Consider the following 57,671-nt stretch of genomic DNA (forward strand, 5'->3'; position numbering starts at 1 on the left):
CGGAAAGGTGCTCCAGCATGCGGTTGCCCGCGAGCTGAATGAGCAGGGAGTGGAACTCGGCGTCGGCGCGGGAGAAGGTGAGCGCGTCGCCCTGACCCATGGCATGGCCCATGATATCGACCATGTCGGCGAGCCGCTGCTGGACGCCCTCGCGCCCGTGCCCGGCGGCGAGGCGGGCGGCGAGCGGCTCGATCGTCCAGCGCAGTTCGCTCAGCTCGCGGCGCTGGTCGTCGCGCTGCGGGCCGAAGGCCCTCCACTCGATGATGTCCGGATCGAGGAGGTTCCAGTCGCTGACGGGGCGCACGCGCGTGCCCACGTTCGGGCGGGCACTGACCAGGCCCTTGGCCTCCAGTACACGGAGGGACTCACGGACGACGGTGCGGGAGACCTCGAATCGCTGGCCGATCTCCTCGGGCACCAGCGGGCGGTCGGCGCCCAGGTCGCCGGAGACGATCATCTGGCCAAGCTGCTGAACGAGTTGGCCGTGCAGCCCGCGCCCGCGGTTGCCTGCGGCGCGTCGGCCCACGCGGCCCAGCTCCTGGTCCGCGCCGTCCCAGGAGGGGGCGCCGACGCGGTCGGCGGCCGGCGGCTCGGCGTAGGGGTAGCGGTCGAGTTCGCCCGGGCCGGCGAGACCGGAGTCTGCGGAGCGGGCGGCGGTCATCATGGTGTGCGCAAGGGTACTCACGGATCCTTTGTCGGCGCCGTCTCCAACTCCCTTGAGGTCTTTGGTGAAAAGCACACGAAAGGGTGATCGCTCACCCCGTCGCAATTGACGCCTTATCGGAAAGAAATGGGCTTTCCCCGGGGAGTTGTGCGCAGGGCGGAACGGTAAGGGCCCGGACGGTCGTCATCGGACCCTGCTACGCAGGGTCGTGAGCAGATATGCGCAGAGCAGCGCGGTCAGCGACAACGTGAGCGCTCCGCCGACAGGTTGGACGAGGACACGTACGACCGCCAACAGATAGCGCTCTCCGCCGAAGGGCCATTGCAGCAGGAACACCTCACGCAGCCGCGCGGGGAATCCGGCCGCCGCCCGTACGGACGCCCCCTCCAAGGCCTTGTGTACGAGAGGTACGACGAGAACCGGGACGGCGACCACCGCAGCAAGTCCGGCCGTGGTGGACCGGAAGATTCCCGCGGCCAGCACACCGGCCCACGCACACCCGACCACGAGCCCGATCCAACTGGCGCCCATCGACAACCAGTCGGCCGGAACTTCCGTGAGCTCCCGTCCGTAGACGAGGTAGAGCACTTCGGCGTCGCAGCCCACCGTGAGGAAGGCCAGCAGCAAAGCGGTGGCCGCGGCGACCAGGAGTTTCGCGGCGAGCAGCCCCAGCCGACGGGGGACCGTGCCGCGGTCCGCCGCCAGGGCGGGGTGGCGGAACTCGTCACCGAAGGCGAGCGCCCCGAGCAGCCCTGCGCCGAGCGCCGCGGGCGGCAGCGGGAGTTCCCGCGGCCATGCGGCCAGCAGACGTGGCTGCGGGGTGTGTCCGACACGTGCCAGGACTACGGCGGTGAGTGCGGAGGTGACAAGGACCGTGGCGCCGGTGAGGAACCCGGTCCCGACCCCGGCGGCGCGACGCAGTTCGTAGCGCAGCGGCCGCAAAGGGCTGGGCGCGGGACGGACCGAGATGGGGGGCGGGAGGGGGGACAGTGGATCGATGGCTTTGAGAGCTTCGGCGGAGCGAGCAGTGGTTTGAGGGCGCTCTTCTCCGTCGCCCCCACTGGTGTGCGCTCCCGCTGGACCCGACACCTGCGGCAGGCCTGATTCCCGCTCCACACCGTCCGGCTCGGTCCCGCCGGACACGTGGGACTCGTCCGAGGGAGCCGACACTGCGCCCGGACCCATGTCCCCGATCTCGTCGGCGAGTTGATGGACGAGGACGCCGTGCCGGAAGGCTGTCTCGCCGACGTCGGCACATGTACTGCCGTACACGGACAGACGATTCCCGCCCTCCCGCACGACTTCGACGGAGCGTTGGGCGGTGCGGGCCTCCTTGGCGAGCAAGGCCGCGAGGCGGGCGGCGTGAGGGCTGCGCACGGCGACCCGGGGGCGCAGCCGGGTGCGAGCGAACTCGGCGGCCTCCTGGTCGGCGACGAGTCTGCCCGCGTCGAGCGTGACCACCCGGTCGGCGGCGCGCGCCGCCTCCTTGGGGTCGGCCGTGGTGAACAGGACCGTGCCCCCCTGAGCGGCGTGCGCCCGTAGCGTGCCGTACAGCCACTGGCTCTCGCGGGCGGAGAGGCCGTCGGCGGGGTCGTCGAGCAGGAGGGTGTGTGGGTCGGACAGCAGGGCGCAGGCCAGTCCGAGACGGCGGTCCATGCCACGCGAGAGGGTGCCGAGCCGTTCGTCCCGTAGGCTGACGAGGCCGACCACCTCGAGGACTTCGTCGGCACGCCGGACCGGGACGCCCGCCGCGGCGCACAGCATGCGCAGGTGACCGCGCACGGTGCGGGCGGGATGGCCCGGCACGTCCCCCAGGAGCACGCCGACTTCGCGCGAGGGGTGCGCGATGCGGTGCAGGGGGCGGCCTCTGAAGTAGGTGATGCCGCGGCCCTGTTGGAGTTCGAGCATCAGCCTGAGCGACGTCGTCTTGCCCGCGCCCGCCGCTCCGAGGAGCGCGGTGACACAGCCCGCGCGCGCTTCGAAGGAGACGTCGTCGACTACGGGCGGAAGATCCTTGTGGGAGTTGCTGGTCAGTCCGAGGGCCTGGATCACCCGTAGCAAGATAGCGCGCTATGTCCGGTTTTTCAGGCACCGCAAGGCCCGCTCCACAGTCGGCCGGTGGTCCGCCGACGGCCCCTTTTCGGATCCCTGTTCGCTGTTCGGAACAGAGGCCGGTTCGCGGTTCAGTCACGGCCCGCCGGCCGTCGCTCCGCTCCTCGGTGTCACACCTCGGGGCGCAGCATCGGAGGGTTGAGCAGGGTGGCGCCGCCTGCGCGGAAGAGCTGGGCGGGACGGCCGCCCTGGCGGGTCGTCGTCCCGCCGGTGGGGACGAGGAAGCCGGGGGTGCCCGTCACCTTGCGGTGGAAATTGCGGGGGTCGAGCGCGACGCCCCACACCGCCTCGTAGACGCGGCGCAGCTCGCCGACGGTGAACTCGGGCGGGCAGAAGGCGGTGGCCAGCGACGAGTACTCGATCTTGGAGCGGGCGCGCTCCACGCCGTCCGCCAAGATCTGGGCATGGTCGAAGGCAAGCGGCGCAACCGGTTCGCCGTCACGACCGTAACCACCCTGCTGCAGCAGTTCCTCCACAGGCGCCCAGCGTGCATTGCTGGCGTCGCCACCCGCACGGGGAGCCGGCAGATCGGGGGCGAGGGCGAGGTGGGCAACGCTGACCACGCGCATCCGGGGATCGCGCTTGGGGTCGCCGTAGGTCGCGAGCTGTTCCAGATGTGCGCCGTTGTCCTGCACGGGGACGGCCGGGTCGTGCGCGCGCAGCCCGGTCTCCTCGGCCAGCTCTCGAGCCGCGGCCTGGGCCAGATCCTCGTCGGCCCGTACGAAGCCGCCGGGAAGCGCCCAGCGCCCCTGAAACGGCGGCTCACCCCTGCGTACCGCCAACGCACACAGGGCATGGCGACGCACGGTCAGCACGACCAGGTCCACGGTGACGGCGAAGGGCGGAAAGGCTGACGGGTCGTAGGGCATGCGGCGATCATAGTCGTCTGCTTGACGATAAACACTCCCTTCGTCGGCCGCATCGGCGGCTGGTCCGCTTCGGTCCGGCCGGCATTCAGGAGGTGCTCCCACCTCTCGTCCGCCGGCATGTCGTACGAGGTCACACTCCCAGTTGGAGTCCGTCAGCCGCCTCTTCGACCATGGCGAGGCCGAGCCGACTGACGCGCACGGAGAACGGAGCACCAGCGACGCGCAGCCCGGTCAGACTGATCTCCCCGAGGGGTGCGCTGCGCATCGGGCGCAGCGTGACTGTCCCGGCTGGGGCATCTGGGCGGATCCCCGCGAGGGTGGTCAGCAGCAGGACCCCGGCGGCCGCAGCCGTCGCCGAGGGGCGGCAGGCCGCCGGATGGGGAAGCGGCGCGCTCCCGTCGGTACGCTGCTCCCCCGCGTACATCTCGGGGAGCCGGTGACCGAAGGTCTCGGCCGCCGCCAGTACGCCCCGCAGCAGCGAACCGGCCTCCTTCTCGTAGCCGGCCGTGGCCAGGCCCGCGACGGCGACCGCCGTCTCGTGGACCCGTACAGCACCGGCGCGATGGCCGAAGGGGTTGTATCCGGCCTCTTTCGCGCCCAGCCCCCGAAGGCCCCAGCCGGAGTCCATGGCCGGGCTCCCGAACAGTCTGGCGAGTTGTTCGGTCTGTACCCGATCGAGCAACCCAGGTGCCTGCTCGCCCCCGCTCAGCAGCCCGGTGTCGAGCAGGTGGACGGCTGTGGCAGCGAGCTGCGGAACGATGCGACCGTCCGGGCCACGGGCGGTCGCCGGCCGGCCACCACCGCGGTCCTCGATCCAGAAGTCCGCACGAAACGCCGCACGCTGCTCCCGGGACCACTGCCGCAGCTCGGTGGCGCCCGGCCTGCCGCACGCTTCGAGAAGCTCGGCACCGAGCAGGGCCGCGCGGTGGGCATGGGCCTGTGTCTCGCAGCGGACGGGCCCGTCTGGCTGCGGGTCGCACAGATATGTACCGTCCCCCACGGTTCTCCGCAGCCAGGCCAGACACCGCTCGGCCGTCGGCAGTAGCTCCTCCGTCTCATGTCGGGGAAGCCCCCACCTCCTGGCTTCCGCGAGGAGGACCGGGAAGAGCAGAGTCGCTTCCGTGCCCGTGCAACCGGGCGGCAGATGCACCCCCGCGTCCCGTCTCGGCCCTGGGATCATGCCGGACTGCGCCCCGGCACCCGAGAGTTGGGAACGCGCGAGGGTACGCAGGGTGCCCGCCGCGAGCCCGGTACCGAGTGGCAGTGTCATCCGGGCCGCGGCGAGCGCCTCGGCCGGTGCCATCCCGCAGCGCCAAGGCGCTCCTGCCGCCAGGTGCGTGTCCGTGGGGTGCGCCGGGTCGCGCAGCAGCAGGGCCTGGAGGTCCTCGATACCGGTGTGCAGCAGAGCCCTGACTCCGGAGTGGTCGCCTGTCGCCCGTGCGGAAGCCAGCGGGCTCGTCGCCGCGCGCCCCACGGACCTGACGGGTCCCGCACCGTCCGGCCGTACCCGCAGTTCCACGCTCGCCGTGCCGCCCGGGGGCAGTTGGAACTCCCAGCGCAGCAATCCTGCTGAGGCCAGGGCATCGGTGGGTGGTGGGTCGGCCGTGACCGATACGCTCCCGTCCTCGCAGGACCAGCGCAGGCCGGAGTCGTGGACGCTGGCGGGCAGTTCGGGCCCCGCCCGTCCGGACGCGATCGCGCCCAGGTCGGCCAGGTCGGTGCCGAGGGCCACCTCCATGGGCAGACGGAGCGGGCGGGGGGCCGCGCTGTGGAGCGTGATGCGCTCCGTGCCGTCCGCGTGACGCGTGCGTTCGACCACGACGTCCGGGTCCGGACCGGTGCCGGGGGAGGCTCGCAGGGTCCCCACGAAGCGTACGTGGTCCGCTGCCTTCGTCCGGGCCTGTACCGCGACCGGTTCGCGACCGGCGACACGAACCTGGCAGCGGGAGAGCACGCGCCGGCCTGCGCGATAGAAACCCTCCAGCCCGTGACCGGTCAGCTGTCCCTGATCCGAGGAGATGGCGAGACCCGGGAGCGCGACGCAGATGAGAGCGGTGTGGGCCGGCGGCAGGTCGGCAGAGCGGCGAGGGGGCGGCAGCGGGCTCGGGTGCGGCAGGTGGTGCCGTGGAGTGGGCGAAGTCGAGCGATGCGGGTGGGTGACGGTCGGGGGTGGGGACCAGTGCTGGGCTGGTGGCGGAGCGGGGCGTTGCGGCTGGGCCGTAGGCCGGGGCGGGTTCTGCTCCGCGGGTGCGGATGAGCGCCGCTCCGGAACCGCTCCTGGAGACGGCCCCCGGTTGGCCTGCCCCGCCGGCGGAGAGGGACGCCCCGAATCCAGACGCGGGTCGTCCCCCATCACCCATGCGACGCGCTCGGCGTCGCTCGGGACCGTCGGCTCGTACGTGTTCAAGGGCGCCACCTGCGCCGCTGGGCCGACGCCGCCCCGGGGCGGGGCGGAACTGCCGAGGACAGAGCTGTCGCCGGCGGCGGAGGGCGGAGTCGGCTGATGCAAGGCGGGGCTTCCTCTGCGCTCTGTGCGCCTGGGTCGTGTCGGCGCCGGGTACGGGGCTCCTGAGGGACAAGGGCGGTACGACGGCACCCGTCCTGGCGTTCCGCCACTCAGGTGAACGTGACGGACCTCTTCAGGGTCACGCCCACCGCCACGGAAGCCGACCAAATGGCGGCGGGGGCGAAGAGAGCAGACCCCGCGACGGCAGAACATCAGCCCAGTTACTCCCCCGTCTCCCATGCGGCCTCGCCCCGTTCCGCCGTGCCCGAGCCCTCCCCGAGCCGGCTCGCTCGCCACCCGGCGGCGGAGGGCGTGCCACACCCGCGTGCCGCCCTCGCACAGCCGAACGGCGAGGCCATGGAGTCGACCGCCGTCCCCTCTCCGGCGGTCACTCACGCCTCCCCCTCGGCTTCATCGCCTCCGGGGCGGGCGCCGCGCCGATGCGTGCCCTCCTGGCCCGTGGGGCGCGGGTGCGGATTCTGCCTCCCCGACGGCCGTGGACGTGTACTGCCTGTCCGCGGAGCACCAGGACGCGTAGCACTCTTCGTCCGCTTGCGGGCGTGGGATCCATCCGTCCCCGAGGGGCGCCCTCCGGCGCCCGCGGGGTGAGGGCCGCCGGGCCGCGTCCGCCGACGGCGATGGGAGGCCTCCGCACCCGCTCCGCCGGCCCCCGACCCGTTCTGCGACGCCGGAGGTTCCCCGGCACCGGTCACGTGCTGCAGCGTCGAAGTTCCACCAATACCGGTGATGTCCCCCGGCGTCGGCGCCACCATTTCCCGCCGCGTCGAGGATTCGGCTCCCCTCTCGCTGGCCCCTCCTCCGACTCCCCCGGCTCCCCCGGCTCCCGCCGCCGCACGCGCCATGCGCGCCTCGCGTTCCGCGCGCAGACAGCGGCGGATGGACTCAGGGTCCAGGCCCTCGTTGCAGGCCTGGTGCAGGAGGCGGGCGAAGAGGTAATCGGGATCAGCACCCAGGGCCATGGCCATGGCTTCCCGGGCCTCGATGTCGTCACCGGCCGACCAGGCGACCCACCCGACGAGGGTGAGCGGGGCAGCCGCATGCTCGCCGTACGGCCCGACACAACGGCGGGCCAAGGCTCGCCAGAGACGCAGCGCCGGGCCGGCCTCGTGGCCCTCCATCCATTCGGCCGCACGATCGCGGGTCGCGCGGTCCTGCAGGCCGAGGATCAGGAGGGCCGCTTCCTCGTGTCCGAGCAGTTCGTCGTCACGCAGGTCCGCCTGGAGCCTGCCGGAGACGGGCGGCGCTTCGGCGAACCGTGCCACGACCCGCTCGGCGAGCGCCATCGTCTCCTCGGCCACGTCTGCCCGGTTCGCCTCGTCGAGCATCCTGGGGATCTGCGCCATGCTCGTGGTGTCCAGGGCGACCTCCTGCTCCAGTGCGGCAGCGGTCTCCCAGGGCAGCAGCCTGCCCCGCAACTCGCCCAGCGTGCCGCGCACTTGAAGCCCCGCGTAGGTCGCTGCGGCGGCCAGCACGGAGGTGCCGGGCAGCCCCATCGGCAGCCCTCCGGGGGGACAGCATCCCTCGCTCGGGCAGCAGTACGACCAGAAACGGCCGTCTGAGATACACAGCGCCTCGATGACGGGCACGTCGAGTCGGCCGCACTCAGTGCGCAGCAACCCGGCGAGCCGGGCCAGCCGTCCCATGACCTGCTGCCCCGTCTCGCCCTTGCCCGGTTCCTGGCAGAGGTAGGCCACCATCTGCTCGGGCTTGGCACCCCTGCGCTCGCTGCCCGTGATCAGGCCGTGGGCCAACTGCCGGGCCGCGGACTCCCAGTCGTCACCGCTCGCCGGAATGCCGAGCCGGGCACGTCCACCGAACCGGCCGCGACCGCCTCGGTCGTGCAGGGCGACCAGGACGATGCTGTCCTCGGGGCGGTACCCGAGCAGGTACGGCAGCGCGTCGGCCAGTTCCGCCGGCGTACGCAGGGTGACCTGATGGTCGCCTCCGTGAGCGTCGTACGTCACGCACTCGACGTGCTCACCGGCTGCGTCAGCGAGCCGCCCGCCGTCCACGCCAGGGGCTTCATGCCGCTCATATCCGTCTGAGCCATCAATGTTGCCGTTCTCGGAGGATCCAGTCGTTTCGCTGTGATTCGTCATGCGCAGACGATCTCGCGGATCACCAGATTCCGCTTTGCCCTGTGGATAAGTCCGATCAGGGACACGCCAACCCGGACTCGCATGCCTGGTGACGCTACGGAACTCCAGCCGCCCGGTCCGGCGCGCGGCCCGGCTGTCAGTGGGGTCCTGTTGTATGGGACGCATGACGCACACGAGCAACGCGGAATTGCGCGCGGCGGCCGATGCGGTCCTCACCCGACTTGTCGGGGACGGCACCGGACCGGCCCGACTGCGCGAGGACCAGTGGCGGGCGATCGAGGCACTGGTGGCGGACAAGCGCCGGGCCCTCGTCGTGCAGCGCACGGGCTGGGGCAAGTCTGCGGTGTACTTCGTGGCGACCGCCCTGCTGCGCGAGCGCGGCGCGGGACCGACCGTCATCGTCTCTCCGCTGCTCGCGCTCATGCGCAACCAGGTAAGCGCGGCCGCACGCGCCGGCATCCACGCCCGGACCATCAACTCCTCCAACACCGAGGAGTGGGAGACCGTCCAGGCCGAGGTCGCCGCAGGCTCGGTCGACGTGCTGCTGGTGAGCCCGGAGCGGCTCAACAACCCGGACTTCCGCGACAACGTCCTGCCCGAGCTGGCCGCCGCCACCGGGCTCCTCGTCGTCGACGAAGCCCACTGCATCTCCGACTGGGGCCATGACTTCCGCCCCGATTACCGGCGGCTGCGCACCATGCTCGCCGACCTCCCGCCCGGCGTTCCGGTGCTCGCGACCACCGCCACCGCCAACGCACGGGTCACCGCCGACGTGGCCGAACAGCTGGGCACGGGTTCGGGCTCGGACGCGTTGGTGCTGCGCGGGCCGCTGGACCGCGAGAGCCTCAGCCTGGGGGTTCTCCAGCTGCCCGACGCGGCCCACAGGCTTGCTTGGCTCGCCGATCACCTGGGTGACCTGCCGGGTTCCGGGATCATCTACACCCTCACGGTCGCCGCGGCCGAGGAGGTCACCGCATTTCTACGGCAGTGCGGTCACACCGTCGCCTCCTATACGGGAAAGACGGAGAACGCCGAACGGCAGCAGGCCGAGGAAGCCCTCCTCGCGAACCAGGTCAAGGCGCTCGTGGCCACGTCCGCACTCGGCATGGGATTCGACAAGCCCGATCTCGGGTTCGTCGTCCACCTCGGTTCGCCCTCCTCCCCCATCGCGTACTACCAGCAGGTGGGCCGTGCCGGCCGCGGCGTCGAACACGCCGAAGTCCTCCTTCTGCCGGGCCGTGAGGATGAAGCGATCTGGGCCTATTTCGCTTCCGTCGCGTTCCCGCCCGAGGAAGCCGTCCGTCGCACGCTCGACGTCCTCGCACAAGCGGACCGGCCCTTGTCGCTGCCCGCGCTCGAACCCCTCGTGGAGCTGAACCGCACCCGGCTGGAAACCATGCTCAAGGTCCTCGACGTGGATGGCGCCGTCCATCGCGTCAAGGGCGGCTGGGTCGCCACCGGCACCCCTTGGTCGTACGACACCGAGCGGTACGCCTGGGTTGCCAAGCAGCGAGCCGCCGAGCAGCAGGCCATGCGCGACTACGCCACCACGAGCGGCTGCCGCATGGAGTTCCTGAGGCAACAGCTGGACGACGAGGAGGCGGCCTCCTGCGGCCGCTGCGACAACTGCGCCGGTCCTCGATTCACGGCCGCCGTGTCTCCGGCCGCCCTGGACACCGCAGGCGGCTCGCTCACGCGCGCGGGTGTCGTGGTGGACCCCCGCAAGATGTGGCCGACCGGACTCCCGGCCATCGGCGTCAACCTCAAGGGCCGTATCCCGCCCGGGGAACAAGCCACCCCGGGCCGGGCGCTGGGCCGACTCTCCGACATCGGCTGGGGCAACCGGCTCCGCCCCCTGCTCGCGCCCCACACTCCGGACGCCCCCGCCCCCGACGACGTGATGAACGCCGTCGTGACCGTACTGGCCGACTGGGCAAAGGCACCGGACGGCTGGGCGTCCGACACGAAGGACGCGCCGCCCCGTCCCATCGGCGTGGTCACCATGCCCTCGCGCACGAGGCCGCAGTTGATCCAGTCGCTCGGCAGTCGAATCTCCGCGGTCGGTCGCCTCCCCCTGCTGGGCTCCCTGGAGTACACCGACCACGCGGCCGATCTCTCCCTGCCCCGCTCCAACAGCGCCCAACGCCTGCGTGCCCTCGAGGGAGCACTCGTCATCCCCCCTCAGCTGCAGGAGGCACTCCATGCCGCGCAGGGGCCCGTGTTGCTCGTGGACGACGTGACCGAGACCGGCTGGACCCTCGCGGTCGCCGCCCGCCTGCTCCTGCGGTCCGGTGCACAGGGGGTGTTGCCACTGGTCCTGGCGGTACGCGGCTGAGTACGTGTGAGAGGCCCGACAGACCTGCGACGCCGCACGAGCGTGTCGTGCTCGAACGTCCCCTGCGTCGTCTCGCGGAACACCGGGTAGGGATATACGACGCTAACCGCCTGAAAAGGTTCGGTAGGCCCAATTGCTCGTTGCCGCAACCAAGTTCGACAGGAAGAATTGAAGTCCGCTCCCCGCACGGCTCGTCCGTGATCAGGTAGGGCTCTGCTGCGGTGCGCGCTCCCCCGAATCCGACCCCGCCCGCAGTGTGGGCGCGTAGCCGAAGGGAGGACCGTGACCTTCGGATTCACTCCGTCCTCCGCGGCGTCGACGTCGTCGCCTGCCGACCTGTCCGCCGCATCCGCCAACCCTCTGGCCCGCATGCTCGAACCCGCGGAGTGGGCCGCCGCCGGAATCCCCCTGCTGCGCAATCCCCGCGAGGTCGTCAGCGGGCTGCACACCCGGCACCGACCCAAGCCGGCGACCGCGATCGTGGCGGTCCTCGACCCGGACGAGCGACTGCGGGCGAGCGCCTCGTTCACCCGCCGCCCGGCATCGGCGGACGGCTGGATGTCCCGCAATGTGCTGCTTGCCCAACTGCGCCGGGTGATCCCGCACGACCTGCGGCGCCGCACACCGGTGCGCACCGCCGTGCTGCTCTACTGCCGCGAGGGCGACGCGCGTTGGACGGAGGAGGACGGCGCGTGGATGTGGGGACTGCGTGACGCCTGCACCCTGCACGGGCTGCGCTGCGGGGCGTACATCACGCTGACCCGGGACGGCTGGCAGGTCCTCGGCGAGGGTCGAGGCGGACGCCGCCCGAACGTGGACTCGACACCGGAGCCCTTCGCCACGTCCGAGGCGCCGCTCCCGCTGCCGCGCACGGGCGGCGCCGTCTCGGAGGTCCTGCGCCGCGCGGCGGCCCGCTGACACGGGCCGAGCCTTTGCACGCGGGCATCGTGCCGTATCCACAAGGCGTCATGGGCATTCGCCGCACGCAGCCGAGTCCGTACATCAACTCGGAGCACTGGTACGGCGAACAGCCCGACCGTACGACGGACAGCAACGGCGCGACCGAGCCTCGCACTGCGCGCCACCGAGTGGACGCAGGCACGACGAAAAAGTCACCGTGCAGGTGCCGCCTGGGCGGCACCTTTCGTCACCCCCGGCGTCCCCCGGACGTACCGGACGCAGCTCAGGCGCCAGTGCCTAGTACCGAGTTGATCTGCTGCGGGTCGCCGCAGACGATCAGCAGGGCACCGGCCCGGGCATGGGCGAGCGGCAGTGCATCGGCCACCGCATCGGGGCCGCCATTGACGGCGACCACGACCACGGGACGGGATGCGGCGCGGGAAGCCACGGCGGCGTCGGTGTAGAAGACGTCGTCGGCAGCGTCATGCTGCGCCCAGTACGACGCTTCACCGAAGGACAGCTCATGGACGGCCCACGGGTGCTGTTCGCCGGTGGTGATCACCAGCACGTCACCGGGAGCGCGCCCCGAGTCCAGCAGCAGGTCGACGGCTTCTTCGGCAGCATCGAGCGCACCCTCGGCGGAAGCCGGGATCAGCTGGATCTGCGGGGTCACCGCGGCCGGAGCGGCGGCGACGGGGGTGACAGGGCCCGACGATCCGGGCTTGGCCACGGCCACGGCCACGTCGCGCGGCGCATGTTGCACCGGCGCCGCGGGCCGCAGCGGGCCGGGGCGAGCGGGGCGCGGATGAGCCGCGGGGCGGGGGCCGGGTACAGGACGAGGGGTCGGCGCGGTACGGCCGCTGGCCGGAGTGGCGCGGGGACCCTGGGCACTCTCGTGAATCTGAGGCTCCTCGGGAATGAGAGGCATGAGCTGATATTTATCAAACGTTGGTACGGCTCGCGTCGGCGGGTGGCACATGAGTGCGAGCGGAACCGTCAGAAATCGAAGCCGAGCTGGCCCTCGATCTCCGGAACGCTTCCATCCGCCCAGCTGCGGACCTTCTTGAGGTGCCGCCACTGAGGCAGCGCATCAAGATACGCCCACGACAACCGGTGGTACGGGGTGGGGCCCCGCTCCTCCAGTGCGGCCTTGTGCACGGGCGACGGATACCCGGCGTTGGCCGCAAAAGCGAAGTCTGCATGGTCGACACCCAGTTCGGCCATCATTTTGTCGCGCTGAACCTTGGCGATCACAGAGGCCGCCGCGACGGCCACGCACGACCTGTCGCCCTTGATCACCGTGCGAACCTTCCAGGGTGTGCCGAGATAGTCGTGCTTCCCGTCGAGGATCACCGCGTCGGGACGGACGGGCAGGGCGTCCAAGGCGCGCACCGCCGCGAGCCGCAGAGCTGCCGTCATACCCATCTGGTCGATCTCCTCCGGAGAGGCGTGCCCCAGGGCGTACGACGTCACCCACTTCACCAACTCCTGGGCGAGCTCCGTGCGCCGCTTGACGCTGAGCAGCTTGGAGTCGGTGAGACCTTCGGGTGGCCGACGCAGTCCGGTGATCGCCGCGCAGACGGTGACGGGGCCGGCCCAAGCGCCGCGCCCCACCTCGTCGACACCGGCAATGACCTTCGCTCCGGTCGTGGCGCGGAGTGAGCGCTCGACGGTGTGAGTAGGCGGTTCGTACGGCATGGCGCCCTTAGCCTACGCCGCCCGGATCACCCTCCGACACCCCGGTTTCCCCGAAGGGCTTCACAGGCACCGCGAACGTCGCTCACTCACTGGTCGGCCGCAACAGCGGGAGCATCAACTGGTCGATCATCTCCTCAAGATCCCGATCACTCCATTCACTTGCGCACATCTTGGATCGGTACATCATCATCGCCGGGATGACATCGAAAACGTAGCCGTTCGCCGCATCGGCCCGCACTTCCTTCCGCTCTATTCCACGGGCGACGATCTCGCGCAGCAGCCTGAGAGTCGGCTCCACAACCGCCCCGAAGATCACACCATGGAAGCGCTCTGCCTGCACAGGGTCACATTCGTGAATCACCGCACGGAGTGCAAAGCCAGGACGCGAGAACATCGCATCACGCGCCCGCCGACACAACGTGAGCAGGTCCTCGCGCACGCTGCCCAGATCGGGCGCCCCCTCAAAACACGGCAGCGCGGCCTGGAGCGCGTCCGCGACCAGGTCCTCCTTGGACGGCCAGCGGCGATAGACCGCAGCCTTACCGGTCTGGGCGCCGGCGGCGACACCCTCCATCGTGAGGCCCTTCCAGCCGACCGTACTGAGCTGATCCAGGGCGGCATCAAGGATCGCGCGTTCGAGTACGGCTCCGCGCCGACGAAGGGATGCCGTCTGAGCGGGGGCGGCCGTCCAGCCCGAGGTAACCATTTGAGCGTCTCCAGCAGACAGGGGAAGCGGGGATTCCGGGAGCAGGGGGACTATCGCGCGGCAACAACGGGGGACGTGCCACGCGACGACAAGCCAAGTGAACGCTTGCGTTCACTACTTGGGACTCACTACCGTTGACGCAACAGTGAACGCGATCGTTCACTAGGGCACTTGTGGGGGACCCATAGTGACAACCTCTCAGTTGATTCAGGACCAGAAACCAGGTGCGGCCCGCCGGGAGGGGCATCCCGGCATCGCGCTCACCGTCATCGCGGCCTGCCAACTCATGGTGGTACTCGACGCGACGATTGTGAACATCGCGCTCCCGCACATTCAAGACGCGCTCAAGTTCAGTACGACCGACCTCACCTGGGTCGTCAGTTCCTACACCCTGACCTTCGGTGGCCTGCTGCTCCTCGGCGGCCGGGCCGGCGACATCCTCGGCCGCCGCCGGGTCTTCATGACCGGGATCCTGCTGTTCACCTTCGCCTCGCTGCTCGGCGGCCTTGCCCAGGAGCCTTGGCAGTTGCTGGCCGCACGCGTCCTGCAAGGGGTGGGAGGCGCGATCGCGTCTCCGACCTCGCTGGCGCTCATCACCACGACGTTCCCCGAAGGGCCGGAACGCAACCGGGCGTTCGGCGTCTTCGCCGCGGTCTCGGCGGGCGGCGGTGCCATCGGCCTGCTCGCGGGCGGCATGCTCACGGAGCGGCTCGACTGGCGGTGGGTGCTCTTCGTCAACGTCCCGATCGGCGTGCTGATCGCCATCCTCACGCCGCTGTACATCAGCGATTCCGAGCGGCACACCGGGCGCTTCGACATCGCGGGCGCACTGACCTCGACGGCAGGCATGGCCCTGCTCGTGTACGGCTTCATCCGTGCGGCGGACGAGGGGTGGCGCGACAGCCTGACTGTCGGTTCCTTCGGCGCCGCCGTGGTTCTGCTCCTGGCCTTCGCCTTCATCGAATCCCGCGCCAAGGAACCGATCACGCCGCTCAGGATGTTCGCCGACCGTAATCGCTCGGGCACATACGTGATCATGCTCAGCCTCGCCGCGGCAATGTTCGGCATGTTCTTCTACATCGTCCTCTTCGTGCAGAACGTGCTCGGGTACAGCCCGATCAAGGCCGGTCTCGCCTTCCTGCCTGTGACGGTCGTGATCGCACTGGGGGCAGGTTTGTCCCAGCGCTTCCTGCCAGTGCTCGGGCCCAAGCCGTTCATGATCGTGGGCTCGGCGCTCGCGGCGATCGGACTCGGCTGGCAGGCTCTCATCAGCTCCGACAGCTCCTACGTCGGCGGCGTGCTCGGGCCGATGCTGATCTTCGGTTTCGGCATGGGTCTTAACTTCGTGACATTGACGCTCACCGCGGTCTCGGGTGTCGCCCAGCACGAGGCGGGCGCGGCGTCCGGACTTCTCAACGTCATGCAGCAGGTGGGTGGTTCGCTCGGCCTGTCCATCCTGACCACGGTGTTCGGCTCGGCCAGCAAGGACGAGGCGGAGAAGCAGCTTCCGAAGTTCCTCGCCGAAGGTTCGGCGGAGCAGAAGGCGGAGTTCGGTCAGACCCACCAGTTGCCCGCCCCATGGGGACACGAGGTGCTCGCTCAGGGCATCTCGACGGGCTTCATCGCGGCCGCGGCAATGGCCGTACTCGCCCTGGTCACCGCCTGGTTGGTGATCAGGGTCCGCAAGAGCGACCTGGATGCCCTCGCCGGTACGGCGGGCCCGGGCATCGGCTGAGCCGGCCGGTCCCGTAAAGAGCCGCGAATGGCCGGCCCCGGTCCGGGAGACCGACGGTGAGGACCACGGTCCGGCCATTCGCACGCCGCATGCTTGGACCAGCACAGCCAGCAGTGTCAGCAAACTCGGCACGAAATGCATGACCCCCCTGCGACTGTCTCGTGTCACCTGCCTGTGTGATCCATTCATCACACAGCGGACATCACAAGAACGCCCCATCGGTCACACAGAGTTCCCGATGCATACAGAGAGTTTTCATGGAATCCCTGGCTCGCAACCCTTCGACGGACAATCGTGCGGAAGAACCGCCACAGAACGTCCCGTCAGATGGAGTTGGGTACCCAGTCGGGCAAGGCCTCCGTCTGCGCCACCCACACCGCCGGTGGCGTCCCCGCCTTGCCGGCGGCGATCACCCCACCCACGATGGCGCAGGTCGTATCCACGTCGCCGCCGACCTGCGCGGTCGTCCAGAAGGCCTGCTCATAGTCACCCAAGGCTCTGGCGGCCGACCAGAGTGCAAAGGGCACGGTGTCGTGGGCCGTCGTACGCCGCCCGCAACCCAGCACGGCCGCGACGGTGCCGGCATCGGCATAGTCGAGCATGTCCCGGGCTCGCCGCAGGCCCGCGCCGACAGCACTCTTCGGAACGAGTGCGACGACGCCGTCGAGAAGCGCTTCGGGGCTGGGCGGCCCACCGGGAGCGGCAGCCAGCGCGGCGGCCGCGGCGACGGCCATGGCGCCGACCACGGCCTCACGGTGCTGGTGGGTGGGGTACGAGGAGATCTCGGCCTGGTGGGTCGCCTGCTCCGGGTCGTCCGCGTACCAGGCACCCAGGGGTGCGATCCGCATCGCCGCACCGTTGCCCCAGGACCCCTGGCCGTTGAAGAGCTCGGCGGCGAGCTCTCGCCAGTCGCCGCCTTCCCGGACCAGTCGCAGCAGGCGGTTGACCGCGGGACCGTAGCCACGGTCGAAGTCGTGGTGGTCGGCGAAGGAGTGCGCGAGGGCATCTTGGTCGATGCGGTGGTGGGCGGCCAGGACCGCGACCACGGAGCAGGTCATCTCCGTGTCGTCCGTCCACTGCCAAGGGCCGGGGGGCAGCTCGCGGTGCTTCAGCAGCGGGTAGTTCACCGGCACGAAGAACTGCGAGCCCAGCGCGTCCCCCACGGCCAGTCCGCGCAGGCTGGCCAGGGCGCGGTCCAGGCGCCCGTCGGGAGAGGAGTCAGCCGTCATCGCCCTGCCACTCTATCCGGTGATCCCGTACGGCTCCGGATCCCGCCACCGTTCGAAGGGCCGGTCGAGCACATACTTGCCGTCGTCTCCGAGAACGAGCATCCGCATCTCCGCGTTCCCCGGATTCGCCAGCGACTCGAACTCCGCGACCGTCCAGTGGAACCAGCGCATGCAGAACAGCCGCATGGCAAGGCCGTGGGTGACCAGCAGCACGTTCGGCGGGTGATCGGGGGCCTCGAAGCTGCGGTACAGGCTCTCCAGGAAGTTGCCGACCCGGTCGTACACGTCGGCGCCGGACTCGCCCTGTGCGAAGCGGTAGAAGAAGTGTCCGTACGCGTCCCGGTATGCCTTCTGGAGCCGGACGTCGTCGCGGTCCTGCCAGTTTCCCCAGTCCTGCTCGCGCAGCCGGGGCTCCTCCCGGACCCGTATGAGATCCGGGTCCAGATGGAAGGCGCGCAGGGTCTCGTGCGTACGGCGGTACGGGGAGACGTACACGCTCACGCGCTCGCGGCCGAACACCTCGCGCAGCCGCTTTCCCGTCTCCTCGGCCTGCTGCCAGCCCTGGTCGGTCAGGGCCAGGGCGTGGTCGGGTTCACGCTCGTACACGGAGTCATCAACATTGCCCCTTGACTCGCCGTGCCGGACAAGGACGATGCGCCGTGGTCGTGCCATGCCAAAACCCTAGATCGGTTGGGGGCCGATCGAGCACTCGTACGGCCTGCATACAGCGTAGGTCACACACTTTCCGCACCAAGAGCCAGAGCAAGACGCACGAGTAACGGGCACGGACGTCAAACCGTCCAGGTCGGTTCGAGCTCCACGATGTCGCCCGTCAGGGAGGCGACGTCCGCCTCGGTCTGGGCCCGCAGGGCGAGGCGCTCCACGCGCTCGGTGCGGTATTTGCCGTGTTCGGCGGCCGAAAGCCACATCGACAGCACCAGGAACTCGTTTCCCGGCGCCTCCCCGAAGAGTCCGCGGATCATGCCGGGGGAACCGGCCATCGCGGGGTTCCAGACCTTCTCCTGCATCAGCGTGAAGTGCTCGGCGCGCTCCTCATGGACGCGGCAGTGGGCCACCCGCACCAGGTCGGCGTCCGAGAACCGCGGTTCGAAGCCGGTCTTCACATCGAAGCGGTAGTCGAACAGTTTCGCCTGGCTGTCCTTGAAGGTGCCCGACTGAGCCGCCGCCAGCCGGTCATGGGACCGGGCCATGAAGGAGTCGTAGAAGGCACGGCTCTCCCAGAAAGCGAAGATGTGCGCCACACCCGGCCGCCCCCGGCTCCAGCCACCACCCTGCCCCCGAAACCCCGGCTCCCCCAGAAGCCCCGCCCACTTTCGCTGCCCCCGCTCGAAACCGCGGCGGTCCACCACGGTGCAGCGAATCCACTTGACCAGCACCGCGCCATCGTAAGGCCACGGAGCGTGGCGGCGGTCACTCTCGGACGGAGTGCTCGCCCCCAAGCACACGCGCGCGCGTGGCAGGATGGACAATCTGCTTTGCCCGTCCGGCAGTTCGGGCGGCTCCACAGGGGGAAGGGGAAGTCTGGTGAACGGCCTCAAGAAGGGCATCCGCAAGGTCGAGATCGCCCTCAAGTGGGACCCGAGTCCGGCGGGACAGCCGCCCAGCGATCTGGACGTCGTCGCCGCCACCTACCTGGCAAGCGATCCGTACGGAGACCCCGCCTATGTAGTGCACTTCGACAGCCGCTCCCCCGATGGCACCATCTACCTCAACCGTGACAGCAAGGACGGCCAGGGCTTCGGCTGGGACGAAGTCATGACGGTCGAGCTCGACCGACTGGACGCCCGCTACGCGCGCGTGGTGGTCGGCGTCGTCATCCAGCAGCGCTCCGAGCAGCGGACCTTCGTCAGTGTGATCAATCCGGCGCTCCGTATCCGTGAGGGCTACGCCGCTCTGGCCGAGGACAACTTCGGCGACGTGCTCGGGTCGACGGCGGCGACGGTCGCGGAGTTCGTGCGCGAGGGGTCCGGTACCTGGGACTTCCAACCCGGCATCCACGGCTTCGAGGACGACCCGGCGACGTTCACTGCGATCATGGGCCGGGCACGCCGCCCCTGATCCGCGTACCGCGTACGGGCGACGGCTGTACGACAGGGAGGGGCGCCGACGCGTGGTCGGCGCCCCTCCTTGTCGTACCAACGCGCCTTGAGACCCGGTCGCCGGACGACGTGGGTGCCTTCCGTGTCAGCACCCGGCAACTGTCGCCCAACGAAGTTCAGCCGACTTCACCGACGCCGAGGGCGGTGGCGCCGAGAAACCGGCACCACCGCCCTGAACGTGGGTTCACACCCGGAGGGTGCAGAGAATCAGCTGCAGCCGCTGGTCGAACCGCAGCCCTCGCAGATGTAGCAGGAGCCGGCCCGCTGCATCTTCGTACCGCAGGAGAAGCACAGCGGCGCGTCGGCCTGGATGCCCAGCTGCATCTCCACCAGCTCGGCGCTGGTGTGGGCCTGCTGCAGGGCGGGCTTGGCCACCTCGACCTCGGCCTTCGGCGTGGCGACGGCCTTCAGTTCCTGGGCGCGCGGCGCCGACTGGGCCAGCCCCTCGACGTCGACCTCGTCCTCCGTCGGCTCGTACGAACCGGTCTCCAGGTGACGCTGGCGCTCCTCGGCGGAGTGGATGCCGAGCGCGGAGCGCGTCTCGAAAGGCAGGAAGTCGAGCGCCAGGCGACGGAAGATGTAGTCGACGATCGACTGGGCCATCCGCACGTCCGGGTCGTCCGTCATGCCGGCCGGCTCGAAGCGCATGTTCGTGAACTTCGAGACGTACGTCTCCAGCGGCACGCCGTACTGAAGGCCCACGGAGACCGCGATCGAGAAGGCGTCCATCATGCCCGCGAGGGTCGAGCCCTGCTTCGACATCTTCAGGAAGACCTCGCCCAGGCCGTCGTCCGGGTAGGAGTTGGCCGTCATGTAGCCCTCGGCGCCGCCGACCGTGAAGGACGTCGTGATGCCGGGACGCCCCTTGGGGAGGCGCTTGCGGACCGGGCGGTACTCGACGATCTTCTCGACCGTCTCGCGAATGGTCGCCTCGGCCTTCTCCGTGACCTCGACCTTCTCCTTCTCCTTGGTCTTGGCGGAGAGGGGCTGGCCGACCTTGCAGTTGTCGCGGTAGATGGCGAGCGCCTTCACGCCCATCTTCCAGGCCTCGAAGTAGACCTCTTCCACGTCCTCGACGGTCGCCGACTCCGGCAGGTTGACCGTCTTGGAGAGAGCACCGGAGATCCACGGCTGGATCGCGGCCATCATGCGGACGTGGCCCATCGCGGAGATGGAGCGCTCGCCCATGGCGCAGTCGAAGACCTCGTAGTGCTCGTGCTTGAGGCCCGGGGCGTCGATCACATTGCCGTGGTCGGCGATGTGGGCGACGATCGCCTCGATCTGCTCCTCCTGGTAGCCCAGCCGACGCAGGGCCTGCGGGACGGTGCCGTTGACGATCTGCATCGAACCGCCGCCGACCAGCTTCTTGAACTTGACCAGCGCGAGGTCGGGCTCAAGACCGGTGGTGTCACAGGACATCGCGAGACCGATGGTCCCGGTCGGGGCGATGACGGACGCCTGGGAGTTACGGAAACCGTTCTTCTCGCCGAAGCGCAGTACGTCCTGCCAGGCCTCCGTGGCAGCGGCCCAGATCGGAGTGTCCAGGTCGTCCACGCGGACGGCCTTGGTGTTCTCGTCGGAGTGCTGCTTCATGACCCGCAGGTGCGGCTGGGCGTTGCGGGCATAGCCGTCGTACGCGCCCACGACCGCGGCAAGTTCGGCGGAACGCTTGTACGACGTGCCGGTCATCAGGGAGGTGATGGCGCCGGCGAGGGCGCGGCCGCCGTCGGAGTCGTAGGCGTGGCCGGTCGCCATCAGGAGGGCGCCGAGGTTGGCGTAGCCGATGCCGAGCTGGCGGAACGCGCGCGTGTTCTCGCCGATCTTCTGGGTCGGGAAGTCCGCGAAGCAGATGGAGATGTCCATCGCGGTGATGACCAGCTCGACGACCTTCGAGAAGCGCTCGACCTCGAAGGACTGGTGGCCCAGGCCGTCGTCCTTGAGGAACTTCATCAGGTTCAGCGAGGCGAGGTTGCAGGACGTGTTGTCCAGGTGCATGTACTCACTGCACGGGTTCGAGCCATTGATGCGGCCGGACTCCGGGCACGTGTGCCAGGCGTTGATGGTGTCGTCGTACTGGATGCCGGGGTCGGCGCAGGCCCAGGCCGCCTCGGCCATCTTCCGGAAGAGCGACTTGGCGTCGACCTCTTCGATGACCTCGCCGGTCATGCGGGCGCGCAGGCCGAACTTGCCGCCCTCCTCGACCGCCTTCATGAACTCGTCGTTCACACGGACCGAGTTGTTGGCGTTCTGGTACTGGACGGACGTGATGTCGTCCCCGCCCAGGTCCATGTCGAAGCCCGCGTCACGGAGGGCGCGGATCTTCTCCTCCTCCTTCACCTTGGTCTCGATGAAGCCCTCGATGTCGGGGTGGTCGACGTCGAGGATGACCATCTTGGCGGCGCGGCGGGTGGCGCCACCGGACTTGATCGTTCCTGCGGAGGCGTCGGCGCCGCGCATGAAGGAGACCGGCCCGGAGGCGTTGCCACCGGAGGAGAGCAGCTCCTTGGAGGAGCGGATGCGGGAGAGGTTCAGGCCGGCGCCGGAGCCGCCCTTGAAGATCATGCCCTCTTCCTTGTACCAGTCGAGGATCGACTCCATGGAGTCGTCGACGGACAGGATGAAGCAGGCGGAGACCTGCTGGGGCTGGGGCGTGCCGACGTTGAACCAGACGGGGCTGTTGAAGCTGAAGATCTGGTGCAGGAGGGCGTACGCCAGCTCGTGCTCGAAGATCTCCGCGTCGGCGGGCGAGGAGAAGTACTTGTAGTCCTCGCCGGCCTTCCGGTACGTCTTCACGATGCGGTCGATGAGCTGCTTGAGGCTCACCTCGCGCTGCGGGGTGCCGACGGCACCGCGGAAGTACTTGCTGGTGACGATGTTGACCGCGTTCACCGACCAGAAGTCGGGGAACTCGACGCCACGCTGCTCGAAATTGACCGAGCCGTCGCGCCAGTTGGTCATGACGACGTCACGACGCTCCCAGGCCACCTCGTCGTACGGGTGCACGCCGGGGGTGGTGTGGATGCGCTCGATACGCAGTCCCTTGGTCGCCTTGGTGCCCTTGGCTCGGGAACCTCGTGCCGGACCGCTCGCCGTCTCTGTCATGCCGCCTCCCTGTACAGGCAAAAACGCCCTGAAATGCCACGATGTTCCCGTGGCACGGTGTTGTGTCTGGTGTTGCGGGCACCCATTCGCTTCTCGCCCGCAACAAGTCTTCGTCCGCCACTGCCCGGCCGGCCCCGAGATCTCCTCCCGGTTCCGGCCCGCCGGTCAGTCGGCGGCGTGGGCGGGTTCGGGGGCCTGAGCAGCCCCTCCGGACCCGCGGTCGTCTTCCTGGCTCCCCGCGACATCACCCTCGCGGTCGTCGTCGTCCGCGGCGGGGGGTCCCGTCTGTTCCCTGAGTTCCGCGATGGCGGCCTCGAAGTCCTCGAGCGAGTCGAACGCCCGGTAGACAGAGGCGAATCGCAGATAGGCGACGAGGTCGAGCTCCTGCAACGGGCCGAGTATGGCCAGCCCCACGTCGTGGGTGGTCAGCTCGGCACTTCCGGTGGCGCGCACCGCTTCCTCGACCCGTTGGCCGAGCTGGGCGAGCGCGTCCTCGGTGACAGGCCGTCCCTGGCATGCCTTGCGCACACCGTTGATGACCTTGGTACGGCTGAAAGGCTCGGTGACTCCGGACCGCTTGACCACCATGAGCGAGCACGTCTCCACGGTCGTGAAACGACGGGAGCAGTCAGGGCATTGGCGGCGTCGGCGGATCGACGTGCCGTCGTCGGTCGTACGACTGTCGACGACGCGGCTGTCGGGGTGCCTGCAGAAGGGGCAGTGCATGAACTCCAACCCTCCTCACAGCAGACTCAATAGCCTCAGGAGGCCTCTTGGGCCCCTTGAAGCAGCCCCAAGCATAGGCGATGACCGAGGGCTCGAAGACCCGGGGGACCACAACTTCTGGGCTGCTGCTGCAATCCAACCACTAGATGTGGGGATTGGCCCATACATCCACGCCGTGCACGCGTGTCGCGCGCGTACTGGCATGTGCCGCACGCCCGTACCGTCGCACCGACACACGGGCGACGCAGCCGTACCGCTTGGACACATGCGGAGATACCGTGGGCGCCGCAGGGAGGGCGCGTGGGGTTCCCGCGCAGATGGGGGCCGGTTCCCGGTCGACGGGAAGGCGGATGGCAGACTGGGTCGGCACCCACGAGGTCGCCACCCCGGCGGTGAAGAGTACAACAATGGGCGCTTTTGTCTGCCAAGCGCGGCGTCAGCCATACACCCAGGCACGTGATCGAGTCAGGCTATCCGCACTTTTTCACTCGAACGTGTGTTTGGCGCAACCTTTCGAAAGCAACTACCGTTGTCCAGCAGGGAGACCATCGAGAGGGGCCGACGTGACCACCACCGCAGACAGTGCCACCATCACTGCCCAGGACCGCTCCCAGGGCCGACTCGAGCCGGTGCATGCGATGAACGAAGCCATGAATCCCGAGGGGCACAAGCGCTCCCTGCCGGGCCGACCTCCGGGCATCCGGGCGGACAGCTCGGGGCTCACCGACCGGCAGCGACGGGTGATCGAGGTCATCCGGGACTCCGTGCAGCGGCGCGGCTACCCGCCGTCGATGCGGGAGATCGGCCAGGCGGTCGGCCTGTCCAGCACGTCGTCCGTCGCCCATCAGCTGATGGCACTGGAGCGAAAGGGCTTCCTGCGCCGCGACCCACACCGGCCGCGCGCGTACGAGGTGCGCGGCTCCGATCAGGCCTCCTCGGCGCAGCCCACGGACACCGCAGGGAAGCCCGCCGCGTCGTATGTCCCGCTGGTCGGCCGCATCGCCGCAGGTGGCCCCATCCTCGCGGAGGAGTCCGTCGAGGATGTCTTCCCCCTCCCCCGCCAGCTGGTGGGAGACGGTGAGCTGTTCGTCCTCAAGGTCGTCGGCGACTCCATGATCGAGGCCGCGATCTGCGACGGAGACTGGGTCACGGTCCGCCGTCAGCCGGTCGCCGAGAACGGCGACATCGTCGCCGCGATGCTCGACGGCGAGGCGACGGTCAAGCGCTTCAAGCGCGAGGACGGCCATGTCTGGCTCCTCCCGCACAATGCCGCGTACGAGCCGATTCCGGGCGACGACGCGACCATCCTCGGCAAGGTGGTGGCGGTGCTGCGGCGCGTGTGACGGCTGCGGCGGGCCGACCAGAACGCGGTCGGCCCTCTGACCGGGCCCCGGGACCCCTGCGCCGGTTCCGGGGCCCTGCGCTGTGCGATCCCTGGTGACGAGGGGATTGTGGATCGGGGGTTGGTCTCGCCCCGGGCCGGGGCGAGACCAACCCCCGATCACTCAGCCGTGGCTTCCGCTTCCGCCTTCTTCGCCGCCGCATCGATCGCGGCCAGCGACTTCCGGACCTGATTACGGTCCGTCGTGTACCAGAAGTCGGGCAACGAGGCTTTCAGATAACTCCCGTACCGCGCCGTCGCCAGGCGCTGGTCCAGTACGGCGACCACACCGCGGTCCCCCGAAGCCCGTACGAGGCGACCGGCGCCCTGGGCCATGAGCAGGGCTGCATGTGTGGCGGCGACCGCCATGAAGCCGTTGCCGCCCGCGTCCTCCACCGCCTTCTGGCGGGCGCTCATCAGCGGATCGTCCGGCCTCGGGAACGGGATCTTGTCCATGACGACCAACTGACAGCTGGGGCCAGGCACGTCGACACCCTGCCAGAGCGAGAGTGTGCCGAAGAGGCACGTCCTGGGATCGGCCGCGAAGTTCTTGATCAGTTCGCCGAGGGTCTCCTCGCCTTGGAGGAGGATGGGGAACTCGGGGATGCGGGAGCGCAGCTCCTCCGCGGCCAGCTGGGCCGCTCTCATCGAGGAGAACAGCCCCAGAGTGCGGCCGCCGGCCGACTGGATCAGTTCGGTGAGTTCGTCGAGCATGTCCGCGCGGTCGCCGTCCCGCGCGGGGCGTGCCAGGTGCTTCGCGACGTACAGGATGCCCTGCTTCGGGTAGTCGAAGGGTGAGCCGACATCGACGCCCTTCCACTGCGGGACGTCCTCGCCCTCCGTGCCCTCGGGGGCGAGGCCCAGGGACGCGCCGACGCCGTTGAAGTCGCCCCCCAACTTCAGAGTCGCGGACGTCAGGACCACCGAACGATCCGCGAAGAGCTTCTCCCTGAGCAGGCCCGAGACCGACATGGGAGCCACGCGCAGAGAAGCACCGAAGCGGTCGTGGCGTTCGTACCAGACGACGTCCCACTCGGAGCCGTTCGTGATCCGCTCCGCCACGTCGTGCACGCTCTCCACCGAGGCCAGCGCCTGCTTGCGGACCGCGTCCTCGTCCTGGACGGACTTGTCGCGGGTGGCGCCGATCCCGGAGATCACGGTGCGGCAGGCGTCGCGCAAGGCCATCAGCGCGTAGCCGAGATCCTCCGGAACCTCCTCCAGGCGGCCGGGGAGGGCGAGTTCCATCAACCGCTCGAAGCCCTCAGCGGCCGTCTGGAGCTGGTCGGCGGCCTTCTCGTTGACGAGCTTGGCCGCTCGGCGCACCGCACGGTTGACCTGGCCGGGCGTGAGTTCGCCGGTGGCGACTCCGGTGACCCGGGAGACCAGTTCGTGCGCCTCGTCGACGATCAGCACCTCGTGCTGCGGGAGGACCGGGGCGCCCTCGATGGCATCGATGGCGAGCAGCGCGTGGTTGGTGACGACGACCTCGGAGAGCTTGGCGCGCTCCCGGGCCATCTCGGCGAAGCACTCGGCACCGTAAGCGCACTTCGAGGCGCCCAGGCACTCCCGCGACGAGACCGATGCCTGGGACCAGGCGCGGTCGGAGACTCCGGGCGTGAGGTCGTCGCGGTCACCGGTCTCGGTCTCGTCCGCCCAGTCGCGCATGCGCAGCAGGTCCTGGCCCAGTTTGCTGGTGGGCGCGGCCGCCTCGAACTGGTCGAAGAGGCCCTCTTCCTCATCCTGCGGGGCGCCCTCACGAAGGCGGTGCAGACACAGGTAGTTCGACCTGCCCTTGAGCATCGCGAACTCCGGGCGGCGGCGCAGCAGCGGGTGCAGCGCATCGACCGTACGCGGCAGGTCCCGCTCCACGAGCTGGCGCTGCAGGGCGAGAGTGGCGGTCGCTACGACGACACGCTCCCCGTGCGCGAGTGCGGGCACCAGATAGCCCAGCGACTTTCCGGTGCCGGTGCCGGCCTGCACCAGCAGATGGGAGCTGTCGTCGATTGCGTCCGCGACGGCTTCGGCCATGGTCACCTGGCCTGGGCGCTCCGTGCCGCCGACAGCAGTGACGGCAGCATGCAGGAGTTCGGGGAGTGAGGGCTTCGTCATAGCGCGACCACCCTACGGCCCGGCACTGACAAACGGGCGATCAAGGCGGTGACGAGGGGCGGGATCAAGACCGGCTGCTCCTCGGGTGCGGATCGGATCGGTTCGGTCGGGGCCTGGACAAGCATGTTCGGGTTCGGGGTGGCTCGCTTGCGGGCCCGAATCGCTTCGGTTCCGTTCGATGGCGGGGCGGTGACGTTTGGGATTGCCCTCGGCGCCGGCGGAAATCGGGCTTGGCCATGGCGCACGTCGGACACGGATACGGCGGGTGTCGGCGCGGCTGGAAATCCGTGTGGCGCGAGTGGGAACCGGATCGGCGCGGGCGGTGTACCAAAAGTGATGACACTGCGACGTGGCGTTACAACCGATGACGCAGGTGTCGGTCTCGGACCATGAGGGCGGCCTGCTTGGTGGGCAGGTCGACCTCGGCGACGAAGCCGAAGCCTGCGCTCAGAAAGGCGGCGATGGAGGGGATGTTGCGAAGGTCGGGTTCCGCGACCACGCGGGTACAGGCGGACCGCTTGTCGAGCACCAGATCGGCGACGGCCCGCAAGAGAGTGCCGCCGAGCCCTCGACCACGGTCGGCGATACCACCAATGAAGAGGTGGATCCCGGTGTCGTGAGGTCTAGCCGGGTAGTGGCGAGCCAGCGGATCGAGGTCTGCCCGGTAGATCTCCCAGTAGCTCATCGGTGTGCCCTCCAGCACGCCGAGGCACGGAACGCTGCGTCCGTCGCCGACGAGTTGGGCGAGCAGGTGGTCCTCCGTGACGGACTGGGGTCCGGCCAACTCCCAGAAATCAGCGACGGCGGGGTCGTTCATCCAACGGCTGACAAGCGACAGGTCCCGGTCGATGCGTACGGGAACGAGGTGGAACGCGCCGGCTGAGGTGGTGGTCGGCCCCCAGTCCGCGACCTGGTCGAGCAGATCGTCGCCTGCTGGTGGGTCGGTGGCGGGCGGTGCCGTGCCCTCAGCCCGGTCTCGGCCCGGGCCTGCGACGGGCTTCTTCTCTTCCGTCTCGAGGAGTGCGATGGGTTCGTCGGGCAGTCGCAGCTCCAGCGTGTCCTCGCTGTCCAGGCTCACGGCGTCATGTTCCTCGGGGGTGAAGGGGGGTGGCAGCGGTCGCGTGTGTCGGCCAGGGATGAGAAGGGCTGGAGATGGTCACAGGCGGCGGTCAGCAATGAAGGGGGTTGGCGATGGTGACGTAGACGGACTGGGTGTCCACTGGGCCGACGAGTTCGTCGAGACCGTGGAGGCGAGTCAGCAGGTTGGCCTTGCAGCGCAGGACCGGTGAGTCGAGCAGGCGGGTGGGCAGCGTGGTGCACAGTCGGGCGGGCCCTGAGGCCACATCGGTGAGAAAGCCGCGGAATGCGGCGAGCAGGAGCCTTTCGTCGGCGAGGCGCTGGGAGCCGAACGCTCCGATGAGGCCGAGGACGTTGTTGATCGCGAGGTAGTACGCGAATCGTTCGTCGGTGACCTCGTCGGAGACAAAGGTGTCGCTGTGCTCACCGATGCCGGGCAGCCTGGCATCGAGTTCCGGACGCCGGGACTCGCGGAAGTAGTAGCCCTGGTTGTCGCGGTAGCGGCCGCCGGCGGGCCAGCCTTCGCCATCCAGCAGGAGCAACGTGTTCTGCTGGTGCGCTTCCAGGGCGATTCCCGCTTCCGCGTCCAGCCACAACACCGGGCGTACCACCTGTTCGAGGTAGCGCAGGAACCACTCGGCGGCAACGGCTCCACGGGGTCGGCCGGTCCGGTCTGCGAGGCGTGTCACGATCTCGGCCAGCCGGGACCGCAGGACCGGTGGGTCGGCGTGCTGATGGCCGTCGGCGGCGCCCGGTGGGACATGAGGTCGGAGCGCGACGAGTCCGGCGATGCAGGAGACGTCGTCCTCTGGGCTGAACGGGTTGTGCCGGATCACCACGTCGAGCCCGGGTACGGGGGCACCGTCCGGCCCGTCGACTGCGATCCAGGCAGGATCGCGGACGATGTCGAACCCCGGGTGAGCCGCCTGCCAGTGCTTGGACAGGCCCCTGCGGAGCAGCCGCTGGACCTCAACGCCACGGTGCAGTTCCTTGCGGAGGTTCTCGCGACGGGAGTTGGTGATGCGCAGCGCCAGCGACAGCTTGAGCATGGCGGGGGCGCCGGATCGGTGGACGGTTCGTACGGAGGAGGTGGGGTGCCATGGGGAACCGTGTGTGCCGAGGTTCTGGACCAGTCCCGCGTCGAGGAGGGCCGTGGTCTCGGGGCGGTGCAGGATCTCGCGCAGTTGCCAGGGATGCAGGGGCAGGGCCGTGTGGCCGTCGGGCAGCGGGAGCCCGGCTCCGGCGAGCCGTGCGGTGAGCTGGGTCGCGGAGATCGGGCGGCCGCGTTCGGTCCAGGCCGAGTCGGTGGCCAGGGCAGTGGGAGCTACAGCCATCCAGTGCAGAGGGAAGGAGCCGCGCAACTCGGGTGAGTACAGCCGCGCTTCGGCTTCGGAGAGACCCTCGCGGCTCTTCGGGGTCGGGTGCAGCGGATGTCCGAGCATCAGTGCCTGTTCGGCGGAGAGGAAGAGGTCGGGTTCGCCGACAGGGTGTTTCCGGCGCTCGGTGACGAATGCGGCGGTTCTGCGAACGGAGTCGGCCACACGTGCGACGAGATCTGCACCGGCGTCGGCCGGAGCGAGGGCAGGAGGTGCCAGGGGCGGAGCCGGGGTTGAGGGGACGTGAGCGTCAGCCTCGGGGGCGGCTGCGCCGGTCGCGGGGACGCGAGCGTCGGCTTCAGGGACGGTTGCCCCGGAGGCGGGCGCGGCTGTGGAGGTTACGGAGGCGGCGGCGTGGGCCCCAGGGATGGCTCGGCCAACTGTGGGCGAGGCCGTGGTGGGGCCCGGGTGCGTCGACGTGATGGTGGGCGATGCCGGCTGGACGGTGCACCCTGTCGACGGCAGGGTGTGCGGTGCCTGCTGAACGGCGGCCCGGGTGCGCCTGTCGGTGGGGTTCCGTGCGCTGGGTGTCTCGCGCGTGAGCAGGGCGGCGACTGTGATCGCGTCGGCCGGTGGAGCGTGGTCGGGGGCGCCTGCGAGGCGCGGGAGGCCGAAGCGGTGCCAGCCTGTCGGTGACCAGTAGTGGACGGGGGCAAGGAGGGCTGTGCCGCTGGCGGGGAGGGGGATGCGGAGGGTGTCGTTGTCGGGTGCGGGAAGGTTGGTCTCGCGTACCCAGCAGCGCAGCAGGTTCTCCACGGCGGCGGCCTCGGCCGCCGTGTGCGGGTCGGCATGCTCCAGGAGGTCGGTGGTGGCGCCACCCGACCACTCGGCCTCGGGGCGCCTTCCCTGCGCCGGAACCATCTCCCCCGGAACCGCGGTTTCCCCTCCCGCCTCCGCCGGGGCCTCCAGCTGGTGCGGTGTCCATGTAGTGGTCGGCGCCGGTCGCGGATGCGGGGAGATCTGGTCGGCGGAGGAGCCGTCGGTGTGGGGGTGGGCACGGCCGCCGGATGCGGAAGTGGTGTTCAAAGCTGCTTTCCTCGGGTGGTTCTGGCTGGTGCGGCCGGGGTGAATCGGTTTCGTGGTGCGGTAAGACGTGCGTCTGCACCGGGCGTTCAGGAGGGCGTGTGGTCGGGCTGGAGGTCAGGGAGTTCAAAGCGAAGCTCGGCGGTCACAGGCGGGGGGGGAGGGTGTGCGTATGCGCGTAAGGACTCGCGGCGGCACGGCCACTGGGCTACCCCGCCCGCTCGGCGCGGTCGCCGGGCCGGAAGGTCTGTGGGTGCCGTGGGTGCTCTGGGTGCTCTGGGTGCTGCGGGTGCGCCTGCTCTCCACGGGCGTGATTCCGGGCCACTGCCTCTACCGCGTCCGCCAGTCGGTCCAGTACCGCGGCCGCTTGTTCGTCGGTGATCGTCAGGGGTGGGAGCAGCCGTACGACGTTCGCGTGACGGCCGGCCAGTTCGACGATCAGGCCGCGGCGCAGGCACTCCCGTTGGACGGCGGCAGCGAGCCCGGGGGCGGCGGGGTGAGGGCCTCCAGCGGGGCCACCGACTGCGGCATCGGCTCTTCCAAAGCCGATCGAACGCGCCCACTCACCACCACGCCCCGCACCCGCACCCGCACCCGCACCCGCACCCGCACCCGCACCCGACAAGGCGTCCACGCCACGGTCATCGGAACCACCCAGGCCGACCCGAGTCCCAGCCCAGGTCCCAGCCTCGGCCGAAGTCCCAGCCCTCGCCCCCGCCACGGCCCGAGCAGCCTCGAAATCCCCCTCGGCCTCGACCAGTTCGATCCCGACCATCAGACCCCGACCCCGGACATCACCAACGATGGGGAACTCACCTGCCAGCTGCCGGAGTTGGCCAAGCATGCGGGAGCCGAGGGTCCCGGCCCGCTCCGCAAGGCCGTTTTCGCGGACGTAGGACAGGGTCGCCGTGCCTGCGGCCATGGCCAGCTGGTTGCCCGGGAAAGTGTCCGCCGAGGTACCGGGCTCCCCGGCGTCCAAGTCGTCCCGGTACACCAGGGCGGCCAGAGGCAGGCTGCCGCCGATGGCGTTGGAGAGGATCATCACGTCGGGGGTGATACCGCTGTGGTCCACCGCCCAGAAGGCGCCCGTGCGCCCGACTCCCGTCCGGACCTCGTCGGCGATCAGCGGGACGGACCGGGCGGCCGTGATCTGCCGCATGCGCAGCATCCACTCGTCGGGCGCCGGGACCACACCTCCCTCGCTCTGGACGGGTTCGAGGATCATCCCGGCGGGCAGCGGCGGCCCCGATTTAGGACCGTCGAGGACGGACTCGGTCCACCGGGCGGCGAGTTCGGCACCGCGCGCGCCGCCGACGCCGAAGGGACAGCGGTAGTCCTGCGGGTAGGGCAGGTACGCGATCCGCGATTCGACCGCGTCTCCGGGTGCTTCGAACACCCCGGTGGTCGTCCCCTTCTGCGCGCCCGTGAAGGCAAGCATGCCGTCGCGTCCGGTCGCCGACCGGACGAGGTGGAAGGCGGCCTCCACCGCGTCCGTATCGGCCGGCCCACAGAACCTCACCCGCGCGCGGTCGGCGAGGCCGGGCGGCAGGGTGCGGAAGAGTTCGGTGACGAAGGCGTCCTTGACGGGCGTCGCGAGGTCGAGGGCCTGCAGCGGCGCACCCGAGTCGAGGACCCTGCGGATCGCCTCCCGGACGACGGGGTGGTTGTGGCCGAGGACCAGGGTCCCCGCGCCCGAGAGGCAGTCCAGGTAACGACGGCCGTCCGCGCCCTCGATGGTCAATCCACGTGCCCGCACCGGCACGATCGGCAGGGCGCGAGCGTAGGTACGCGCCGCCGACTCGCGCACCGACTGACGCCGCAGAATCCCCTCGTGCACAAAGTGCGACCCATCGGACGCCGGCATGGCGGCACGCCCCTCGGCAGCCCCCTCGAGCGCACCCACGCCAGCCTCGCCGAGCCCGGTCACCACGGCCTCCCAGTACCCACCCCAGCCGCCTCTCCCAGCCCGGGCGCAGTGAGCCCTCCAACTCCGACCACAGCGGCACCCCCTTCACATGCAGGCTCCGCCGCCACCTCAACCGCACGCCTCTTCACCGCCACGGCTCCCTGTTCTCCCGCAGTCCAAGGGCAAGCCGTTCCTGACGTCCTCACCCGACCCGACATACGAAACCCCGCAAGCGTTCACTCGAAGACTCTCGAAAGCTCGCGGGAATTGGGCACGAGGGGCCGGGCCGGCCGACTGGACCCACCACCGGCAGCAAGCCCCTGTCGCTACCAACCCCGGACCGCTCAGCGGGTTACGGGTTGCCTCAAGATCCTTGCCGTGACGGAACCGTTGCCGTTCCGTGGGAAGTCCCCCATAGCGAGCGCATAGTGTGTGATGCCGTTCCAACACACCGTGAGCCAAGCGCGAGAGCACACCGATTCGCCCTCGGATCAGCCCGGATCGATCCGGACCGGTCCGCATCACGTCCGAGTCGACCCGACCGCGCGGGAGTTCGCGGCAAGCACCCAGTTCGTACACCTCAGGGGGAGTCAACCCATGCGACTCATACGGCCGTCCTTCACCGCTCGTCGAGGAAGGAACGCGCGCCGCAGAACCTCCCCCGCGCTGACCGCCGTTGCCCTCGCCTCGGCGCTCGTGCTCACCGCCACGGCCTGCGACTCGGGCGAAGCCGAGGCCGGCGGTGAGGCCTCGGCCTCCGCCACGTCCGCGGGCGACGGCAAGATCACGATCCCGGACAACATCAAGGACAAGCTCAAAGAGCACGGGATCGACCTCGACAAGTGGAAGAACGGCGCATGGAAGGACTGGAGCAAGGAGGACTGGCTGCGCGAGGCCGACGAGTACATCAACCCGATCATCGAGGGGCTCTGGGACCCGGACCGGATGCGGGACGCCGAGGATCCGGACAACGCCGTGGACGACAGCGACCTCTCCGATGACCAGGGTGTGACCGACCCGGAGCCCGCGCCCGTGGACGCGAAGGCCGTCGCACCTACGTACCACGCCAACGCTCCCGAAGCGGGCAAGGTGTTCTTCGACTCCCCCGAGGGCACGATGGTCTGCTCGGCGACGGTCGTTCAGGACCCGGCCCACCCGGGCAAGTCCAACCTGGTGTGGACAGCGGGCCACTGTGTGCACGCCGGCAAGGACGGCGGCTGGTACCGCAACATCGCGTTCGTGCCGTCGTACAACAACGAGGGCATGACGACCGGGCAGCTGGAGAGCGCCGCCAGGGAGGAGGTCGCTCCGTACGGCGTGTGGTGGGGCGACTGGGCTCAGACCTCGGACCAGTGGATCGAGCAGGGCGGGGCGACGGGCGGTGACGGCGCCTCGTACGACTTCGCCGTCATCCATGTGACGCCGGAGGAGGGCAGCGGCGGCAAGTCGCTGGAGGAGACGGTGGGTTCGGCTCTGCCGGTGGACTTCAAGGCTCCGGCCGTGACGAAGGTCTCGAGCATCACGGCGACCGGCTACCCGGCCGCGGCACCGTTCGACGGCCAGACCATGTACCAGTGCAAGGACAAGCCGGGACGGCTGTCGATCAGTGCCCCGGACCCGACGATGTACCGCATCGGCTGCACGATGACGGGCGGTTCGTCGGGCGGCGGCTGGGTCGCGGCAGGCTCGGACGGCAAGCCGGCGCTGGTCTCCAACACCTCGATCGGCCCGGTGACCGCGGGCTGGCTGGCCGGTCCGCGGCTGGGCGAGGTGGCCGAGGGTGTGTACGACTCGGTGAGCGAGAAGTTCGCGGGCCAGTGATCGCCCGCTGAGCACGGACGGCGGTGGGATGTGTCGGGGAAACCTTCACCACCTCGCCGCCGTTCACCCTCAACTCCCCGGGCATAGTGGGGTGTCGTCCGCAGGGGGAGATCCACAGGGATCCACCCTTCGCATGGCAAGCACACGACATTCGCACGTTCTCACGGGGGTCACCGCACCATGCGTTCCACACGTACGCCCGCAGCACCACGGCACGGGCGACGCACCCACACCCTCCTCGCCGCCACCGGGCTCGTCGCGGCGCTCGCTCTGACCGCGACCGCCTGCGGCGGCTCGGGCGAGGACACCGCCGCCGACAAGCCCGGCGCCACCACTTCCCAGGCCGCCGAAGGCAAGGTCGAGATCCCCGCCGGCATCGCCGACAAGCTCAAGGAGCACGGCATCGATGTCGACGACTGGGAGGCCGGCGGCTGGAAGGACTGGGACAAGGCCAAGTGGCTCAGTGCAGCCAAGGACTTCGTCAACCCGGTGATCGAGGGCCTCTGGAAGCCCGAGCGGATGCAGTCCGCGAAGGAGGCCGACAAGACCGTCTCGACGAAGGACGCCGCCGCCGACCAGGGCGTCAGCGACCCGGAGCCGGCGCCCGTCGAGGCCACGGCCGAGAAGACGCCGTACCACCAGAACGCGGCCCCGGTCGGCAAGATCTTCTTCGACTCCCCCGAGGGTCCGATGGTCTGCTCCGGCACGGTCATCAAGGACGTGAACCATCCGGGCAAGTCCAACCTGGTGTGGACGGCCGGCCACTGCGTGCACGCCGGCGGCAGCGGCGGCTGGTACCGCAACATCGTCTTCGTCCCGGCGTACAACGACCTCGGCAAGTCCGAGGCGCAGCTCGGCAACGCCACCGCCTCGGAGATCGCGCCCTACGGCAACTGGTGGGCCGATTGGGCCTCGACGTCGAACGGATGGATCCAGGGCGGTTCCGAGACGGGTGGCGCCGGTGCCGCGTACGACTACGCGGTGCTGCATGTGAAGCCGGAGTCGGGCTCCAAGTCCCTGGAGGAGACCACGGGCGCGCTGGACGTCGACTTCTCCGCCCCGTCCGCGAGCGAGGTCGCCACGATGGGCGCCTGGGGCTACCCGGCCGCGCCGCCGTACAACGGTCTGCAGATGTTCAAGTGCCTCGACCAGCCGGGCCGGTTCTCGCTGAGCGCCAGTCTGCCGGCGATGTACCGCATCGGCTGCACCATGACGGGCGGCTCGTCCGGCGGCGGCTGGTTCCGTGTGGTGGACGGCGAGACCAGGCTGGTCTCGAACACCTCGATCGGCCCGACCGACAACACCTGGCTCGCGGGCCCGCAGCTCGGCCAGGACGCCGAGACGCTCTACGACAACATGAGCAAGACGTACGGCGGTCAGTAGCGCGCACACCGAAGGCCCGCCCCTGCGACGAACAGGGAGCGGGCCTTCGGGTTTTCCGCGCACTACGAGGTCACGACGTCACGCGAGCGCCGCCGGAACGTACGGCGCGAGATCCGCCGCCAGTTCCTCGTGCACCCTCACCTTGAGCAGGGTGCCCTCCGGGGTGTGCTCCGCGGAGAGCACCTCGCCCTCGTCGTGAGCACGGGCGACCAGCTTGCCGTGCGTGTACGGCACGAGCGCCTCGACCTCGACCGACGGCCGCGGCAGCTCGTTGTCGATCAGCGCGAGCAGTTCCTCGATGCCCCGGCCGGTGCGCGCCGAGACCGCGATCGAACGCTTCTCGATCCGCATGAGCCGCTGAAGCGTCAGCGGGTCGGCCGCGTCCGCCTTGTTGATCACGACGATCTCGGGTACGCCGGTGGCGCCGACGTCCCTGATCACCTCGCGTACGGCGGCCAGCTGTTCCTCCGGGTCCGGGTGCGAGCCGTCCACCACGTGCAGGATCAGGTCGGACTCGCCGACCTCCTCCATGGTGGAGCGGAACGCCTCGACCAGGTGGTGCGGCAGGTGCCGGACGAAGCCGACGGTGTCCGCCAGCGTGTACAGACGGCCGCTGGGCGTCTCCGCCCGGCGCACGGTCGGGTCGAGGGTCGCGAACAGGGCGTTCTCGACCAGCACTCCCGCGCCCGTCAACCGGTTCAGCAGTGAGGACTTGCCGGCGTTGGTGTAGCCGGCGATGGCGACCGAGGGCACTTTGTTGCGCTTGCGCTCCTGGCGCTTGATCTCGCGGCCGGTCTTCATGTCCGCGATCTCCCGGCGCATCTTCGCCATCTTCTCGCGGATCCGACGCCGGTCCGTCTCGATCTTGGTCTCACCGGGACCACGGGTGGCGAGGCCGCCGCCCTTGCCGCCGCCCATCTGACGGGACAGCGACTGACCCCAGCCTCGCAGCCTCGGCAGCATGTACTGCATCTGCGCGAGCGCGACCTGCGCCTTGCCCTCTCGGGACTTGGCATGCTGGGCGAAGATGTCGAGGATCAGGGCCGTACGGTCGATGACCTTGACCTTGACGACGTCTTCGAGGTGGATGAGCTGGCCCGGGCTGAGCTCACCGTCGCAGATGACGGTGTCCGCGCCCGTTTCGAGCACGATGTCGCGCAGCTCGTCGGCCTTGCCGGAACCGATGTAGGTGGCCGCGTCGGGCTTGTCGCGGCGCTGGATCACGCCGTCGAGCACGAGCGCGCCCGCCGTCTCCGCGAGGGCGGCGAGCTCCGCGAGGGAGTTGTCCGCGTCCCGCGCGGTCCCCGTGGTCCAGACGCCGACGAGCACGACCCGCTCCAGGCGGAGCTGGCGGTACTCGACCTCGGTGACGTCCTCGAGCTCGGTGGAGAGGCCGGCGACGCGGCGCAGGGCCGCGCGCTCCGAGCGGTCGAACTGGTCGCCGTCCCGGTCTCCGTCGATCTCGTGGCTCCAGGCGACGTCCTCTTCCATCAGGGCATCGGCCCGAAGACCTTCGGGGTAGGCATGCGCGGGGCGCTCAGTGTCCTGGGAAGAAGATGAAGAGGAGGTCATTGGGTCCTTACGTCGATGGGGATTCCGAAAGACGACACAGAGCCGAAACGGAACTCCTGAGCCGGTCCGTCACTGCTCACAACGCACGAGTACCCCGGGAGATTCCCGTGTCCCGTGCCGCGCCGACCTGAAAGATGGTCGCACGGCACGGCCCGTCTCGTCACCGTGTTATTTCGCGGCGCCCCGCTGGGGTGCGGCCGACTTCCAGTCCGGGTGGCCGGGCATCGGCGGGGTCTTCTCACCGTAGAGCCAGCCCTCGAAGAAGCCGCCCAGCTCGCGCCCGGAGATGTTCTCGGCGAGCTCGATGAAGTCCGCGGTGCCGGCGACGCCGTCCTGGTGGCGGCTCACCCAGACCCTCTCCAGGCGTTCGAAGGCGGGGCGGCCGATCTCCTGTCGCAGGGCGTACAGGGCCAGCGCGGCGCCGTCGTAGACGTTCGGCCGGAAGATGCTGATCTTCTGACCGGGGTCGGGCGCCTTGGGCGCGGCGGGCGGTCCGCCGGACGCGCGCCAGCGGTCGGAGGCGCCGTACGCCGCCTTCATCCGCGCCTCCACGGGCCGGTCCGCCTCCTCCTCCGCGTACAGGGCCTCGTACCAGGTGGCGTGTCCCTCGTTCAGCCACAGGTCCGACCAGGTGCGCGGGCTGACGCTGTCGCCGAACCACTGGTGGGCCAGCTCGTGCACCATGATCGACTCGACGTACCACTTCGGGCGGGCGGGCTCCGTGAACAGGTCTCTCTCGAAGAAGGAGAGGGTCTGCGTCTCCAGCTCGAAGCCGGTGTCGGCCTCGGCCATGAGCAGGCCGTACGTCTCGAAGGGGTACGGCCCGACCTTGCCCTCCATCCAGACGATCTGGTCGGGGGTCTTCTTCAGCCACGGCTCCAACCGCTCACGGTCCTTGGTGGGCACGACGTCCCGCACCGGCAGCCCGTGCGGGCCGTTGCGGCGCAGCACGGTGGAGCGGCCGATGGACACCTGGGCAAGTTCGGTGGCCATGGGGTGCTGGGTCCGGTACGTCCAGGTCGTCGCCTTGCCCGCCCGGTCCACGCCGGTCGGCAGACCGTTGGCGACGGCCGTGTAGCCCTCGGGCGCGGTGACCCTGATGGTGAACATCGCCTTGTCGGAGGGGTGGTCGTTGCACGGGAACACCAGGTGGGCGGCATCGGCCTGGTTGGCCATGGCGAGGCCGTCCGCGGTCCTGACCCAGCCGCCGTCCCGGTCCTCGGCGGACACGGGGTCGCTGGTGTGCCGGACGGTGACCCGCATCCAGCTGCCCTCGGGCAGCGGGTCCTCGGGCGTGACCACCAGGTCCTCGCCGGCGCTCGTGAAGGCCGCGGGCTCGCCGTCGACCTCGACCGAGTCGACCTTGCCGTGCGCGAAGTCGAGGTTCAGGCGGTCCAGCGAGGTCGTCGTCCAGGCGTCGATCGTGGTGACCGCCTGGAGGGGCTTGTTGTTGGTGCCCGAATAGGTGAAGGCGAGGTCGTACGACGCCACGTCGTAGCCCGGGTTGCCCAGCTGCGGGAAGAGGCGGTCGCCGACGCCCAGCGGGGCCTCCGGGGCGCTCGCGGCGAGAAGGCAGACGGAGACGGCGGAGGCGAGGAGTGCGGCTGCCTTTCGGCGCCGAGGGGCCGTGATGCGGGCTCGGGGAGCCGGGGTGCGGGGGGTGAGCGGCATGCACCACGGCTATCAGGGGGCGCGTGCGGTGCGGCGGCGGCGCGCGATCGGCCCACTCGAACGGGTAGATCAGCGGGACGAGAGGTTCGCCGCACGCAACTGCGCCCCACGCGCGCGGGCATCGTCCGCAGTCAGCCTCAGATCCCCGGCGTCTGCGCCCTGCTCACGTCGTACACCCCCGGCACATTCCGCATCGCCCGCATCAGGGCGGGCAGGTGTGCCGCGTCGGGGAGTTGGACCGTGTAGGTGTGGCGTACGCGTTGCTGGCTCGGGGGCTCGACGGTCGCGGAGACGATCTCGGCGCCCTCCGAGGCCATCGCTTCCGTGAGGTCGGCGAGCAGATGCGGGCGGCCGAACGATTCAGCGAAAAGGGTGACCCGGCACCGGGTGGTGTCTCCCCAGCGCACGTCGACCTCCGCGCGCCCCGCACTCTTCATGCGCGCCACCGCCGCGCACTCCACGCGGTGGACGGTCACCGCTCCCCCGCGGACAGGGAAACCGATCACCTCGTCGGGCGGTACGGGCGTGCAGCAGCCCGCGAGCCGTACGCTCGCGCCGGGCTGGTCGACTACGGCGTTCGCGGTGGGGCGGTCCGCCTCAGCGCTCGTGGCGGCGGTCCGGTCGGCAGTCGGGGCGGCGGGGCCTTCGGAAGCCGTCACGGAGTTCCCGGCGGCGACCGGCCGGGGAGATGGCTCGGTGGACCGAAGGGTCGGAACCGGCCCCTCCCTCTGCGCTTCGGCGGACGCAGGATGCGTCGCCAGCCACCGCTGGATGGCGATCCGGGCGGCGGCCGTGTGGGCGTGCTCCAACCACTCTCTGGAGGGCTCCGAGGCGGGATCCTGGCCCATGAGGAGCTGGACGGTGTCACCGTCCCGCAGGACCGTGCTCAGCGTCGCCAGGCGGCCGTTGACCCGGGCGCCGATGCACGCGTGTGCGTCCTCCCCGTACTGCGCGTACGCGGCGTCCACACAGGTCGCGCCCTCCGGCAGACCCAGAGTGCCTCCGTCGGGCCGGAAGACGGTGATCTCGCGGTCCTGGGCGAGGTCCTCGCGCAGGGTGGACCAGAAGGTGTCCGGGTCGGACGCGCCCTCCTGCCATTCGAGGAGGCGGGAGAGCCATCCGGGCCTGGTGGGGTCGGCCCGCTCGCCGTCACTGGAGACGGCCTGCTCCTCCGAAGGAGGAGCGTAGGGATTGCCGAGCGCGACGACCCCGGCCTCGGCGACCTTGTGCATCTGGTGGGTGCGGATGAGGACTTCGGTGACCTGGCCGTCCTCGCGGGCCACCGCGGTGTGCAGCGACTGGTACAGGTTGAACTTGGGGACGGCGATGAAGTCCTTGAACTCCGAGACGACGGGCGTCATACAGGTGTGCAGTTCGCCGAGTACGCCGTAACAGTCGGCGTCCTCGTTCACCAGCACCAGCAGACGGCCGAAGTCGGCGCCGCGCAGCCGGCCGCGCTTGCGGGCCACGCGGTGCACGGAGACGAAGTGCCGGGGCCGGATGAGGACTTCGGCCGGGATGTCGGCGTCCCGCAGGACCGTGCGCATCTCCTCGGCCATCTCGGCGAGCGGATCGTCCGCGCGGGAAGCGTTGTCGACGATCAACTGCCGTGTGTGCTCGTACTCCTCGGGGAGGAGGATCGCGAAGACCAGGTCCTCCAGTTCGGTCTTGAGCGCCTGGACGCCGAGCCGTTCGGCGAGCGGAATGAGGACGTCCCGGGTGACCTTGGCGATGCGGGCCTGCTTCTCGGGGCGCATCACGCCGAGGGTGCGCATGTTGTGCAGCCGGTCGGCGAGTTTGATCGACATCACGCGGACGTCGTTGCCGGTGGCGACGAGCATCTTGCGGAAGGTCTCGGGCTCGGCGGCGGCGCCGTAGTCGACCTTCTCCAGTTTCGTGACGCCGTCGACGAGAAAGCGCACCTCCTCGCCGAACTGCTCACGGACCTGATCGAGCGTCACGTCCGTGTCCTCGACGGTGTCGTGGAGCAGAGACGCCGTCAGGGTTGTTGTCTCGGCGCCCAGTTCGGCCAGGATCAGGGTCACCGCGAGCGGGTGTGTGATGTACGGCTCACCGCTCTTGCGCATCTGACCGCGGTGCGAGGACTCGGCCAAGACATAGGCGCGGCGCAGCGGTTCGAGGTCGGCGTCGGGGTAGTGCGCGCGGTGGGCCTCGACCACATGGCCGATGGCGTCGGGCAGCCGGCCGCGGGCGGTGGGGCCGAGCAGCGCGGCCCGGCCGAGTCGGCGCAGGTCGAGCCGGGGGCGGGCCTTCCTGCGGGGCACTGTCGGCAGCACAGGACCTGTTGTCACCGGGCCTGGGCTCGCAGGATTCGTGGCCTCCGCACTCATGGGCACCTCCGGCTGCGTGGACCGGCGGACGGGGTGCCCCAGGGCGGGCACGGCTCGGGGGATGGCTTCGGTCCCCCGTCCGGGCCGGTGCTTGATGCTACCGAGCCCATCACGTGCACCTGACCGCCTCTCGCCGAGCGTGAAAAGGATCACCCATTCGAGCGAAGGCTTTTAGGTTTACGGTTTCGCGCCCCGTGACTGCGACCGGGTCATCGAACGAAGCTTTCCAGCCACTCCGCGTCGATCTCGCCCTCGGCGACGATCACCGCGGGGCCGGTCATCTCGATCTCGCCGTCGGGCCGCTCGGTGATCACCAGGGTGCCGCCGGGCACGTCGACGGTGTACGTCGCCGGGATTCCGGTGAGGGTCGGGTCGGCGCCGTCCCGGCGGGCGGTGGCCACGGCGACGGCGCACGCGCCCGTGCCGCACGAGCGGGTCTCGCCGGAGCCGCGCTCGTGCACACGCAGGGCGACATGCCGGGGGCCGCGGTCGATCACGAACTCGACGTTCACGCCGTCCGGGTAAGCGGCGGCCGGGCTGAAGGGCGGCGGGGAGTGCAGGTTGCCCGCGTGCGCGAGGTCGTCCACGAAGGCGACGGCGTGCGGGTTGCCCATGTTCACGTTCCGCGCGGGCCAGCTGCGCTCGCCGACGCTCACCGTGACTTCTCCCTCGGGGAGGAGCGCCTTGCCCATGCCGACCGTGATGTCGCCCTCCTTGGCGATGTGCACGGTCTTCACGCCCCCGCGCGTGGCGATCGCGAGGTCGCCCTCGCCGGCGTACCCGGCGCGCTGGAGGTAGCGCGCGAACACGCGCACGCCGTTGCCGCACATCTCCGCGATCGAGCCGTCGCCGTTGCGGTAGTCCATGAACCACTCCGCCTCGGCCGCCATGCCCTCGGCCTCGGGGTGGGCGGCGGACCGCACCACGTGCAGCAGGCCGTCACCGCCGATTCCGGCTCGGCGGTCGCACAGGGCGGCGACGGCGGCCGGGGGCAGGTCGATGGCGTTCTCCGGGTCCGGGACGATCACGAAGTCGTTCTCGGTGCCGTGACCCTTGAGGAAGGCGATCCGCGTGCTCATTCCTCGATCGTACGGGGTGGGTACGACAACCCCACGCGCGCGAGGTCGGCGCAGCGACCGCCCCCAGGATCAGCGCAGCCGGGCCACGCGCCACACGGCCAGCACGACCACCGCGGCGACCATCACTGCGTACGCGATCACGATCCGCCAGTCCGGACGGCGCCCGGAGCCCCGCTGCGGCAGCCCGGGCCACGTGTAACCAACGCGGCGGGCGGCCATCATGCCCCAGCCGGCCGCACAGGAGCAGATCAGCAGCCCCAGCATCGCGATCACGGCCCCGCTGTCGCCGAAGTCGAAGGCCAGCGGGAAGGCGAACATCAGGGAGCCGACCGCAGCCAGGCTCACGATCGGAGCGAGCTGCCAGATGCGCATCCGGCGCTGCGGGCGCAGCTCGACCTCGACCTCCGGGCCGCCCGAGAACATCTCCTCGGGCTCCGGACCGTCGGCGGTCACACCGCCCTGCGTCTCGTCGGGCCCGTCGGGGCTCAGACGGTCACCGTCCTGCTCCGTTTCACCGCTTTCCGCGGTGAGGGGCTCAATGCCTTGTGCGGTGTCGCGAGGGCCGGCCTCCATCGCCACGCGCCCTCCCAACTCGGACTCCACTTGGTCGATCGAAGCTCGATGATGGCACGGCGCCGAAGGCCACGATGACGGCCGGAGCGTCCCGATGCCATGACGTGATCAGGCTGTAACCGGTCGTTCGACCAACGCCAGTGCGAGCTGCGGAAGTTCTGTGAGATCCGCCGCAGCCCCACTCAACCAGTGCACCCGGGGATCGCGCCTGAACCACGAATCCTGACGGCGCGCGAAGCGTTTGGTGGCTCGTACGGTCTCGGCCCGCGCCTCTTCGTCGGTGCACTCACCGGCAAGCGCCGCGAGCACCTGCTGGTAGCCGAGCGCGCGCGAGGCCGTACGCCCCTCGCGCAACCCCTGCGCCGCAAGAGAGCGCACTTCGTCCACCAGCCCGGCGTCCCACATTCGGTCGACCCGGCGAGCGATGCGCTCGTCGAGCTCGGGCCGCGCCACGTCGACGCCGATCTGGAGGGTGTCGTAGACGGAGTCGTGGCCGGGGAGGTTGGCGGTGAAGGGCCGGCCGGTGATCTCGATCACCTCGAGGGCCCGGACGATACGGCGGCCGTTGCTGGGCAGGATCGCCTGTCCGGCCTCGGGGTCGGCGGCGGCCAGGCGCGCGTGCAGCGCCCCCGAGCCGCGCAGGGTGAGCTCCTCCTCCAGCCGGGCCCTGACCTCGGGGTCGGTGCCGGGGAACTCCAGGTTGTCGACGGCCCCGCGGACATAGAGCCCTGAACCGCCGACCAGAATCGGCCAGCGCCCTTCGGCGAGCAGCGCGTCGATCCTGGCGCGGGCCAGTTTCTGGTACTCGGCGACGGAGGCGGTGACCGTGACGTCCCAGATGTCCAGGAGGTGGTGCGGGACGCCTGCACGCTCCTCGGGCGTCAGCTTGGCGGTGCCGATGTTCATCCCTCGGTACAGCTGCATGGAGTCGGCGTTGACGACCTCGCCGCCGAGACGCTGAGCCAGAAAGACTCCCAGATCGGACTTTCCGGCCGCGGTCGGTCCGACGACGGCGATGACTCGGGGTGCGGGGGGTGCGCTACTCACTGCCCCAGTCTCGCAAACCTCCCGCCTGCGCCTCGAACGAGTTACGTGACGGCACGCGCGCGGGGTCGTTGCCAGTTGCGAGGTGTTCCGCCGCCCGATCGCAGAGGCGGCGACCCGGGCGGCGCAAACGGACGCACCGGACGACGCGGGATTTCGCCCGCACGAGTAACGTATGGAGTGGATATGGGCGTTTTCGCACGACTTCTCCGGAGGTCGAAGACCACGGAGGAGGCGTCAACCGCCGAGGCGCAGGCCGGCACACCGACGGCCGAGCCCGCGACTCAGGAGGCGGCGGAGGCGAAGGGGTCGGTCGAGACCGAGGCCGGGGCGAAGTCCAAGACGAAGGCTGAGGCCAAGGCCGAGGACGCGGTGGAGGAGACGGCGGTAGAGGCCGTCGAGGACACCTCCGGCTCCGGCGAGGGCGTCGAGATCCCCAAGCAGCAGTCCGCCGAAGAGGCTGCCGACAGCGAGGCCGGCGAAGGCGCCCGCACGTAACTGCCCGCGAGGGAAGGTGGACCATGGGTCTCCTGGACAATTTGAAGACCAAACTAAACCCGGCCAAGGACAAGGTCGCCGACCTCGCGCAGCATCACGGGGACAAGGTCCAGCATGGCCTCGACAAGGCCGCGAAGGTCGTCGACAAGAAGACCAAGGGCAAGTACAGCGACAGGATCCAGTCGGGGACGGGCAAGGCCAAGGGCGCCATGGACCGACTCGCGCACAAGGACAGCCCGGACGCGGGAGGCCACATCGGCACTCCACCGGCCTCCCCGCCACCGGCCGGTCCCCCGCCGACTTCCTGAACGGCACGGCACACCGGCGGACGGCCGCGGAGCACGACGCTCCCGGCCGTCCGCCGTTTGCGTCGCCTCCGCGTACGACGAGGTCGTCATGCCCAGGCCGTATGACCTGGTCGCTATGACCTGGTCGCTATGACCTGGTCGCTATGACCAGGTCGCTATGACCAGGTCGCGACCACGTACCCCACTCCGTACGGCGCGTCCTCGTACAGGAGCGTGCCGCCGAGGTCCGTGCCCTCGGCCGCGCCGGCCAGCACCTGCCAGGGGGCCCGGCCGGATGCCTTGAGTTCGTACGCCAGGTTCGCGTCCAGCGTCTTGAGGGCCGCCACGTCCGCCGACCCCAGCGCACGCGTGACCTCCGCGTCGAACGGTGCCGCCCGCCTGTCGAGATAGCCCGGCGCCTTGAGAGTGCGGCACGCGCTGGCGTCGCCCATCACCAGCATCGCCACCCGCGCGGCCCGGGCGGCGATTTCCCCTCCGACTTCGATACACCGCTCGGCCGCGAGAGGTTCCCCCACGCCGAGTCCCTCGATCGGGGCATCCGCCCACCCGGCCCGCTCCAGGAGCCACGCGGCCACCGCGAGCGAGGGCGGGAGCAGGTGCCGGGCAGCCGTGCCCCGGTCCGCGCCCAGGCGTACGTCGATGTCCACGCCGAACCCGTGGAACGAGCCCCGGGTGCCCTCCGGGTGCGTCCCGCGCCCGCTCTGCTCGGCCGGACCGACGACCACGAGCTGGTCGGGCCGGGCGGCGGCGAGGACACCCAGCGCGTCCGTGCACGCGGCACGCGCGGCGTCCAGCTCGAGTGCGGCTCCCGCGGCGATCTCGGGCACGAGCAGGGGCGGGCAGGGGCAGACTGCGGCGGCGACAAGCATGATCGGCAGGGTAACCCCGAGGGGCCGCGGGACGGCAGCCGATGAGCAACGGATCGGGCCCGTACGCCTTTCGTCGCGCGCCACGCGCGGCGGCGGTCGGCCGTCCACACCGCAGACCGCAACCCGCAACCCGCGCCGACCACAAGCCGAGAGCCGTCCGGCCCCCGAGCCGAACCCCGTCAGGCAGCAGGACGAGGGACCTGCCAGACCTCTCGCCGAACGCCACACCACAAGCCCACAAGCCCACAAGCCCACAAGCCCACAAGCCGAAGCCCGTCACAAGCCGAAGGCTCACCACGGGCTGCCTCGGCCGCAGCCCCGCAGCCCCGCAGCGCCGACCGGCGTCAGTCGCAGCCGCAGCCGCTGCCCGTCGCGGCCGGGAGCGGCTCGGGGGCGCCGATCTTCGGGAGGCCGAGCATGACGCCGGCCGGCTTGGCGGCCTTCTCGGCGTTGCGCTTCTCCCAGGCGTCGCCCGCGCGCGTGGGGCGTACGGCGAGGGTGGGGCCCTCGGCAAGGAGGTGGTGCGGGGCGGCATACGTGATCTCGACGGTGACCACGTCGCCGGGACGCACCTCCTGCTCCGGCTTGGTGAAGTGGACCAGCCGGTTGTCGGGGGCGCGGCCGGAGAGGCGGTGGGTGGCGCCGTCCTTGCGGCCCTCACCCTCGGCGACCATGAGGTCGAGCGTGCGGCCGACCTGCTTCTTGTTCTCTTCCCAGGAGATCTCCTCCTGAAGGGCGACGAGACGCTCGTAGCGCGCCTGGACGACCTCCTTCGGGATCTGGTTCTCCATGGTCGCGGCCGGGGTGCCGGGCCGCTTCGAGTACTGGAACGTAAACGCCTGCGCGAACCGGGCCTCGCGGACGGCGTGCAGGGTCTGCTCGAAGTCCTCCTCGGTCTCGCCGGGGAAGCCCACGATGATGTCGGTGGTGATCGCCGCATGCGGAATGGCGGCGCGGACCTTCTCGATGATCCCGAGATAGCGCTCCTGACGGTAGGAGCGGCGCATCGCCTTCAGGACCGTGTCCGAACCGGACTGCAGGGGCATGTGCAGCTGCGGCATCACGTTCGGTGTCTCGGCCATGGCCGAGATCACGTCGTCTGTGAAGTCGCGCGGGTGCGGGGAGGTGAAGCGGACGCGCTCCAGGCCGTCGATGGTGCCGCAGGCGCGCAGCAGCTTGCTGAAGGCCTCGCGGTCGCCGATGTCGGAGCCGTACGCGTTCACGTTCTGGCCGAGCAGCGTGATCTCGGAGACGCCCTCGGCGACCAGGGCCTCGATCTCGGCCAGGATGTCGCCGGTCCTGCGGTCCTTCTCCTTGCCGCGCAGGGCCGGGACGATGCAGAAGGTGCACGTGTTGTTGCAGCCGACGGAGATGGAGACCCAGGCCGCGTACGCGCTCTCGCGCCGCGTCGGCAGGGTCGAGGGGAAGGCTTCGAGCGACTCGGCGATCTCGACCTGCGCCTCCTCCTGGACACGGGCGCGCTCCAGGAGGACCGGCAGCTTGCCGATGTTGTGCGTGCCGAAGACGACGTCCACCCAGGGCGCCTTCTTCACGATGGTGTCGCGGTCCTTCTGCGCGAGACACCCGCCGACCGCGATCTGCATCCCGGGGCGGCTCGCCTTCCTCGGCGCGAGGCGACCGAGGTTGCCGTACAGCCGGTTGTCGGCGTTCTCGCGCACCGCGCAGGTGTTGAAGACGACGACGTCCGCGTCCCCGTCCGAACCCTCGGGCGCGCGCACGTACCCGGCGTCCTCGAGCAGCCCGGACAATCGCTCGGAATCGTGGACGTTCATCTGGCACCCGTAGGTGCGCACCTCGTATGTCTTCACGCCCACTGCCAGGCTCCGGTCGCTGCTGCTCATGTGACAAGGGTAGGCGGTGCTCGGAGTGCGCCCCGCCCTCGCACTCCCGGCAAGGGGCACGCCGCCGACAGTCCCGGAAAATACCGCGCCCTCGCCCGTTCGGCCCAGCAGCGAAAGCCGGACAAGAGCTGCATCCCTATGGTCGCTGTGAGGCCGCACAGGCCGACCCGCCGGAAAGGAAACTCCCATGGGGATACGCACCCCGTTCGTCGCCGCAGTGACGGTCGTCCTCGCCACCGGACCGCTGGCGGGCGCCGCACACGCTCGGGCCGACCTGAACTGCAGTGACTTCGCCTTTCAGGAAGACGCGCAAGCGGAGTTCAACCGCAACCCGCTCGACCCGAACCGGTTGGACGAGGACCAGGGACCGGATGACGGCATCGCCTGCGAGGTCCTGCCCCGCAGAGGCTCGACCGGCGTGACAGCTGCCACGCCTCTCCCCACCCGCGGTGTCCAGGGGGGCGTCGGCGGCAGCGCGGGACCCGCCGACTTCGAGCAGGCGCTGGGCATGGGCCTTGCCCTTGGCGCGCTTGCCCTCACGGCTGCGCATGTGGCGCTTCGGCGCCGCGATGCTGCCGGGTCGCGAAGAAACTGACCGATCGCGTCCGCGAGCGCTTCGGCCGTGGTTCGCCGATCCCGCCGGTTCCCTGAATCCGCGTTGCGGCGCCGGGCAAGCGCTCGCCCACCCAGGGCGTGGTTCGCCGATCGGCTCATGGATCGATGAGGCCGGCCCGGATTGCGTAGCGGGTCAGTTCCAGGCGGTCGCGCATGCCGAGTTTCTGCAGGAGGTTCGCGCGGTGGCGTTCGACCGTCTTGGCGCTGATGAAGAGGAGTTCGCCGATCTCTTTCGAGGTATGGCCCTCGGCCACGAGCTTGAGGATCTCCTCCTCGCGCTCGGTGATGGCCCGCTCGGGCAGACCGTCGCCCCGGTGGAGGCGGTCGAGGTACGAGCGGACGAGGGCTCGCTCCGCGCCCGGGTAGATGAACGGCTCGTCCCGTACCGCCGCCCGGCACGCCTCGACGAGGTCGCGGTCGGCGACGGACTTCAGGACGTAGCCTCCGGCGCCTGCCTTGAGGGCCTCGAAGAAGTACTGCTCGTTGTCGTACATCGTGAGGATGAGGATGCGCAGGTCCGGCAGGCGGCGGGAGAGTTCGCGAGCCGCCTGGAGGCCGGTCATGCGGGGCATGGCGACGTCCAGGACCGCCAGATCGACGTCACGCGCGCGTGCCAGTTCGACCGCCTCCGCCCCGTCGCCGGCCTCGGCCACGACAGTGAGGTCCGGCTCATTCTCGAGGATGAGCCGCACTCCTCTCCGTACGAGCGTGTGGTCGTCGGCGAGCAGGACGCGGATCGGGGTCCGGAGCGGCGGGCGGGGTGCCATCAGCGGCTCTCCCCGATCGCGGCCGGAATGCGCAGCCGTATGTCCGTGCCGCGCCCCGGGGCGGGTTCCAGGGAGAGCGCGGCGCCTATGAGGAGGGCACGTTCGCGCATACCGCTGATGCCTGAGCCCTCCGGTGCCCCGCCCCGGCCTTTGCCGTTGTCGCGTACGAGCAGTTCGACGCCGTCCGTGACCGGCCGCAGCCGGACCTCCGCACGGTCGGCGGCGGCGTGCCGCACGGTGTTGGTGAGGCCTTCCTGTGCGACGCGGTAGACCACGAGTTCCGACTCCTCGGTCAGCCGGGGCAGATCGCCGGGGACGTGGTGCCGCACGGTCAGACCGTGCGTGGTGAACTCGGCCGCGAGGGAGCGCAGGGCGCTCGGCAGCCCGAGCTCGTCCAGGACGCCGGGGCGCAGTCGGCGGGCGATGCGGCGGATCTCGTCGAGGCCCGCGCGGGTGGCTTCCTGCGCCTGGCTCACGTCCTCGCGCAACTCGTCGGGCACCTGGTCGGCGACGCGCTTGAGCTGGAGGAGGACTGCGGTCAGGGTCTGGCCGACCTCGTCGTGGAGTTCGCGGGCGATGCGGTGGCGTTCGCGTTCCTGGGCGGAGAGCGCTCGGGCGGCGCCGGTGGCGCGTTCGGCCTCCAGCCGGTCGAGCATCGTGTTGTACGTCGTGATGAGCGCGGCCGTCTCCGCGGGGCCGGCGACAGGGGCTCGGGCTCCGGGGCGCAGCAGGTCGGCCGTTGCCATGGCCCGGCCCAGCCGCTGGAGTGGAGCGAGACCGATGCGCAGCACGAGCGCGTTGGCAGCGAGCAGTGCGGCGAGGCCCGCCACGACCGCGACCGCCTCGCCCGGCAGGACGGGGGTGGACACGGTGACCGGGCCCAGCAGCAGTGCGGCGGCCGCGATCAGCCCGACGGCGTTGAGCGAGAAGATCCGCCAGAACAGCGACACGGTCCTGTTCGCGCCCCCTCCCGTCCTTGCGTGCGGCACCGTCCCAGTCACCTTCGCCGCGCACCTTCGGCCTCGTATATCCGTGACGACACCCATGTCGCCACCGTACGGGCGGCTGACAGCATGGCGGTTGCGCGGGTCTGACGGCGCTCGGGCCGCGAAGCCAAAGTGAAGGCCAGTACCAGACCAGTACTAGAGGGGAAGAAACGTGTCTGCTCCACGCCTGAGGGCGACGCCGCTGCCGGGCATCGGGGTCCAGTACGACCTCGTCACCCGGGAAGACCGCCATCTGTCCGTGGTGGCGCACCGCGACGGCGGCCGCACGGTGAGCGTGTACCAGGCCGACGATCCCGACTCCTGTGCACAGTCGCTGCGGCTGACCGGTGCCGAGGCGGGCGCGCTGATCGACACGTTGAAGCCGTCCCACCACAGTGCGAGCCTGCTCTACACGACGGACCTTGGGCTGGTCGCCGAACGCATCGAGGTCGCCGCGGGCTCGCGCTGGAACGGGCGGGTACTGGGCGAGACCCGGATGCGGACCGAGACGGGCGCCTCCGTCGTGGCGGTGTTGCGGCGGACGGAGGCGATTCCGTCACCGGCGCCGGACTTCCGGCTCATCGGCGGCGACACCCTGATCGTGATCGGCACCCGTGAGGGCGTCGACGCCGCCGCCGCGATACTCGGGCGGGAGTGAACCGGTGCACTCCGCGGTCCTTCTGATCGAGTTCGGTTCCATCATCCTCGCCCTCGGACTGCTCGGCCGGTTCGCCGCCCGCTTCCGGCTCTCTCCCATCCCGCTGTATCTGCTCGCCGGACTGGCCTTCGGTGAGGGCGGGCTGCTGCCGCTCGGGGCGAGTGAGGAGTTCGTCGCGACCGGCGCCGAGATCGGCGTCATCCTGCTGCTGTTGATGCTCGGCCTGGAGTACACGGCCGGCGATCTGATCACCAACCTCAAGTCCCACTACCCGTCCGGACTCGTCGACTTCGCGCTCAACGCCCTGCCGGGCGCGGCGGCGGCGCTGCTGCTGGGCTGGGGGCCGGTGGCCGCGGTCGTGCTGGCCGGCGTCACCTGGATCTCGTCGTCCGGCGTGATCGCGAAGGTGCTCGGCGACCTGGGCCGGGTGGGCAACCGGGAGACGCCGGTGATCCTCAGCGTCCTCGTCCTCGAGGACCTGGCGATGGCCGTGTACCTGCCCATCGTCACCGCGCTGGTGGCCGGCGCCGGGCTGCTGGCCGGGAGCGTGACCCTGGCGATCGCGCTGGGGGCTGCGGGGCTCGTCCTGTTCGTGGCGGTGCGCTACGGCCGGTTGATCTCCCGGTTCGTCTCCAGCGACGACCCGGAGAAGCTGCTGCTGGTCGTGCTGGGCCTGACGATCCTGGTGGCGGGCATCGCCCAGCAGCTCCAGGTGTCCGCCGCGGTGGGCGCGTTCCTGGTCGGCATCGCCCTGTCGGGGGAGGTCGCGGAGGGCGCGCACACCCTGCTGAGCCCCTTGCGGGACCTCTTCGCCGCCGTCTTCTTCGTCTTCTTCGGCCTCCACACCGACCCGGCCAGCATCCCGCCCGTACTGCTGCCCGCCCTCGCGCTTGCGGTCCTCACCGCCACGACGAAGATCGCCACCGGGTACTGGGCAGCCCGACGAGCCGGAATCTCCGTCAAGGGCCGCTGGCGCACCGGCGGCGCGCTGGTGGCACGCGGCGAGTTCTCGATCGTCATCGCGGGGCTGGCCGTGAGCGCCGGCATCGAACCGTCCCTCGGCCCGCTGGCCACGGCGTACGTCCTCATCCTGGTCGTCCTCGGCCCCCTCACCGCGCGCTACACGGAGCCGGTGGCGTCCTGGTGGACCCGCCGCGCCGAGGACCGCCGGGAGACCAGGGAAACCTCGTCCCGGGCGGCAGCCGAGGCGGAGGCGGGGGCTTCGGTGGGCGGGGAGTGACTCGTCGGCTGCACGCGCACGGGTGCCCTGGGCGCGGGCACGAGTGACCAGGCGCCAGCGGTGGTCAAGCACACCACGCCGTGCCCCGTGGAAGCAGCGGGAGCGAACCCGAGGCGCCTTCGTGGGCGGCAACCGAATCACCGGCCGCGAAGCGGGCCCGCCCCGGTGGGACACCGGCAGCGGAGCCGCCGGGCAGGCGACGGCTGAACACCCGCAGACGCGCGCGCCTGCACCCCGATGTTCGGATGGGCGGCGGCCCGGTCGCCGACCGGCGAGTACTTGAGGACCTTGCCGCCGGCGCGGCGGGCGACGCGGCCGTCGGGGACGCGCTTGGTCATGTTGGAGCGATGGGTCTCGGCGATCACCGCGTCGAGGTCGATGCCGTGGACGAGGGCCGTGCCGTACGCAACGTAGACGACGTCGGCGAGTTCGTGTGCGAGCCTGTCGAGCGGACCGGTGACGGACACCTCGGCGGCCTCCGCGGCCTCTTCGGCCTCCGAGGCGAGCAGTTCACCGCGATGGGCAGCCAGTTCGGGCTAGACCTCGGTGGGCATACTGCGGGCGGCGAGCCCGACGGCGAGGTGGAATTCGCGGACCAGGTCGACGGGCGAGGAGCTCATACGCCGACTCCAGCGATCGCCTCCGCCAACGCCGTCGGTGAACCCGGCGGCCCCGGCGGTCACCCCTCGGGCGCCGCGCCCTGTGCCGCCGCCCCTGGTCAGCACGGCGCCCCGGCTGGCAGGATCGCCGCATGTCCAGAGTGTTCCCCCGTATCGGCAGGCGCCGGGCCCTGCAGGGCGCGGCCACCGGGTTCGTCGCGTTCGGGCTGCTGCTGTGGTGGCTGCTGCCGCTGGGTGAGGCGCCGCCGAGCGGGACGATCACGTTCAGTACGGGGACGAAGGCCGGCGTCTACCAGGAGTACGGGAGGCTGCTGCGCACCGAGCTCGACAAGGACATGCCGAACCTGAAGGTGCGGCTGCTGACCAGTGACGGCTCTCAGGAGAACGTCGCGCGGGTGGCCACCGGCCAGGCCGACTTCACCATCGCGGCGGCCGATGCCGTGGAGACGTACACGGGCACGGGTGCCGACCGGCTGCGCGGTGTCGCCCGCCTGTACGACGACTACGTACAGCTCGTCGTCCCGCGCGGCTCGGACGTCGAGTCCGTCGCGGACCTGAAGGGCAAGCGCGTGGCCATAGGACTGCCCCACTCGGGCGTGCGGCTGATCGCCAACCGGGTACTCAAGGTGGCCGGCATCGACGCAAAGAAGGACATCACGCCGATGTCCGACGGGATCGACACCGGACCGGACCGGCTCAAGCGGGGCGAGATCGACGCGTTCTTCTGGTCGGGCGGGCTGCCGACCGCCGGACTGGAGAAGCTGTCCGCCACCTACGCCTTCCGGTTCGTGCCGATCGGCACCGACCTCGTCGCCAAGCTGCACGAACAGGGCGGCCCGTCCCGCTACTACCGCGCCACGAACATGCCGGAGTCGGCCTATCCCCCCATCCAGAAGGGGTCCACGGTGGCGACGATCGCGGTGTCCAACCTGCTGATGACACGCAAGGACATGGACCCGAGGCTCACCGAGTGGCTGACCCGGACCGTGCTCAAGAGCAGGGACGGCATCGGTGCCCACGTCCACTCCGCCCAGCTGGTCGACGTACGCACGGCGATCTACACGGACCCGCTGGCCCTGCACAACGGCGCCCGGCGCTATTACCGCTCGGTCAAGCCGTAGCCGACCCCGCGCGCACGGCGTACCGAACGTCGCGCACACTCCGTACGAACGTCTCGTCGGCCGGCGCGGGAAGCCTCCACCGCGGACCCCGGTACGGACCTCCCGCAAGGACGCAGCGAGCCTCAGCCACCCGCCGTACCGGCCGTACCGAACCTCACGCAGCCGACCCCGACCGCGGCACCCGTACCGTCACCGTCAGCCCGTGCGGCTCGTGGTGGTCGTAGGTGATCGAGCCGCCGCCCGCGGCAAGCAAGGCGCGGGAGATGGACAGGCCGAGGCCGGAGCCCTTGATGTTCTGGTGGCGGCCGCTGCGCCAGAAGCGGTCGCCGACGCGGGTGAGTTCCTCGTCGGTCAGGCCCGGGCCGTCGTCGTTGACCACGACGGTGGAGGTGTCGCCGTCGGAGGCGACCGTGACCTCGACCGTCTTGCCTTTCGGCGTGAACTTCACGGCGTTGTCGATCACCGCGTCCAGAGCGCTGGAGAGAGTGACCGGGTCGGCCCAGGCGGTGGTGGCCGGACAGGTGCCCACCAGCCGGACGCCCTTGGCCTCGGCGGTGGGTGTCCAGGCGGCGATGCGCTCGGCGGTCAGGGCGCCGATGTCGGTGACGCCGAGGTCCGCCTCCGTGTGCTCGGCCAGGGCCAGGTCGAGCAGGTCGTCCAGGACCTGCGCCAGACGCTTGCCCTCGGCCTGGACGGAGGCGATCTCCTGGTTGCCCTCCGGGAGTTCGAAGGCGAGCAGTTCGATGCGCAGCAGCAGCGCCGCGAGGGGGTTGCGCAGCTGGTGCGAGGCGTCGGCGACGAAGGCGCGCTGCTGCTCGAGGACATCCTCGACGTTGTCCGCCATCTCGTTGAACGACCGGGCCAGGCGCCGGAGTTCCGGCGGTCCGCCGGCGGCCGCGACCCGGGACTTCAGAGCCCCGCTCGTGATCGCGTGGGTGGTGGCGTCGAGGACACGTACGGGTTTGAGGACCCAGCCCGTGAGCCGTAGCGCAGCGCCTACGGCCAGCAGCATCGCGGCGATCTCGCCTGCGCCGACGACAAGCCAGCCGTGCAGGATCCGCGAACGCATCTGCCCGGTGGGCGAGTCGGTGACGACGACCGCGACGACGTCGCCGTCCCGGATGACCGGCGAGGCGACGACCAGGCGGTTGCGCTGCCAGGGCCACACCTGCTTCGGATCGTGGCTGCGCCGGCTGAGCAGCGCCTCGTCGAAGGCCTCGCGGACCTCGCCCTCCTTGGGGAGGACGAAGGCCGACGGCGCCTTGGCCATGGGGGTGGCGTTGCGGTAGAAGACGCCCGCCCGAATGCCGTAGACCTCGTAGTAGCTACCGAGTTCGATGGCCAGCGTGTCCTTGCGCTCGTTGGTCTCGCCGGGCGGGTCGGTGACGTACTGGGCGAGGGCGGCGAAGCGTGCGGTGTCGTCGATCCGGTCGACGACCACCTTCTGCTGCTGGGCCGCGGCCACGCTGACGGCGAGCGGGACGCCGAGGGCGAGCAGCACGGCCGCCATCAGGACGATGAGCAGCGGGAGCAGACGTGTGCGCACCCGGCCCCGCTACGCGCTCGGGGCGACGAGCCGGTAGCCCACGCCGCGTACGGTCTCGATCAGCGCCGGCATCCGCAGCTTGGCGCGCAGGGACGCCACATGCACCTCGAGGGTGCGCCCGGTCCCCTCCCAACTGGTGCGCCACACCTCGCTGATGATCTGTTCCCGGCGGAAGACCACGCCGGGGCGCTGGGCCAGCAGGGCGAGGAGGTCGAACTCCTTGCGGGTCAGCTGGACGACCGATCCGTCCACGCTGACCTGGCGGGTGGGCAGCTCGATGTGCACCGGGCCGAGACGCAGCGCGGTCTCGCTCGCCCCCGGGGCGTCGTCGTGGGCGGTACGCCTGCTGACGGCGTGGATACGGGCGAGCAGCTCGCCCGTGTCGTACGGCTTCACGACGTAGTCGTCGGCGCCGAGGTTGAGGCCGTGGATGCGGGAGCGGACGTCGGAGCGCGCGGTGACCATGATCACCGGGGTGCTGGTGCGCTTGCGGATCTTGCCGCAGACCTCGTAGCCGTCCTGGTCTGGCAGCCCCAGGTCGAGGAGGACGACTCCGAAACCCTCGCCTTCCGGGACGAGGGCCTGCAGGGCCTCCTCGCCGCTGCGGGCGTGTGTGACATCGAAACCGTGCCGCGCGAGGACCGCGGACAGGGCGGCTGCCACATGGTTGTCGTCCTCGACGAGGAGCAGTCTCATCCGGGCCCCTTCGGTTCATCGGACGTACGATCAGGATGTGTACAGAAAACGTGTGCACGCGCGCGTGCACACGGCAGTCACGCTGATGGATGAGGACGGCGTCAAGAGGGTTCCGGTTGCGCGCCGCTACCGTTACCCGCCCGATACGCGCCCAGCTCGCAAGTGCTACGACACGTGTCCGATTGCTATCGGATCGTGATGCTCAGATTCCCCTCAGATGTAATGACGCTGGTCGCGAGTGGTTACTACTGTCCTCCGAAACCGAGGAGGACGGAGCCTTAGAGCGATGACCGAAGTATCGGTGGCCAAGGAAGATGTGGCCGCGACCGGAGAACTGGTCGTCCTGAAGAGCGTCAACAAGCACTTCGGCGCGTTGCACGTGCTCCAGGACATCGACCTGACGATCGCCCGCGGCGAGGTCGTCGTGGTCATCGGCCCCTCCGGGTCCGGGAAGTCCACCCTGTGCCGCGCCATCAACCGCCTGGAGACGATCGACTCCGGCACGATCGCCATCGACGGCAAGCCGCTGCCCCAGGAGGGCAAGGCGCTGGCCCGGCTGCGTGCCGACGTGGGAATGGTCTTCCAGTCCTTCAACCTGTTCGCGCACAAGACCGTGCTCGAGAACGTCATGCTGGGCCAGATCAAGGTCCGCGGGACCGACAAGAAGGTGGCCGAGGAGAAGGCCCGCTCGCTGCTCGACCGGGTGGGTGTCGCCAATCAGGCGGACAAGTACCCAGCACAACTGTCCGGCGGCCAGCAGCAGCGTGTCGCCATCGCGCGTGCCCTGGCCATGGGTCCCAAGGTCATGCTGTTCGACGAGCCCACTTCGGCGCTCGACCCGGAAATGATCAACGAGGTGCTGGAGGTCATGCAGCAGCTCGCCCGCGACGGCATGACCATGATCGTCGTCACCCACGAGATGGGCTTCGCCCGTTCGGCGGCCAACCGGGTGGTGTTCATGGCGGACGGTCGGATCGTCGAAGAAGCTGTGCCGGACCAGTTCTTCAGCAACCCGCGCAGCGACCGTGCCAAGGACTTCCTGTCGAAGATCCTTCACCACTGACGAATCCGCGCCCCAGACGAATCCGCAGCACCGACGGCCCGCGCCACCCGCAACGACGGCATTCTCCTCACCACACAAAGGATGTTCACCATGAAGCTCCGCAAGGTCTCCGCCGCGGCGGCCACCGCACTCGTCCTCGCCCTGACCGCCACCGCGTGTGGCGGCGACGACGACAGCGACAGCGGCTCGGGCTCCGGTGGCGGCGGCAAGATCAAGGTCGGCATCAAGTACGACCAGCCCGGTCTCGGCCTGAAGGAGCCCGACGGGTCCTTCTCCGGCTTCGACGTGGACGTGGCCACGTACGTGGCCAAGGAGCTCGGCTACGAGCCCGACCAGATCGAGTTCGTCGAGACCAAGAGCGCCGACCGCGAGAACGCACTCGCCCGCGGCGACGTGAAGTTCATCACGGCCACCTACTCGATCAACGACGAGCGCAAGCAGAAGGTCGACTTCGCCGGCCCTTACCTGCTGGCCCACCAGGACCTGCTGGTCAAGTCGGACTCCGACATCACCAAGGCCACTGACCTCAACGGCAAGAAGCTGTGCTCCGTGACCGGCTCGACCTCGGCGCAGAACGTCAAGAACGACATCGCCCCGAAGGCCCAGCTGAAGCAGTACGGCGGCTACTCGGAGTGCATCGCCGGCCTGCAGAGCGGCGCTGTGGACGCAGTGACCACGGACGACTCGATCCTCGCGGGCTTCGCCGCGCAGGATCAGTACAAGGGTCAGTTCAAGCTCGCCGGTCTCAAGCTGAGCAACGAGAACTACGGCATCGGTGTCAAGAAGGGCGACTCCGCGACCTTGGACAAGATCAACACCGCCCTGGAGAAGATGGTCAGCGACGGCGCCTGGGACACAGCCGTCAAGGAGAACTTCGGTCCGGCCGACTACAAGAACGAGCCCGCGCCGAAGATCGGCAACATCGTCCAGTAGTGCCACAGGGATTCCACCGGCGCGCTGCCGCCCATGCGATCACGGCGGCGGCGCGCCGCGCCGTCCACGTACGCCACACACCCGGAAGCGCGGGAGATCGTGTTCGACTTTCTTGAAGGTTACGACGTCCTAGGGGCGTTCTGGATGACGGTGAAACTCACCGCCATCTCCGCCCTCGGCTCCCTGGTCTGGGGCACGCTGCTGGCCGCGATGCGGGTCAGCCCGGTCCCGCTCATGCGTGGGTTCGGCACCGCCTATGTGAACATCGTCCGGAACATCCCTCTGACCGTCATCATCGTCTTCACCTCGCTCGGCCTCTCCGACATCTTCGGCATGACGATGGGCGCCTCCGACGACTTCGACGCCCAGAGCTTCCGGCTGGCCATCCTCGGCTTCGTCGTCTACACCGCCGCGTTCGTCTGCGAGGCGATCCGCTCCGGTATCAACACCGTGCCCGTCGGACAGGCCGAGGCGGCACGCGCCATCGGCCTGACCTTCAGCCAGATCCTGAGGCTCATCGTCCTGCCCCAGGCCTTCCGCTCGGTCATCGGGCCGCTGGCCAACGTGCTGATCGCGCTCACCAAGAACACGACCGTGGCGGCCGCGATCGGCGTGGCGGAAGCCGCCCTCCTGATGAAGGAAATGATCGAGAACGAGGCACAGACGCTGGCCATCGGCGCGGTGTTCGCCCTCGGGTTCGT

The 57,671-nt window shown here is 70.0% G+C and carries 45 protein-coding genes and 1 pseudogene (2 of these 46 cut by a window edge); 16 read left to right on the forward strand and 30 right to left on the reverse strand.

Annotated features, from left to right (window positions below):
- The 5 genes from ADK57_RS10880 to ADK57_RS10900 form a co-directional block, all read right to left on the reverse strand.
- Positions 1–685, reverse strand: the 5' portion of a protein-coding gene (locus tag ADK57_RS10880; protein WP_078973059.1) for a FadR/GntR family transcriptional regulator. The gene continues 203 nt to the left of window position 1, outside the view; the window shows 685 of its 888 coding nt (coding positions 1–685); the start codon lies at positions 683–685; the stop codon falls past the left edge of the window.
- A gap of 162 nt (positions 686–847) precedes the next feature.
- Complete coding sequence (locus ADK57_RS10885) at positions 848–2,716, reverse strand: ATP-binding cassette domain-containing protein (RefSeq protein WP_053749193.1); 1,869 nt, start codon at positions 2,714–2,716, stop codon at positions 848–850.
- 170 nt (positions 2,717–2,886) lie between these two features.
- Entirely contained in the window at positions 2,887–3,645 is a 759-nt protein-coding gene (locus ADK57_RS10890) for an NUDIX hydrolase (protein ID WP_030038954.1), read from the reverse strand.
- 130 nt (positions 3,646–3,775) lie between these two features.
- A complete protein-coding gene (locus tag ADK57_RS10895; protein WP_234390122.1) occupies positions 3,776–5,998 on the reverse strand; it encodes a glycogen debranching N-terminal domain-containing protein in 2,223 nt (740 codons plus the stop codon).
- 545 nt (positions 5,999–6,543) lie between these two features.
- Entirely contained in the window at positions 6,544–8,136 is a 1,593-nt protein-coding gene (locus tag ADK57_RS10900) for a DUF4192 domain-containing protein (protein WP_234390114.1), read from the reverse strand.
- A gap of 298 nt (positions 8,137–8,434) precedes the next feature.
- Here ADK57_RS10900 and ADK57_RS10905 point away from each other — a divergent pair, with 298 nt between their 5' ends.
- Both ADK57_RS10905 and ADK57_RS10910 read left to right on the forward strand, forming a co-directional pair.
- Positions 8,435–10,606 (forward strand): RecQ family ATP-dependent DNA helicase, encoded by a 2,172-nt coding sequence (locus ADK57_RS10905; protein ID WP_063785944.1) that lies wholly within the window; start codon positions 8,435–8,437, stop codon positions 10,604–10,606.
- A gap of 282 nt (positions 10,607–10,888) precedes the next feature.
- Positions 10,889–11,524 (forward strand): hypothetical protein, encoded by a 636-nt coding sequence (locus tag ADK57_RS10910; RefSeq protein ID WP_053749196.1) that lies wholly within the window; start codon positions 10,889–10,891, stop codon positions 11,522–11,524.
- 265 nt (positions 11,525–11,789) lie between these two features.
- Here the strand turns inward: ADK57_RS10910 and ADK57_RS10915 are convergent, their stop codons facing one another.
- From ADK57_RS10915 to ADK57_RS10925, 3 genes are all read right to left on the reverse strand, one after another.
- The gene (locus ADK57_RS10915) at positions 11,790–12,434 is read right to left on the reverse strand and encodes a hypothetical protein (protein ID WP_078973060.1); all 645 of its coding nucleotides are present in this window, start codon (positions 12,432–12,434) and stop codon (positions 11,790–11,792) included.
- Between the two features lie 68 nt (positions 12,435–12,502).
- Positions 12,503–13,204, reverse strand: a complete 702-nt coding sequence (locus ADK57_RS10920; protein ID WP_053749198.1) for a ribonuclease HII — start codon at positions 13,202–13,204, stop codon at positions 12,503–12,505.
- 82 nt (positions 13,205–13,286) lie between these two features.
- Entirely contained in the window at positions 13,287–13,910 is a 624-nt protein-coding gene (locus ADK57_RS10925) for a TetR/AcrR family transcriptional regulator (protein WP_053749199.1), read from the reverse strand.
- 187 nt (positions 13,911–14,097) lie between these two features.
- Between ADK57_RS10925 and ADK57_RS10930 the strand changes: the two genes are divergently transcribed.
- Positions 14,098–15,645 carry an MFS transporter gene (locus tag ADK57_RS10930; protein WP_053749200.1) on the forward strand — a complete coding sequence of 516 codons (1,548 nt, stop codon included), beginning with the start codon at positions 14,098–14,100 and terminating at the stop codon, positions 15,643–15,645.
- Between the two features lie 323 nt (positions 15,646–15,968).
- Here the strand turns inward: ADK57_RS10930 and ADK57_RS10935 are convergent, their stop codons facing one another.
- The 3 genes from ADK57_RS10935 to ADK57_RS10945 form a co-directional block, all read right to left on the reverse strand.
- Positions 15,969–16,874: an ADP-ribosylglycohydrolase family protein gene (locus ADK57_RS10935; protein WP_053749201.1), complete on the reverse strand. Its 906-nt coding sequence runs from the start codon at positions 16,872–16,874 to the stop codon at positions 15,969–15,971.
- Between the two features lie 12 nt (positions 16,875–16,886).
- Positions 16,887–17,546 (reverse strand): histidine phosphatase family protein, encoded by a 660-nt coding sequence (locus ADK57_RS10940; protein ID WP_053749202.1) that lies wholly within the window; start codon positions 17,544–17,546, stop codon positions 16,887–16,889.
- A gap of 119 nt (positions 17,547–17,665) precedes the next feature.
- Positions 17,666–18,271: a YdbC family protein gene (locus tag ADK57_RS10945; protein ID WP_053749203.1), complete on the reverse strand. Its 606-nt coding sequence runs from the start codon at positions 18,269–18,271 to the stop codon at positions 17,666–17,668.
- Between the two features lie 148 nt (positions 18,272–18,419).
- Between ADK57_RS10945 and ADK57_RS10950 the strand changes: the two genes are divergently transcribed.
- Positions 18,420–18,953 (forward strand): TerD family protein, encoded by a 534-nt coding sequence (locus ADK57_RS10950; protein WP_053749204.1) that lies wholly within the window; start codon positions 18,420–18,422, stop codon positions 18,951–18,953.
- A gap of 248 nt (positions 18,954–19,201) precedes the next feature.
- Here the strand turns inward: ADK57_RS10950 and ADK57_RS10955 are convergent, their stop codons facing one another.
- The gene (locus ADK57_RS10955) at positions 19,202–22,096 is read right to left on the reverse strand and encodes a vitamin B12-dependent ribonucleotide reductase (protein ID WP_053749205.1); all 2,895 of its coding nucleotides are present in this window, start codon (positions 22,094–22,096) and stop codon (positions 19,202–19,204) included.
- Positions 22,097–22,261: 165 nt separating this feature from the next.
- Complete coding sequence (nrdR, locus tag ADK57_RS10960) at positions 22,262–22,822, reverse strand: transcriptional regulator NrdR (protein WP_053749206.1); 561 nt, start codon at positions 22,820–22,822, stop codon at positions 22,262–22,264.
- A gap of 563 nt (positions 22,823–23,385) precedes the next feature.
- Here nrdR and lexA point away from each other — a divergent pair.
- Entirely contained in the window at positions 23,386–24,165 is a 780-nt protein-coding gene (lexA, locus tag ADK57_RS10965; RefSeq protein WP_030038938.1) for a transcriptional repressor LexA, read from the forward strand.
- Between the two features lie 158 nt (positions 24,166–24,323).
- Here lexA and ADK57_RS10970 read toward each other — a convergent pair whose 3' ends face one another.
- From ADK57_RS10970 to ADK57_RS10985, 4 genes are all read right to left on the reverse strand, one after another.
- Positions 24,324–26,312, reverse strand: coding sequence for an ATP-dependent DNA helicase (locus ADK57_RS10970; RefSeq protein ID WP_053749207.1), 1,989 nt, complete (start codon positions 26,310–26,312; stop codon positions 24,324–24,326).
- Between the two features lie 355 nt (positions 26,313–26,667).
- Positions 26,668–27,390 carry a GNAT family N-acetyltransferase gene (locus ADK57_RS10975; RefSeq protein WP_420711850.1) on the reverse strand — a complete coding sequence of 241 codons (723 nt, stop codon included), beginning with the start codon at positions 27,388–27,390 and terminating at the stop codon, positions 26,668–26,670.
- A gap of 91 nt (positions 27,391–27,481) precedes the next feature.
- The gene (locus ADK57_RS10980) at positions 27,482–29,626 is read right to left on the reverse strand and encodes an IucA/IucC family protein (protein ID WP_053749242.1); all 2,145 of its coding nucleotides are present in this window, start codon (positions 29,624–29,626) and stop codon (positions 27,482–27,484) included.
- Between the two features lie 370 nt (positions 29,627–29,996).
- Positions 29,997–31,652 (reverse strand): aminotransferase class III-fold pyridoxal phosphate-dependent enzyme, encoded by a 1,656-nt coding sequence (locus ADK57_RS10985; RefSeq protein ID WP_053749243.1) that lies wholly within the window; start codon positions 31,650–31,652, stop codon positions 29,997–29,999.
- Between the two features lie 639 nt (positions 31,653–32,291).
- On the opposite strand from ADK57_RS10985, the gene ADK57_RS10990 reads away from it, so the two are divergent.
- Entirely contained in the window at positions 32,292–33,515 is a 1,224-nt protein-coding gene (locus ADK57_RS10990; RefSeq protein WP_053749209.1) for a trypsin-like serine peptidase, read from the forward strand.
- A 180-nt stretch (positions 33,516–33,695) separates the two neighbouring features.
- The gene (locus ADK57_RS10995) at positions 33,696–34,898 is read left to right on the forward strand and encodes a trypsin-like serine peptidase (protein WP_053749210.1); all 1,203 of its coding nucleotides are present in this window, start codon (positions 33,696–33,698) and stop codon (positions 34,896–34,898) included.
- A 78-nt stretch (positions 34,899–34,976) separates the two neighbouring features.
- On the opposite strand, the gene hflX is transcribed toward ADK57_RS10995, so the two are convergent.
- From hflX to miaA, 6 genes are all read right to left on the reverse strand, one after another.
- On the reverse strand, positions 34,977–36,470 hold the full coding sequence (gene hflX / locus ADK57_RS11000) for a GTPase HflX (RefSeq protein ID WP_053749211.1): 1,494 nt from the start codon (positions 36,468–36,470) through the stop codon (positions 34,977–34,979).
- 168 nt (positions 36,471–36,638) lie between these two features.
- On the reverse strand, positions 36,639–38,141 hold the full coding sequence (locus ADK57_RS11005) for a M1 family metallopeptidase (RefSeq protein WP_053749212.1): 1,503 nt from the start codon (positions 38,139–38,141) through the stop codon (positions 36,639–36,641).
- A gap of 137 nt (positions 38,142–38,278) precedes the next feature.
- A complete protein-coding gene (locus ADK57_RS11010; protein ID WP_053749213.1) occupies positions 38,279–40,492 on the reverse strand; it encodes a RelA/SpoT family protein in 2,214 nt (737 codons plus the stop codon).
- Between the two features lie 209 nt (positions 40,493–40,701).
- Positions 40,702–41,571: a diaminopimelate epimerase gene (gene dapF, locus ADK57_RS11015; RefSeq protein ID WP_053749214.1), complete on the reverse strand. Its 870-nt coding sequence runs from the start codon at positions 41,569–41,571 to the stop codon at positions 40,702–40,704.
- A 69-nt stretch (positions 41,572–41,640) separates the two neighbouring features.
- Positions 41,641–42,144, reverse strand: coding sequence for a hypothetical protein (locus tag ADK57_RS11020; protein ID WP_053749215.1), 504 nt, complete (start codon positions 42,142–42,144; stop codon positions 41,641–41,643).
- Between the two features lie 108 nt (positions 42,145–42,252).
- Positions 42,253–43,191, reverse strand: coding sequence for a tRNA (adenosine(37)-N6)-dimethylallyltransferase MiaA (gene miaA, locus ADK57_RS11025; protein ID WP_053749216.1), 939 nt, complete (start codon positions 43,189–43,191; stop codon positions 42,253–42,255).
- 183 nt (positions 43,192–43,374) lie between these two features.
- Between miaA and ADK57_RS11030 the strand changes: the two genes are divergently transcribed.
- Entirely contained in the window at positions 43,375–43,686 is a 312-nt protein-coding gene (locus ADK57_RS11030) for a hypothetical protein (protein WP_053749217.1), read from the forward strand.
- A 23-nt stretch (positions 43,687–43,709) separates the two neighbouring features.
- Positions 43,710–43,994 (forward strand): antitoxin, encoded by a 285-nt coding sequence (locus ADK57_RS11035; protein WP_053749218.1) that lies wholly within the window; start codon positions 43,710–43,712, stop codon positions 43,992–43,994.
- 155 nt (positions 43,995–44,149) lie between these two features.
- Here the strand turns inward: ADK57_RS11035 and ADK57_RS11040 are convergent, their stop codons facing one another.
- A complete protein-coding gene (locus ADK57_RS11040) occupies positions 44,150–44,863 on the reverse strand; it encodes a class III extradiol dioxygenase subunit B-like domain-containing protein (RefSeq protein ID WP_053749219.1) in 714 nt (237 codons plus the stop codon).
- Positions 44,864–45,207: 344 nt separating this feature from the next.
- The gene (miaB, locus tag ADK57_RS11045; RefSeq protein ID WP_078973062.1) at positions 45,208–46,725 is read right to left on the reverse strand and encodes a tRNA (N6-isopentenyl adenosine(37)-C2)-methylthiotransferase MiaB; all 1,518 of its coding nucleotides are present in this window, start codon (positions 46,723–46,725) and stop codon (positions 45,208–45,210) included.
- A 187-nt stretch (positions 46,726–46,912) separates the two neighbouring features.
- Between miaB and ADK57_RS11050 the strand changes: the two genes are divergently transcribed.
- Positions 46,913–47,320, forward strand: a complete 408-nt coding sequence (locus ADK57_RS11050; protein ID WP_053749220.1) for a hypothetical protein — start codon at positions 46,913–46,915, stop codon at positions 47,318–47,320.
- 115 nt (positions 47,321–47,435) lie between these two features.
- Here the strand turns inward: ADK57_RS11050 and ADK57_RS11055 are convergent, their stop codons facing one another.
- Positions 47,436–48,107 (reverse strand): response regulator, encoded by a 672-nt coding sequence (locus ADK57_RS11055; RefSeq protein ID WP_053749221.1) that lies wholly within the window; start codon positions 48,105–48,107, stop codon positions 47,436–47,438.
- Entirely contained in the window at positions 48,107–49,153 is a 1,047-nt protein-coding gene (locus tag ADK57_RS11060; RefSeq protein WP_053749222.1) for a HAMP domain-containing sensor histidine kinase, read from the reverse strand. The genes ADK57_RS11055 and ADK57_RS11060 overlap by 1 nt, the downstream gene beginning before the upstream one ends.
- A gap of 112 nt (positions 49,154–49,265) precedes the next feature.
- Between ADK57_RS11060 and ADK57_RS11065 the strand changes: the two genes are divergently transcribed.
- Together ADK57_RS11065 and ADK57_RS11070 are read left to right on the forward strand one after the other, a co-directional pair.
- Complete coding sequence (locus tag ADK57_RS11065) at positions 49,266–49,751, forward strand: cation:proton antiporter regulatory subunit (protein WP_053749223.1); 486 nt, start codon at positions 49,266–49,268, stop codon at positions 49,749–49,751.
- A gap of 4 nt (positions 49,752–49,755) precedes the next feature.
- Complete coding sequence (locus ADK57_RS11070; RefSeq protein ID WP_053749224.1) at positions 49,756–50,991, forward strand: cation:proton antiporter; 1,236 nt, start codon at positions 49,756–49,758, stop codon at positions 50,989–50,991.
- A 137-nt stretch (positions 50,992–51,128) separates the two neighbouring features.
- On the opposite strand, the pseudogene ADK57_RS11075 reads toward ADK57_RS11070, so the two are convergent.
- Positions 51,129–51,611: pseudogene (locus ADK57_RS11075) on the reverse strand (hypothetical protein).
- Between the two features lie 131 nt (positions 51,612–51,742).
- Between ADK57_RS11075 and ADK57_RS11080 the strand changes: the two are divergent.
- Positions 51,743–52,732, forward strand: coding sequence for a TAXI family TRAP transporter solute-binding subunit (locus ADK57_RS11080; RefSeq protein WP_053749225.1), 990 nt, complete (start codon positions 51,743–51,745; stop codon positions 52,730–52,732).
- A 154-nt stretch (positions 52,733–52,886) separates the two neighbouring features.
- Here ADK57_RS11080 and ADK57_RS11085 read toward each other — a convergent pair whose 3' ends face one another.
- Positions 52,887–54,278 (reverse strand): sensor histidine kinase, encoded by a 1,392-nt coding sequence (locus ADK57_RS11085; RefSeq protein ID WP_053749226.1) that lies wholly within the window; start codon positions 54,276–54,278, stop codon positions 52,887–52,889.
- 9 nt (positions 54,279–54,287) lie between these two features.
- The gene (locus ADK57_RS11090; RefSeq protein WP_053749227.1) at positions 54,288–54,974 is read right to left on the reverse strand and encodes a response regulator transcription factor; all 687 of its coding nucleotides are present in this window, start codon (positions 54,972–54,974) and stop codon (positions 54,288–54,290) included.
- Positions 54,975–55,260: 286 nt separating this feature from the next.
- Between ADK57_RS11090 and ADK57_RS11095 the strand changes: the two genes are divergently transcribed.
- The 3 genes from ADK57_RS11095 to ADK57_RS11105 all read left to right on the forward strand — a co-directional run.
- Positions 55,261–56,037, forward strand: coding sequence for an amino acid ABC transporter ATP-binding protein (locus ADK57_RS11095; protein ID WP_053749228.1), 777 nt, complete (start codon positions 55,261–55,263; stop codon positions 56,035–56,037).
- A 90-nt stretch (positions 56,038–56,127) separates the two neighbouring features.
- Positions 56,128–56,970, forward strand: coding sequence for a glutamate ABC transporter substrate-binding protein (locus tag ADK57_RS11100; RefSeq protein WP_199830534.1), 843 nt, complete (start codon positions 56,128–56,130; stop codon positions 56,968–56,970).
- 99 nt (positions 56,971–57,069) lie between these two features.
- On the forward strand, positions 57,070–57,671 hold the 5' portion of the coding sequence (locus tag ADK57_RS11105; protein ID WP_053749245.1) for an amino acid ABC transporter permease. 67 nt of this gene lie beyond the right edge of the window; 602 of the gene's 669 nt are visible here — the first part of the coding sequence; it begins with the start codon at positions 57,070–57,072; its stop codon lies off the right edge, out of view.

The sequence above is a fragment of the Streptomyces sp. MMG1533 genome, from assembly GCF_001279775.1.
GTDB lineage: Bacteria > Actinomycetota > Actinomycetes > Streptomycetales > Streptomycetaceae > Streptomyces.

Excerpts from the sequence above, each read along its gene's own strand:
- ADK57_RS10980 (WP_053749242.1), bottom strand. The coding sequence starts at position 29,626 with ATGGTTCCGGCGCAGGGAAGGCGCCCCGAGGCCGAGTGGTCGGGTGGC.
- ADK57_RS10925 (WP_053749199.1), bottom strand. The coding sequence starts at position 13,910 with ATGGTTACCTCGGGCTGGACGGCCGCCCCCGCTCAGACGGCATCCCTT.
- ADK57_RS11050 (WP_053749220.1), top strand. The coding sequence starts at position 46,913 with ATGGGGATACGCACCCCGTTCGTCGCCGCAGTGACGGTCGTCCTCGCC.
- ADK57_RS10990 (WP_053749209.1), top strand. The coding sequence starts at position 32,292 with ATGCGACTCATACGGCCGTCCTTCACCGCTCGTCGAGGAAGGAACGCG.
- ADK57_RS11060 (WP_053749222.1), bottom strand. The coding sequence starts at position 49,153 with ATGGGTGTCGTCACGGATATACGAGGCCGAAGGTGCGCGGCGAAGGTG.
- ADK57_RS10935 (WP_053749201.1), bottom strand. The coding sequence starts at position 16,874 with ATGACGGCTGACTCCTCTCCCGACGGGCGCCTGGACCGCGCCCTGGCC.
- ADK57_RS11040 (WP_053749219.1), bottom strand. The coding sequence starts at position 44,863 with ATGCTTGTCGCCGCCGCAGTCTGCCCCTGCCCGCCCCTGCTCGTGCCC.
- ADK57_RS11080 (WP_053749225.1), top strand. The coding sequence starts at position 51,743 with ATGTCCAGAGTGTTCCCCCGTATCGGCAGGCGCCGGGCCCTGCAGGGC.
- nrdR (WP_053749206.1), bottom strand. The coding sequence starts at position 22,822 with ATGCACTGCCCCTTCTGCAGGCACCCCGACAGCCGCGTCGTCGACAGT.
- hflX (WP_053749211.1), bottom strand. The coding sequence starts at position 36,470 with ATGACCTCCTCTTCATCTTCTTCCCAGGACACTGAGCGCCCCGCGCAT.
- ADK57_RS11090 (WP_053749227.1), bottom strand. The coding sequence starts at position 54,974 with ATGAGACTGCTCCTCGTCGAGGACGACAACCATGTGGCAGCCGCCCTG.
- ADK57_RS11055 (WP_053749221.1), bottom strand. The coding sequence starts at position 48,107 with ATGGCACCCCGCCCGCCGCTCCGGACCCCGATCCGCGTCCTGCTCGCC.
- ADK57_RS11010 (WP_053749213.1), bottom strand. The coding sequence starts at position 40,492 with ATGAGTGCGGAGGCCACGAATCCTGCGAGCCCAGGCCCGGTGACAACA.
- ADK57_RS11005 (WP_053749212.1), bottom strand. The coding sequence starts at position 38,141 with ATGCCGCTCACCCCCCGCACCCCGGCTCCCCGAGCCCGCATCACGGCC.
- ADK57_RS10995 (WP_053749210.1), top strand. The coding sequence starts at position 33,696 with ATGCGTTCCACACGTACGCCCGCAGCACCACGGCACGGGCGACGCACC.
- ADK57_RS10970 (WP_053749207.1), bottom strand. The coding sequence starts at position 26,312 with ATGACGAAGCCCTCACTCCCCGAACTCCTGCATGCTGCCGTCACTGCT.
- ADK57_RS11035 (WP_053749218.1), top strand. The coding sequence starts at position 43,710 with ATGGGTCTCCTGGACAATTTGAAGACCAAACTAAACCCGGCCAAGGAC.
- dapF (WP_053749214.1), bottom strand. The coding sequence starts at position 41,571 with ATGAGCACGCGGATCGCCTTCCTCAAGGGTCACGGCACCGAGAACGAC.
- ADK57_RS11100 (WP_199830534.1), top strand. The coding sequence starts at position 56,128 with ATGAAGCTCCGCAAGGTCTCCGCCGCGGCGGCCACCGCACTCGTCCTC.
- ADK57_RS11030 (WP_053749217.1), top strand. The coding sequence starts at position 43,375 with ATGGGCGTTTTCGCACGACTTCTCCGGAGGTCGAAGACCACGGAGGAG.
- ADK57_RS10920 (WP_053749198.1), bottom strand. The coding sequence starts at position 13,204 with ATGCCGTACGAACCGCCTACTCACACCGTCGAGCGCTCACTCCGCGCC.
- ADK57_RS10890 (WP_030038954.1), bottom strand. The coding sequence starts at position 3,645 with ATGCCCTACGACCCGTCAGCCTTTCCGCCCTTCGCCGTCACCGTGGAC.
- ADK57_RS10955 (WP_053749205.1), bottom strand. The coding sequence starts at position 22,096 with ATGACAGAGACGGCGAGCGGTCCGGCACGAGGTTCCCGAGCCAAGGGC.
- ADK57_RS11020 (WP_053749215.1), bottom strand. The coding sequence starts at position 42,144 with ATGGAGGCCGGCCCTCGCGACACCGCACAAGGCATTGAGCCCCTCACC.
- ADK57_RS11095 (WP_053749228.1), top strand. The coding sequence starts at position 55,261 with ATGACCGAAGTATCGGTGGCCAAGGAAGATGTGGCCGCGACCGGAGAA.
- ADK57_RS10895 (WP_234390122.1), bottom strand. The coding sequence starts at position 5,998 with ATGGGGGACGACCCGCGTCTGGATTCGGGGCGTCCCTCTCCGCCGGCG.
- ADK57_RS10940 (WP_053749202.1), bottom strand. The coding sequence starts at position 17,546 with ATGGCACGACCACGGCGCATCGTCCTTGTCCGGCACGGCGAGTCAAGG.
- ADK57_RS10905 (WP_063785944.1), top strand. The coding sequence starts at position 8,435 with ATGACGCACACGAGCAACGCGGAATTGCGCGCGGCGGCCGATGCGGTC.
- ADK57_RS10915 (WP_078973060.1), bottom strand. The coding sequence starts at position 12,434 with ATGCCTCTCATTCCCGAGGAGCCTCAGATTCACGAGAGTGCCCAGGGT.
- ADK57_RS10985 (WP_053749243.1), bottom strand. The coding sequence starts at position 31,652 with ATGCCGGCGTCCGATGGGTCGCACTTTGTGCACGAGGGGATTCTGCGG.
- miaB (WP_078973062.1), bottom strand. The coding sequence starts at position 46,725 with ATGAGCAGCAGCGACCGGAGCCTGGCAGTGGGCGTGAAGACATACGAG.